This window comes from Streptomyces sp. URMC 127 (assembly GCF_051386535.1).
Lineage (GTDB): Bacteria > Actinomycetota > Actinomycetes > Streptomycetales > Streptomycetaceae > Streptomyces.
In genome coordinates this window covers 1-44,376 of the sequence record NZ_JBPQTW010000037.1, presented here as the reverse complement: position 1 = coordinate 44,376, position 44,376 = coordinate 1, and the positions used below count along the sequence as shown (strand labels likewise).

30 protein-coding genes and 1 pseudogene are annotated in these 44,376 nt (G+C 70.0%); 19 read left to right on the top strand and 12 right to left on the bottom strand.

From position 1 onward, the window contains the following. From ACSNOH_RS11740 to ACSNOH_RS11720, 5 genes are all read right to left on the bottom strand, one after another. On the bottom strand, positions 1 to 2,302 hold a 2,302-nt coding region (locus ACSNOH_RS11740; protein WP_436721195.1), incomplete at its 3' end, for a bifunctional salicylyl-CoA 5-hydroxylase/oxidoreductase. Continuing rightward, entirely contained in the window at positions 2,287 to 3,114 is an 828-nt protein-coding gene (locus ACSNOH_RS11735) for an enoyl-CoA hydratase family protein (protein ID WP_436721194.1), read from the bottom strand. The genes ACSNOH_RS11735 and ACSNOH_RS11740, both read right to left, overlap by 16 nt. A gap of 134 nt (positions 3,115 to 3,248) precedes the next feature. Further along, complete coding sequence (argF, locus tag ACSNOH_RS11730; RefSeq protein ID WP_436721193.1) at positions 3,249 to 4,250, bottom strand: ornithine carbamoyltransferase; 1,002 nt, start codon at positions 4,248 to 4,250, stop codon at positions 3,249 to 3,251. Between the two features lie 139 nt (positions 4,251 to 4,389). Beyond that, positions 4,390 to 5,613: an arginine deiminase gene (locus ACSNOH_RS11725; protein WP_436721192.1), complete on the bottom strand. Its 1,224-nt coding sequence runs from the start codon at positions 5,611 to 5,613 to the stop codon at positions 4,390 to 4,392. A 164-nt stretch (positions 5,614 to 5,777) separates the two neighbouring features. Continuing rightward, the gene (locus tag ACSNOH_RS11720; RefSeq protein ID WP_436721191.1) at positions 5,778 to 7,307 is read right to left on the bottom strand and encodes a helix-turn-helix domain-containing protein; all 1,530 of its coding nucleotides are present in this window, start codon (positions 7,305 to 7,307) and stop codon (positions 5,778 to 5,780) included. A gap of 92 nt (positions 7,308 to 7,399) precedes the next feature. Here ACSNOH_RS11720 and ACSNOH_RS11715 point away from each other — a divergent pair, with 92 nt between their 5' ends. Both ACSNOH_RS11715 and ACSNOH_RS11710 read left to right on the top strand, forming a co-directional pair. Then, complete coding sequence (locus ACSNOH_RS11715) at positions 7,400 to 8,422, top strand: hypothetical protein (RefSeq protein ID WP_436721190.1); 1,023 nt, start codon at positions 7,400 to 7,402, stop codon at positions 8,420 to 8,422. A 1-nt stretch (position 8,423) separates the two neighbouring features. Then, positions 8,424 to 8,786 carry a GntR family transcriptional regulator gene (locus ACSNOH_RS11710; RefSeq protein WP_424890593.1) on the top strand — a complete coding sequence of 121 codons (363 nt, stop codon included), beginning with the start codon at positions 8,424 to 8,426 and terminating at the stop codon, positions 8,784 to 8,786. Positions 8,787 to 8,801: 15 nt separating this feature from the next. Here ACSNOH_RS11710 and ACSNOH_RS11705 read toward each other — a convergent pair whose 3' ends face one another. Beyond that, a complete protein-coding gene (locus tag ACSNOH_RS11705; RefSeq protein ID WP_436721189.1) occupies positions 8,802 to 9,356 on the bottom strand; it encodes a Uma2 family endonuclease in 555 nt (184 codons plus the stop codon). A 195-nt stretch (positions 9,357 to 9,551) separates the two neighbouring features. Here ACSNOH_RS11705 and ACSNOH_RS11700 point away from each other — a divergent pair, with 195 nt between their 5' ends. The 5 genes from ACSNOH_RS11700 to ACSNOH_RS11680 all read left to right on the top strand — a co-directional run bounded on the left by ACSNOH_RS11700 (position 9,552) and on the right by ACSNOH_RS11680 (position 15,740). Next, complete coding sequence (locus ACSNOH_RS11700; protein WP_436721188.1) at positions 9,552 to 10,490, top strand: alpha/beta fold hydrolase; 939 nt, start codon at positions 9,552 to 9,554, stop codon at positions 10,488 to 10,490. 346 nt (positions 10,491 to 10,836) lie between these two features. Further along, the gene (gene acnA / locus ACSNOH_RS11695; protein ID WP_436721187.1) at positions 10,837 to 13,551 is read left to right on the top strand and encodes an aconitate hydratase AcnA; all 2,715 of its coding nucleotides are present in this window, start codon (positions 10,837 to 10,839) and stop codon (positions 13,549 to 13,551) included. A 196-nt stretch (positions 13,552 to 13,747) separates the two neighbouring features. Then, complete coding sequence (locus ACSNOH_RS11690; protein WP_436721186.1) at positions 13,748 to 14,026, top strand: hypothetical protein; 279 nt, start codon at positions 13,748 to 13,750, stop codon at positions 14,024 to 14,026. A 29-nt stretch (positions 14,027 to 14,055) separates the two neighbouring features. Continuing rightward, complete coding sequence (locus ACSNOH_RS11685; protein ID WP_436721185.1) at positions 14,056 to 14,391, top strand: hypothetical protein; 336 nt, start codon at positions 14,056 to 14,058, stop codon at positions 14,389 to 14,391. Positions 14,392 to 14,480: 89 nt separating this feature from the next. Further along, the gene (locus ACSNOH_RS11680; RefSeq protein WP_436721184.1) at positions 14,481 to 15,740 is read left to right on the top strand and encodes a hypothetical protein; all 1,260 of its coding nucleotides are present in this window, start codon (positions 14,481 to 14,483) and stop codon (positions 15,738 to 15,740) included. A gap of 78 nt (positions 15,741 to 15,818) precedes the next feature. Here the strand turns inward: ACSNOH_RS11680 and ACSNOH_RS11675 are convergent, their stop codons facing one another. Both ACSNOH_RS11675 and ACSNOH_RS11670 read right to left on the bottom strand, forming a co-directional pair. Further along, positions 15,819 to 16,868 (bottom strand): FG-GAP repeat domain-containing protein, encoded by a 1,050-nt coding sequence (locus ACSNOH_RS11675; RefSeq protein WP_436721183.1) that lies wholly within the window; start codon positions 16,866 to 16,868, stop codon positions 15,819 to 15,821. 123 nt (positions 16,869 to 16,991) lie between these two features. Further along, on the bottom strand, positions 16,992 to 20,981 hold the full coding sequence (locus ACSNOH_RS11670) for a GH92 family glycosyl hydrolase (RefSeq protein WP_436721182.1): 3,990 nt from the start codon (positions 20,979 to 20,981) through the stop codon (positions 16,992 to 16,994). A 487-nt stretch (positions 20,982 to 21,468) separates the two neighbouring features. Here ACSNOH_RS11670 and ngcE point away from each other — a divergent pair, with 487 nt between their 5' ends. The 4 genes from ngcE to ACSNOH_RS11650 all read left to right on the top strand — a co-directional run bounded on the left by ngcE (position 21,469) and on the right by ACSNOH_RS11650 (position 25,592). Next, a complete protein-coding gene (gene ngcE, locus ACSNOH_RS11665) occupies positions 21,469 to 22,905 on the top strand; it encodes an N-acetylglucosamine/diacetylchitobiose ABC transporter substrate-binding protein (protein WP_436721181.1) in 1,437 nt (478 codons plus the stop codon). Between the two features lie 175 nt (positions 22,906 to 23,080). Further along, the gene (locus ACSNOH_RS11660; protein ID WP_436721180.1) at positions 23,081 to 23,998 is read left to right on the top strand and encodes a carbohydrate ABC transporter permease; all 918 of its coding nucleotides are present in this window, start codon (positions 23,081 to 23,083) and stop codon (positions 23,996 to 23,998) included. Next, on the top strand, positions 23,998 to 24,915 hold the full coding sequence (locus ACSNOH_RS11655; RefSeq protein ID WP_436721179.1) for a carbohydrate ABC transporter permease: 918 nt from the start codon (positions 23,998 to 24,000) through the stop codon (positions 24,913 to 24,915). Before ACSNOH_RS11660 ends, ACSNOH_RS11655 begins: the two co-directional genes overlap by 1 nt. A gap of 68 nt (positions 24,916 to 24,983) precedes the next feature. Beyond that, a complete protein-coding gene (locus ACSNOH_RS11650; RefSeq protein WP_436721178.1) occupies positions 24,984 to 25,592 on the top strand; it encodes a hypothetical protein in 609 nt (202 codons plus the stop codon). Between the two features lie 147 nt (positions 25,593 to 25,739). Here ACSNOH_RS11650 and ACSNOH_RS11645 read toward each other — a convergent pair whose 3' ends face one another. The 4 genes from ACSNOH_RS11645 to ACSNOH_RS11630 all read right to left on the bottom strand — a co-directional run bounded on the left by ACSNOH_RS11645 (position 25,740) and on the right by ACSNOH_RS11630 (position 33,011). Continuing rightward, positions 25,740 to 27,227: an FG-GAP-like repeat-containing protein gene (locus tag ACSNOH_RS11645; protein WP_436721177.1), complete on the bottom strand. Its 1,488-nt coding sequence runs from the start codon at positions 27,225 to 27,227 to the stop codon at positions 25,740 to 25,742. Between the two features lie 281 nt (positions 27,228 to 27,508). Then, complete coding sequence (locus ACSNOH_RS11640) at positions 27,509 to 29,053, bottom strand: FG-GAP-like repeat-containing protein (protein ID WP_436721176.1); 1,545 nt, start codon at positions 29,051 to 29,053, stop codon at positions 27,509 to 27,511. 115 nt (positions 29,054 to 29,168) lie between these two features. Continuing rightward, positions 29,169 to 29,555, bottom strand: a complete 387-nt coding sequence (locus tag ACSNOH_RS11635) for a hypothetical protein (RefSeq protein WP_436721175.1) — start codon at positions 29,553 to 29,555, stop codon at positions 29,169 to 29,171. 84 nt (positions 29,556 to 29,639) lie between these two features. Further along, a complete protein-coding gene (locus ACSNOH_RS11630) occupies positions 29,640 to 33,011 on the bottom strand; it encodes an ALF repeat-containing protein (protein WP_436721174.1) in 3,372 nt (1,123 codons plus the stop codon). Between the two features lie 386 nt (positions 33,012 to 33,397). Between ACSNOH_RS11630 and ACSNOH_RS11625 the strand changes: the two genes are divergently transcribed. The 8 genes and pseudogenes from ACSNOH_RS11625 (at position 33,398) to ACSNOH_RS11590 (ending at position 44,345) form a co-directional block, all read left to right on the top strand. Next, positions 33,398 to 33,916 (top strand): hypothetical protein, encoded by a 519-nt coding sequence (locus tag ACSNOH_RS11625; protein ID WP_436721173.1) that lies wholly within the window; start codon positions 33,398 to 33,400, stop codon positions 33,914 to 33,916. 182 nt (positions 33,917 to 34,098) lie between these two features. Continuing rightward, positions 34,099 to 34,833 carry an ALF repeat-containing protein gene (locus ACSNOH_RS11620; protein WP_436721172.1) on the top strand — a complete coding sequence of 245 codons (735 nt, stop codon included), beginning with the start codon at positions 34,099 to 34,101 and terminating at the stop codon, positions 34,831 to 34,833. A gap of 242 nt (positions 34,834 to 35,075) precedes the next feature. Further along, positions 35,076 to 36,275, top strand: a complete 1,200-nt coding sequence (locus tag ACSNOH_RS11615; RefSeq protein WP_436721196.1) for an ROK family transcriptional regulator — start codon at positions 35,076 to 35,078, stop codon at positions 36,273 to 36,275. A 217-nt stretch (positions 36,276 to 36,492) separates the two neighbouring features. Beyond that, positions 36,493 to 37,599 (top strand): substrate-binding domain-containing protein, encoded by a 1,107-nt coding sequence (locus tag ACSNOH_RS11610; RefSeq protein ID WP_436721171.1) that lies wholly within the window; start codon positions 36,493 to 36,495, stop codon positions 37,597 to 37,599. 11 nt (positions 37,600 to 37,610) lie between these two features. Next, positions 37,611 to 38,417 (top strand): annotated as a pseudogene (locus ACSNOH_RS11605) (ATP-binding cassette domain-containing protein); the annotation flags it as partial. A 161-nt stretch (positions 38,418 to 38,578) separates the two neighbouring features. Beyond that, complete coding sequence (locus tag ACSNOH_RS11600) at positions 38,579 to 39,949, top strand: sugar ABC transporter permease (RefSeq protein WP_436721170.1); 1,371 nt, start codon at positions 38,579 to 38,581, stop codon at positions 39,947 to 39,949. Positions 39,950 to 40,416: 467 nt separating this feature from the next. Further along, positions 40,417 to 42,384: a 1-deoxy-D-xylulose-5-phosphate synthase gene (gene dxs / locus ACSNOH_RS11595; RefSeq protein WP_436721169.1), complete on the top strand. Its 1,968-nt coding sequence runs from the start codon at positions 40,417 to 40,419 to the stop codon at positions 42,382 to 42,384. A 458-nt stretch (positions 42,385 to 42,842) separates the two neighbouring features. Continuing rightward, positions 42,843 to 44,345 (top strand): amino acid permease, encoded by a 1,503-nt coding sequence (locus tag ACSNOH_RS11590; RefSeq protein WP_436721168.1) that lies wholly within the window; start codon positions 42,843 to 42,845, stop codon positions 44,343 to 44,345. The last annotated feature ends 31 nt before the right edge of the window (positions 44,346 to 44,376 follow it).

Here is a 44,376-nt window from a genome sequence, read left to right as displayed (position 1 = left end):
CCGCCGCCCGCCGACGGGACGGGGAGCGTAGCGCCTGCGGCGGGCGGCGGCTGCCTGCGCGGTACGGGGGCGGCCAGATCGCGCCCGGGCCCGCGTACCCCTGTTCCGCCGCCGCGTGGAGCGTCCAGTGCGGGTCGTACAGGTGCGGGCGGCCGAGCGCGCACAGGTCGGCGCGGCCGGCCAGGATCAGCGAGTTCACGTCGTCCCACGACGAGATCGCGCCCACGGCGATCACGGGGACGCCCGCCTCGTGCCGGATGCGGTCCGCGAACGGCGTCTGGTACGAGCGGCCGAACGCGGGCCGTTCGCCGGCGACGACCTGGCCGGTCGAGACGTCGAGCGCGTCCGCCCCGTGGGCGGCGAAGGCGCGGGCCACGGCCACGGCGTCCTCGGCCGTCGTGCCGCCGTCGGCCCAGTCCGTGGCGGAGATCCGTACGGTCATGGGCCGGTCGGCGGGCCACGCGGCCCGCACCGCGTCGAACACCTCCAGCGGGTAGCGCAGCCGGCCCTCCAGGCCGCCCCCGTACGCGTCGTCGCGGTGGTTCGTCAGCGGGGAGAGGAAGCCGGACAGCAGGTAGCCGTGCGCGCAGTGGAGCTCCAGGAGGTCGAACCCGGCGCGCGCGGCGGCCTCCGCGGACCGCACGAACTGGTCCCGTATCGCGGCCATTTCGGCCGTCGTCAACGCGCGCGGGGTCTGGCTGACGCCGGGCCGGTAGGGGAGCGCCGAGGGGGCGACGACCGGCCAGTTGCCGTCCGGGAGGGGCTCGTCGATGCCCTCCCACATCCGGCGCGTGGAGCCCTTGCGGCCCGCGTGCCCCAGCTGCAGGCCGATCGCCGTGCCGGGCGCCTGCTCGTGGACGAAATCCGTGACGCGGCGCCACGCCCGCTCGTGCCCGGGCGCGTACATGCCCGAGCAGCCGGGCGTGATCCGGCCTTCCGCGCTCACACAGACCATCTCGGCCATCACGAGGCCCGCCCCGCCCAGGGCGCGCGCGCCGAGGTGGACGAGGTGGAAGTCGCCGGGCGTGCCGCCGACGGCGGAGTACATGTCCATGGGGGAGACCACGACGCGGTTGCGCAGGGTCAGGCCGCCGATCCGGAAGGGGGTGAACATGGGCGGCGTGCCGGGCGGCACGCCCGCCTCGTCCTCGACGGAGGCGACGAAGTCCGGGTCGCGCAGCCGCAGGTTGCCGTGGGTGACGCGGCGGCTGCGGGTGAGCAGGTTGAACGCGAACCGGCGCGGCGGCTGGTCCGCGTGCACGGCGAGGTCCTCGAACCACTCCAGGCTCGCCCGGGCGGCGCGCTGCGTGGAGGCGACGGCCGGGCGCCGCTCGGCCTCGTAGGCGGCGAGCGCGCGGGGGACGTCCGGGTGCCGTTCCAGGGCCTGCGCGAGCGCGAGGGCGTCCTCGACGGCGAGCTTGGTGCCCGAGCCGATGGAGAAGTGCGCGGTGTGGGCGGCGTCGCCGAGCAGGACCGTACGGCCGTGGTGCCAGCGCTCGTTGACCACCGTGCGGAAGGCCGTCCAGGCGGAGCGGTTGGAGCGCAGGGGGCGTCCGCCGAGGGCCTCGGCGAAGTACTTGCCGCACGCCGCGAGCGTGCCCTCCTCGTCGCAGCGGTCCAGGCCCGCGCGGTGCCAGACCTCCTCGCGCATCTCGACGATGACGGTGCTGGCGTCCTGCCGGTACGGGTAGCCGTGCAGCTGCATGATGCCGTGCTCGGTCTCGGCGATCTCGAAGCGGAAGGCGTCGAAGGCGAAGTCGGCGGAGAGCCAGATGTAGCGGCAGCGGTGGGTGGTGAGGACGGGCCGGAAGTGGTCCGCGTGGGCCTCGCGGGTGCGGCTGTGGACGCCGTCGGCGGCGATGACCAGGTCGTGCGTGCGGGCGAGCTCGGCGGCCGGCGGCGCCTCGGTGCGGAAGCGGAGCCGGACGCCGAGGCCGTGGCAGCGCTCGTGGAGGACGCCCAGGAGCCGGCGGCGGCCCAGGGCGGCGAAGCCGTGGCCGCCCGAGCGCAGGGTGGTGCCGCGGTGCACGACGTCGATGTCGTCCCAGCGGACGAACTCCCGGCGCAGGGCGGCGTGGACGTCCGCGTCGGCGGTCTCGATGCCGCCGAGCGTCTCGTCGGAGAGGACGACGCCGAAGCCGAAGGTGTCGTCGGGGGCGTTGCGCTCCCAGAGGGTGACCTCGCGCTCGGGGGCGAAGCGTTTCAGCAGAGCGGCGGCGTAGAGGCCGCCGGGGCCGCCGCCGATGACGGCGACGCGCGGGGCCGTGGCCCCGGCCGCGGCGGGGCTCACCGTCCCTGCCACTTCGGCGGCCGCTTCTCGGTGAACGCGGCGTGGAACTCGGCGTAGTCGGCGCTGTTCATGAGCAGGGCCTGGGTGGCGGCGTCGAGTTCTACGGCGGCCGCGAGCGGCATGTCGAGCTCGGCGGTGAGCAGGGCCTTGGTCTGCGCGTGGGCGAGCGCCGGCCCTTCGGCGAGGCGGCGGGCGAGGGCCTGCGCGGCGCCGCCCGCCTGCCCGTCCTCCGTCAACTGGCTGATCAGGCCGATGCGTTCGGCTTCGGCGGCCCGTACGGGTTCGCCGAGCATCAGCAGCCGCGTGGCGTGGCCGAGGCCGACGACGCGGGGGAGGAGGTAGGCGGCGCCCATGTCGCCGCCGGAGAGGCCGACCCGGGTGAAGAGGAACGCGAAGCGCGCCGTCGGGTCGGCGACGCGGAAGTCGGCGGCGAGCGCGAGGACGGCGCCGGCGCCCGCGGCGACCCCGTGCACGGCGGCGACCACCGGGAACGGGCACTCCCGCAGGGCCCGTACGGTCTGGCCCGTCATCCGGTTGAAGTCCAGAAGCTGCCCGGTGTCCATGGCCAGGGTCGCGCCGATGATGTCGTCGACGTCGCCGCCGGAGCAGAAGCCGCGGCCCTCGCCGCCGAGCACGAGGGCGCGCACGGAACCGTCGCGGGCCAGCTCGGGCAGCAGGTCGCGCAGGTCGGCGTAGGCGCCGAAGGTGAGCGCGTTGAGCTTGTCGGGACGGGCGAGGGTGACGGTCGCGACGCCGGCGTCGAGGGTCAGGCGCAGGTGCCGCCACTCCTCGGTACGGGACGCGGAGCCGGTGAACGGGCTCACGGAGCGGCCTCCTTCAGCCGGGGGCTGGTGTGTGCCGTGCCTGCTCCGTGAAGCTATCACTGGCCTGTGACTGTCGTCACGACCACGCGATAGAACGGGGGTTGCCCCGGACCGCGGCCCGGGGCAACCCCGGGCTACCCGGCCAGCGTCGCGACCAGCACCGCCTTGATCGTGTGCATCCGGTTCTCCGCCTGGTCGAAGACGACCGAGTGGGGCGACTCGAAGACCTCGTCGGTGACCTCCAGGGAGGTCAGCCCGTGCCGCTCGTGGATCTCGCGGGCGACGGTCGTCTCCAGGTCGTGGAAGGCCGGCAGGCAGTGCAGGAACTTCACCGCCGGGTTGCCGGTCGCCCGCAGCACGTCCATGGTCACGGCGTACGGACCGAGCAGGGCGATCCGGGCGTCCCAGACCTCCTTGGGCTCGCCCATGGACACCCAGACGTCGGTGGCGACGAAGTCGGCGCCCTTCACGCCCTCGGCGACGTCCTCCGTGAGCTTGATCCGCGCCCCGCTCGCCTCGGCGAGCTGCCGCGCCTGCGCGACCACTTCGGGGGCGGGCCACAGCTCCTCCGGCGCCACGATGCGCACGTCCATGCCGAGGAGGGCGCCCGTGACGAGGTAGGAGTTGCCCATGTTGTAGCGGGCGTCGCCGAGGTAGGCGAGGGTGACGTGGTCCAGGGACTTGGCGGTGTGCTCGGACATGGTGAGGACGTCGGCGAGCATCTGCGTGGGGTGCCACTCGTCCGTCAGACCGTTGTAGACAGGAACGCCCGCGTGCGCGGCCAGCTCCTCCACCACGTCCTGGCCGTGCCCCCGGTACTCGATGGCGTCGAACATCCGGCCGAGCACCCGCGCGGTGTCCTTGACCGACTCCTTGTGCCCGATCTGCGAGCTCGCGGGGTCGAGGAAGGTCGTACGGGCGCCCTGGTCGCCCGCCGCCACCTCGAAGGCGCAGCGGGTCCGGGTCGAGGTCTTCTCGAAGATGAGGGCGATGTGGCGGCCGAGGAGCTTCTGCTCCTCGGTGCCGGTCTCCCGCGCGGCCTTGAGCTCGGCGGCGAGCTCGACGAGGGCGTGGAACTCCTCGGCGGTGAAGTCCGTCTCCTTGAGGAAGTGACGGCCCTTGAGGTCTGTCGCCATGGGGGTGGGACTCCTAGCTCTGGCTTGCCCGCGCGGGTCTGATGCGGGTGCTGATGCGGGTGCTCACGACTGCTGAAGAGTGAAACTATACGAACATCCGTATTGCTATGCAATCAACTGTGCGGTGCGTCTCAGCCGCTCAGACCGCGTCCCGTTCGATCGGGCAGCTCATGCACCGCGGTCCGCCCCGTCCCCGCCCCAGCTCGCTGCCCGGGATGGTGATCACCTCGATGCCGTGCTTCCGCAGGTGCGTGTTGGTCGTCGCGTTCCGCTCGTAGGCGACCACGACGCCCGGCTCGATGGCCAGCACGTTGCAGCCGTCGTCCCACTGCTCCCGCTCCGCCGCGTGCACGTCCTGCGTCGCGGTCAGCACGCGCACCGAGTCCAGGCCGAGCGCCGCGGCGATCGCGCGGTGCATGTGCTCCGGCGGGTGGTCGGTGACCTTGAGCTCGCGCTCGCCCGCGCCCGGCTCGATCGTGTACGAGCGGAGCATGCCGAGCCCGGCGTACTGCGTGAAGGTGTCCCCGTCCACCATGGTCATCACCGTGTCCAGGTGCATGAACGCACGCCGCTTGGGCATGTCCAGCGCCACGATCGTCCGGGCCGAGCCCGCGGCGAAGAGCCGGTGCGCGAGCATCTCCACGGCCTGCGGGGTGGTCCGCTCGCTCATGCCGATCAGCACGGCGCCCTCGCCGATCACGAGCACGTCGCCGCCCTCGATCGTCGACGGGTAGGCGGCCTGCCCCTCGGACCAGACGTGGAAGCCGCCGCCCGAGAACAGCGGGTGGTAGCGGTACAGCGCCTCGTAGTGCACGGTCTCGTGCCAGCGCGCGGGCCAGCGCATGGCGTTGACGCACACGCCGTCGTAGATCCAGGCGGAGGTGTCCCGGGTGAACAGGTGGTTGGGCAGCGGGTTGATGAGGAAGTCGTCCAGCTCCATGGCGTGGAAGCGCACCGATACCGGCTCGCTGTGCCGCTCCAGGAACTCCCGCTTGGTCATCCCGCCGACCAGCCACTCGCCCAGCTCGGCCGCCGGCAGCCGTTCGAACGCGGCTCGCAGGTGGCCCGTGGCCAGCGGCCCGTACTCCTTCTCGTCGAAGACCCGGTCCAGCACGAGCTCCCGGGCCTCCGGCACCGTCAGGCTCTCCTCCAGCAGGTCCTGGAAGAAGTGCACCTCGACCCCGCGCTCGCGCAGCACGTCCGCGAACCCGTCGTGCTCGGCGCGCGCCCTGCGCACCCACAGCACGTCGTCGAAGAGCAGAGCGTCCTTGTTGGAGGGCGTGAGCCGCTTCAGTTCCAGGCCGGGGCGGTGCAGTATGACGCGGCGCAGCCGCCCGGCCTCGGAATCGACATGGAATCCCATGCCCCCATCCTGGCCCCGATCACCCGCGCCGGACCGGTGCGACGAACCGATTCCCCGGATCTCCCGGCGCATCCACCGGAAGGCCCCACCCCCACCTGCCGCCGGCTGCACGCCCTCCGCCGCCCGCCCGGCGCCGCGCCGGTGCCCCGGCCGCCGGGCTGCGGTCAGATGTCGCGGAAGATCTCGATCTGGGCGCCGATCGAGTTGAGGCGTTCGGCCAGGTCCTCGTAGCCGCGGTTGATGACGTAGACGTTGCGGAGCACGGACGTGCCCTCGGCGGCCATCATGGCCAGGAGGACGACCACGGCGGGGCGCAGGGCCGGCGGGCACATCATCTCCGCCGAGCGCCAGCGCGTGGGGCCCTCGACGAGGACGCGGTGCGGGTCGAGGAGCTTGACGTCGGCGCCGAGGCGGTTGAGGTCGGTGAGGTAGATGGCGCGGTTGTCGTAGACCCAGTCGTGGATGAGGGTCTGGCCCTGGGCGGCCGCGGCGATGGCCGCGAAGAACGGCACGTTGTCGATGTTGAGGCCGGGGAACGGCATGGGGTGGATCTTGTCGATCGGCGCCCGCAGCTTGGAGGGGCGCACGGTCAGGTCGAGCAGGCGCGTGCGGCCGTTGTTCGCCGGGTACTCGGGGCTGCGCTCGTGGTCGAGGCCCATCTCCTCCAGGACGGCGAGCTCGATCTCCAGGAACTCCACCGGCACGCGGCGGATGGTCAGTTCGGACTCGGTGACGACCGCGGCGGCCAGCAGGCTCATGGCCTCGACCGGGTCCTCGGAGGGCGCGTAGTCGACGTCGCGGTCGATGGTGGCGACGCCGTGCACGGTGAGGGTGGTCGTGCCGATGCCCTCGACGCGGACGCCGAGCTCCTCCAGGAAGAAGCAGAGGTCCTGGACCATGTAGTTCGAGCTGGCGTTCCGGATGACGGTGACGCCGTCGTGCCGGGCGGCCGCCAGGAGGGCGTTCTCGGTCACGGTGTCGCCGCGCTCGGTCAGCACAATCGCCCGGGTGGGTGCGACCGAACGGTCGACCTGCGCGTGGTAGGTGCCGTCGGTCGCCGTGATCTCCAGGCCGAAGTGGCGCAGGGCCGTCATGTGAGGCTGCACGGTGCGGGTGCCGAGGTCGCAGCCGCCCGCGTACGGGATCTTGAAGTGGTCCATGCGGTGCAGGAGCGGACCGAGGAACATGATGACGCTGCGCGTGCGGCGCGCGGCCTCGGTGTCCATCGCGGCCAGGTCGAGCTCCGCGGGCGGCACGATCTCCAGGTCGTTGCCGTCGTTGATCCAGCGGGTGCGGACGCCGATGCTGCCCAGCACCTCCAGGATCCGGTAGACCTCCTCGATCCGGGCGACCCGGCGCAGGGTGGTGCGGCCCGCGTTGAGGAGCGTTGCGCACAGCAGGGCGACACACGCGTTCTTGCTGGTCTTGACGTCGATCGAGCCGGAGAGCCGGCGGCCGCCGACCACCCTGAGGTGCATGGGACCGGCATAACCGAGGGAGACGATTTCGCTGTCCAGCGCCTCCCCGATGCGGGCGATCATATCAAGGCTGATGTTCTGATTTCCTCGCTCAATGCGGTTCACGGCGCTCTGGCTGGTGCCGAGGGCCTCCGCGAGCTGCGACTGGGTCCAGCCTCGGTGCTGCCGGGCATCACGGATCAGCTTGCCGATACGGGCGAGGTATGCGTCTGTCATGCCGTAGACGCTATCTCACATATGAGATTTCATCCGCATGGCGGTTCTGGCCATTGGTTGTTCTATTACGATGCGTACAACTCGGAGGTGACATGACCCTGACCTCGCGTCCCTCGCGCTCCCCGCGTCCCGGGCAGCCCGCGGCCGGACCGCGCGCGCCCCTCGTCGTGGCCGCCGCGCATCTGCTGGCCTGCGCCGCCTTCCTGACGGTCTTTCTCACCCGCCGCGACCGCCTGCCCGACCCCGTCGCCACGCACTTCTCCGGCTCCGGCGGCGCCGACGGCTTCACCACCCTCGGCGCCTTCCCGTACGAGGCGCTGGGCATGCTGCTCGGCGCGGCCCTGCTCTGTACGGGCCTGGTGTACGCGACGCGCGGTCAGCGCGTGTTCGTCGGCCTCGGCTGCGCCGTCGCCGGGCTCCTCGGCGCGCTGACCGTGGCCGTCCTGCTGAGCAACGCCGGGGCGGAGACGGCCGACGGGGTGCGCCTCGGCCCGCAGGCGCTGGGCCTCGCCGTCGCGGCCGCCGCCGTGGCCGCGGTCCTCGGCGTGCCGGCCGGCGGGCGCGGACCGGCCGCCCCGCAGCCGGAGGCGGCCGCCGGCCCGGAGGCGGCGCCCCGCTTCGAGCTCCGCGAGGGCGAGAGCGTCCTGTGGACCCGCAGCGCCGGCTCGCGCCCCCTCCTCGCCGGCGGCGGGTACCTCATGGCGGCCGGCGCCGTGCTGGTCCCGCTCGCCGGCTGGGCGTCGGGCCTGGGCCTGCTTGCCGGAGGCGCGGTGCTGTGCGCCTGCTTCGCCGTCCGCGTCACCGTCGACCGGCACGGCCTCACCGTGAACGTGCTCGGCCTGCCCCGCCCCCGCGTCCGCATCCCCCTCGACCGGATCGCGGAAGCCGGCCACCGCGACGTCGAACCGCTGCGCGACCTCGGCGGCTGGGGCTACCGCGCCGTCCCCGGCCGCAGCGGCTTCGCCCTGCGCTCCGGCCCGGCCGTGGTGGTCCGCCTGACGACCGGCAGCGAATTCGTCGTCACCGTCGACGACGCCGCGACGGCCGCCGCGCTCCTCGCCGCCCTGGCCGAGCGGGCGCGCGGCGCCGCACGTACGACCGCCGAAGGAGGCTGAGATGCTCGTCCGCCTCGACCACGGCTCCCCGGTGCCGCTCGGCGACCAGATCGCCGCCGCCGTGCGCGGCGCCATAGCCGACGCCACCGTCCGCCCGGGCGAACGCCTCCCCGCCGCCCGCGCCCTCGCCGACTCCCTCGGCGTCAACGTCCACACAGTGCTCCGCGGCTACCAGCGCCTGCGCGAGGAGGGCCTCATCGAACTCCGCCGCGGCCGCGGCGCGGTGGTCACGGCCGACCCCGCCGCCCCCGGCCGCGCCCGCCTGACGGACGGCGTCCGCGCCCTCGTCGCGGACGCCCGCGCACTGGGCGTCTCGGACGAGGAACTGGTCAGCCTCGTACGGGGCGGGCTGGCGGGGCGCTAGCGGCGGCCTGCCGGGTCAGAACTCGGAGGTGTCGAGTTCGAGATCGAAGGGTTCGGGGAGGTGGAGAGACTCCCCGAAGCGGCAGCTGTCCGACTTCATGTAGCCGAGCTCTCCCGGCCTGCTGAAGAGCGTGCAGGTGCGTTCCTGCCGGTCCGCGAGCAGGTACAGCGGGGCGCCGTATTCGGCGTATCGACGGCGCTTGGCGATCCTGTCCGTGTCTCCGGTGGACTCGGAGGTGACCTCCACGACAAGGAGGGTCTGGTCGGGGACCAGGGCGCCTCCTCCCTTCGCGAGCTCACGGGGCACCACCGCCAGGTCCGGGACGTACCAGTTGGGGCTGCCCGGAAGGTCGAGGTTGCCTGCGCCTGCCCTGCAGCCGAGCCTTCGCAGTGCAGGCCCGATCTGTTCGCGGATAAGGTCGGCAACGTTTTCGTGGTCCCATAGAGGCACGTCCTGTTCGATGACCCCTTCCACGATCTGCGCCCGGTCGTCCCCCCGGATGTGCTGGATCGCATACTTCAGTGCGGTTTCGGGGTCGTCGGCTGCGTAAGAGTGGGGGTGTGCGCTCATCGGTCCTCCCACGGACATCGTGACTGCAGCATGACGACTGTCCAAGGTCTACGACAATCAGCGTCGGCGACCTGCCCGTTCGGCCCGTCGGTCACTCGTACTGGTGAACCAGGCCCGATTGCATCCCGCAATTCACCCCCTGTCATGATCGAACAAGCGGCGGCCGACCGTGCCTCCGCAGGGGGAGACAGTTCCATGACAGACAAGGCGGACAAGGCCGCACGGACGACCGCGCAGATCGGCTCCTACGCCGACGAGGCCGCTCGGGCGCGCATCCTCGGTGCCTACGACAAGGCGATGGCTTTCTGGCCGGAGCCGCGGGAGCAGAAGGACGTCGAGACGTCCTTCGGGACCACCCGCGTCCACACCTACGGAGGCGGCGCCGGCACCCCGGTCGTCCTGCTGCACGGCCAGAGCGCCACGCCCGCCGAGTGGGCGCCGCACGTCGCCGCCCTCGGCGGGGACCGCCCCGTGCTGGCCGTCGACCGGGTGGGAGAGCCGGGGTACAGCACCCAGACGGCCCCCGTCCGCACCGCCGGTCACATCGCCGACTGGCTGGAAGAGGTCCTTGCGGGCCTCGGCCTGGAGCGGGTGCACCTCGTCGGCCACTCGTACGGCGGCGGCGTCGCGCTCAGCCACGCCGCGCACCGCCCCGCACGGGTCGCTTCGGTGACCGCCTACGAGCCGCCGCGCGTCCTGGCCAAGCTGAAGGCGAGCTTCGTCCTCAACGCCGTCGCCGCGTTCGTGAGCGGTTCGGAGAAGGTCCAGCACCGCTGGTTCACCCGGCTCATCGGCGACACGGGTGCGGAGTCGGCGCAGGCCGAGGCGCTGACGCAGGTCTCCCTGGAGGCGATCCGCGGCTTCCGCATCCGCCTGCCGCAGCCGTGGCCGATGACCGACGAGGAGCTGCGCTCCGTGGCCGTCCCGGCCCTGATCCTGCTCGGCGGCGGGAACAAGGCGATGGACGCGCGCCGCGCCGAGGAGCGGGCCCGGCGGCTGATCCCGGACGTGCGGACGGAGATCGCGCCCGGCGCCGGGCACGGCATCCCGGTGAAGCTGCTGAACGACCGCCTGCCGGTGTTCCTGCGCGAGGTGGACGCGGCCGCGGAGCCGGCGGCGGGCAGCCGCGCCTGACGCTCCGCGCCACCGGAATGGCCGTACCGGCCCTGAGCTCTGCATCCGGCCCCCGGCGGCCTCGCCCCGGGGGCCGCATCCCGCGCGCACGGCGCCCCGCCCGCCGCCGGAAAGGGCGGCGCGGGGCGCGGGGCCGGGCCCCGGACCGCGCAGGTCAGTCCCCTCAGGACATGACCGTTCCGCAGCGATGTACTAGAGTTATCTCGACATCGAGATATCTGCCGAGAGGCGTACCGCTGTCGCGCCAGTAAGGCTTGCCTAACTAAGGCACACCTTATCGGATCGGCGGGACCGTGGGGCGGCAGGATGGCCGCAGTACGCGAATTCATGCATGAAGGAGACTGTCGTGTCGGCGAACAGCTTCGACGCCCGCAGCACGCTGCAGGTGGGCGACGAGTCGTACGAGATCTTCCGGCTGGACAAGGTCGAGGGCTCCGCACGCCTTCCCTACAGCCTGAAGGTGCTGCTGGAGAACCTGCTCCGCACGGAGGACGGCGCGAACATCACCGCCGACCACATCCGCGCGCTGGGCAACTGGGACTCCCAGGCCCAGCCCAGCCAGGAGATCCAGTTCACGCCGGCCCGCGTGATCATGCAGGACTTCACCGGCGTCCCCTGCGTCGTCGACCTCGCCACCATGCGCGAGGCCGTCAAGGAGCTCGGCGGCGACCCGGCGAAGGTCAACCCGCTCTCCCCGGCCGAGCTGGTCATCGACCACTCCGTCATCGCCGACAAGTTCGGCACGAAGGACGCCTTCGGCCAGAACGTCGAGCTGGAGTACGGCCGCAACAAGGAGCGCTACCAGTTCCTGCGCTGGGGCCAGACCGCCTTCGACGACTTCAAGGTCGTCCCCCCGGGCACCGGCATCGTCCACCAGGTGAACATCGAGCACCTGGCCCGTACCGTCATGGTCCGTAACGGCCAGGCCTACCCGGACACCCTGGTCGGCACCGACTCGCACACCACCATGGTCAACGGCCTCGGCGTGCTCGGCTGGGGCGTCGGCGGCATCGAGGCCGAGGCCGCGATGCTCGGCCAGCCGGTCTCCATGCTCATCCCGCGCGTCGTCGGCTTCAAGCTGACCGGCGAGCTGCCCACCGGCACCACCGCCACCGACCTCGTCCTCACGATCACCGAGATGCTGCGCAAGCACGGCGTCGTCGGCAAGTTCGTCGAGTTCTACGGCGAGGGCGTCGCCGCCACCTCGCTGGCCAACCGCGCCACCATCGGCAACATGTCGCCGGAGTTCGGCTCCACCGCCGCGATCTTCCCGATCGACGGCGAGACCCTGAACTACCTCAAGCTGACGGGCCGCAGCGAGCAGCAGGTCGCGCTCGTCGAGGCGTACGCCAAGGAGCAGGGCCTCTGGCTCGACCCGGCCGCCGAGCCGGACTTCTCGGAGAAGCTGGAGCTCGACCTCTCCACGGTCGTCCCGTCGATCGCCGGCCCGAAGCGCCCGCAGGACCGCATCGTCCTCGCCGAGGCCAAGGCCCAGTTCGAGCGCGACGTCCTCAACTACGTCTCCACCGCCGACGAGGCGGGCGAGGAGTCCTTCCCGGCCTCCGACTCCCCGGCGGCGTCCAACGGCGTGCCGTCCAACCCGGTCACCGTCACCGCCCCCGACGGCTCGACGTACGAGATCGACCACGGCGCCGTCACCGTCGCCGCGATCACCTCCTGCACCAACACCTCGAACCCCTACGTGATGGTGGCCGCGGCCCTCGTCGCGAAGAAGGCCGTCGAGAAGGGCCTGACCCGCAAGCCGTGGGTCAAGACCACCCTCGCCCCGGGCTCGAAGGTCGTCACCGACTACTTCGACAAGGCGGGCCTGACCCCCTACCTCGACAAGGTCGGCTTCAACCTCGTCGGCTACGGCTGCACCACCTGCATCGGCAACTCCGGCCCGCTGCCGGAGGAGGTCTCCAAGGCCGTCAACGACCACGACCTCGCCGTCACCTCGGTGCTCTCCGGCAACCGCAACTTCGAGGGCCGGATCAACCCCGACGTCAAGATGAACTACCTGGCCTCCCCGCCGCTGGTCGTCGCGTACGCCATCGCGGGCTCCATGAAGGTGGACATCACGCGCGACGCCCTGGGCACGGACCAGGACGGCAACCCGGTCTTCCTCAAGGACATCTGGCCGTCCGAGGCCGAGGTCAACGACGTCGTGGCCAACGCCATCGGCGAGGACATGTTCAGCAAGTCCTACCAGGACGTCTTCGCGGGCGACGCCCAGTGGCAGGCCCTGCCGATCCCGACCGGCAACACCTTCGAGTGGGACGCCGAGTCCACCTACGTCCGCAAGCCCCCGTACTTCGAGGGCATGACGATGGAGACCACCCCGGTCACCGACATCACCGGCGCCCGCGTGCTGGCGAAGCTCGGCGACTCGGTCACCACCGACCACATCTCCCCGGCCGGTGCCATCAAGGCCGACACCCCGGCCGGCAAGTACCTCACCGAGCACGGCGTCGAGCGCCGCGACTTCAACAGCTACGGCTCCCGCCGCGGCAACCACGAGGTCATGATCCGCGGCACGTTCGCCAACATCCGCCTGCGCAACCAGATCGCGCCGGGCACCGAGGGCGGCTACACCCGCGACTTCACGAAGGAAGACGCCCCGGTCTCCTTCATCTACGACGCCTCGCAGAACTACCAGGCCGCCGGCATCCCGCTGGTCATCCTGGGCGGCAAGGAGTACGGCTCCGGCTCGTCCCGCGACTGGGCGGCCAAGGGCACGGCCCTCCTCGGCGTCAAGGCCGTCATCACCGAGTCGTACGAGCGCATCCACCGCTCGAACCTCATCGGCATGGGCGTCCTGCCGCTGCAGTTCCCGGCCGGCCAGTCGGCCGACTCGCTCGGCCTGACCGGTGAGGAGACCTTCTCCATCACGGGCATCACGGAGCTGAACGAGGGCACCACCCCGAGCACGGTCAAGGTCACCACCGACACCGGTGTCGAGTTCGACGCGGTCGTCCGCATCGACACCCCCGGTGAGGCCGACTACTACCGCAACGGCGGCATCATGCAGTACGTGCTGCGCTCGCTGATCCGCAAGTAAGCGCCTACGGCACCCGGTTGAGGGCCGCACCCCGTTCACGGGGTGCGGCCCTCGCGCGTTCATGCGTGCTTTTCGTGTTTTCCACCCTTCCAGGGCATGCATCCAACTCGACCGGGTGATCGGCGGGTTGGGGATGTGTCGGGCCGTGATGTCCTGGTTAAGCTCCCGCCCGGGACGATGGGGGAGGGAGCAAACGATGGGACGCGCCGTGACCTTCGGGGAACTCGGCCTGCTGTGCGGCGAGGAGCTTCCCCGGCGGCTCGCCCTGTCGGGCGTGCTGCTCCCGGCGGCCTCCGGCTCCGAACAGCCCGTGTTCCCGACGCTCGTGAAGTCGGAGAACGGGACGACGGTCGCCTACGCCTGCCAGTTCCGGCAGAACGCCGGCAATCCCCCTCTGCTGGTCGCGCTCGGACTGGCGTCCAGCGACCCCGGTTACAGCACCACGTGCATTCCCGCGGCCATCACCAGCCGCTGACCGCTCCGCTTTTCGAGAAGGGGTACGGAATGGAAAACGCCATCAGCTTCGAGGAACTCGCCACCGTCGCGGGCGAGGTGCTGCCCGAGCGCACCGTGATGGGCATCGTGGCCACGCCGCTCGCCGCTCCCTACGGCGACGGTGACGGCGGTGCCGGTGCCGGTGCCGGCAGCTCCAGCAGCGCGTCGGCCTCGGGCGGCGGCGTGTACGCCCCGGCGCCCGGCAACCACGGCACCACGGTGCTGTCGGCCTGCCAGACCGGCGGCCACGAGGGCACCCCGGGCCTGCTGGGCGAGGTCGTCGGCCTGGGCCGCCAGCCCGCCGCGTACATGACCTGCGTCCCGGCCGCCGTCTCCGGTCACTGACCGGGCAGCGCGCCGATCCACGCACCCCCCGGAAGGGCCGGACGTGTCCGGCCCTTCCCCATGCCCCCTCGCCCCGACGGAGAGCGTTCATGGCACTGCCCGCGCTGGTGGCCGGCACGGAACTGGTCGGTGAGTTCGAGGACTCCGGCTACCGCGAGCCGCCCCACCTCGTCTGCCGCCCCGACGGGCAGGTCGTCCGCCTCCCGCCGCTGCTCTACCGGCTCGCGCGGGCGCTCGACGGCCGGCCCGTGGCGCAGGTGGCCGAGCAGCTCAGCGCCGAGACCGGGCGGCGCTTCGCCGCGGAGCACGTCGTCTTCCTCATCGACAAGAAGCTCGCCCCGCTGGGCGTGTCGACCTACAGCGACGGTTCGCCGCCCCCGCCCGTGGCGCGGGCCGACCCGTTCCTGGCCTTCCGCTTCCGGCTGGCGGTGCTGCCCGAGCGCGCCACGTGGTTCCTCGCCGGGCTGTTCGCCTGGCTGTTCCGGCCGGAGCTGGTCCTGCTCGCGCTGGGCGGCTTCGCCTACGGCGAGACGTGGCTGTGGCTGACCCAGGACACCGGCGCGGCGCTGAGGTCCGTGCTGTCCTCCCCGGCCGACGTCCTCCTCGTCGTCCTCCTGGCCGTCGCCTCCTGCGTGTTCCACGAGATGGGCCACGGCGCGGCCTGCCGCTACGGCGGGGTGCGGCCGGGCGAGATGGGCTGCGGCGTCTATCTGGTCTGGCCCGCCTTCTACACCGACATCACCAGCTCCTACCGGCTGGGCCGCGCCGGGCGCATCCGCGCCGACCTGGGCGGCGTCTACTTCAACGCCCTGTTCGTGCTGGGCCTGCTGGGGCTGTACGGGGCGACGGGGAATCCGCTGCTGCTGGTGGCGGTCCTCTCCGTCCACCTGGAGATGATCCAGCAGCTCCTGCCCACCCTGCGGTTCGACGGCTACTACATCGTGGCGGACCTGGTCGGCATCCCCGACCTGTTCAAGTACATCGGGCCCATCCTCCGGCGGGTCGTGCTCCGGCGCCCGCAGGACGAGAGCCTGAAGGCGCTGAAGCGACGGCCGCAGCTCGTGGTCGCGGCGTGGGTCCTGCTCCTCGTGCCCGCGATGGTGCTGCAACTGGGCATGGTGCTCGTCAACCTGCCGCAGCTGCTGCAGGCGGACTGGCAGACGATCCGGCTCCTGGCCGAGCACGCGGGTGCCTCCGGCTACCCCGTCCTCGGCACGGTCGCGGCGTGCCTGCAGGTCGTGCTGCTCACGCTTCCGGTCGCGGGCGTGACGCTGGCCCTGGTGCGGCCGGCGCGGGCCCTCGTCCGGGGCGTCCGGCGGTGGCGGCCCGGGGGAACCCCCCGGACATAGCCGACGGGCCCGGGCCGCTCGCGCGCAAGGCGTACAGCGGCCCGGGCCTCAACGACGGCCGTCGATGCTGACGTTACGTCAGAACATCAGCCCGTACTGGTTCCAGCCCGAGTTGCCGATCTTGACCTTGTAGTCGTACGGCTGGTCCGTGCGCCCCGTGCCGCGGTACAGCCACAGCGCGCCGTCCTTGTCGCGCGCGATCAGGTCGGCCTTGCCGTCCAGGTCGACGTCGCCGGTGCCCACCATCTTGCTGAACTGGTTCCAGCCGCCGCCGATCCGCTGCTTGTACTCGAACGGCTTGGTGTAGTCGCCGGTGCCCTTGTAGAGCCACAGGACGCCGTCCTTGTCGCGGGCGACGATGTCGGCCTTGCCGTCCCCGGTGAGGTCGCCGCGGCCGGCGATCTCGGTGAACTGGTTCCAGCCGGGGCCGACCTTCTTGCGGCCGGTGAGCGTGCCGTCCGGGTAGGCCAGGTACAGCCACAGGACGCCCTCGCGGTCGCGGACGAGGATGTCCGACTCCTTGCCGCCGCCGAGGTTGCCGGGCGACATGAACTGGTCGTACTGGCCCCAGTCGTCCGCCACGATGCTCGGGCTCTTGCCGGCCGGGGCGAAGATGATGTTCTGCGCGTTGTCGCGGACGTACAGGCCGTCGGCGATGCCGTCCCGGTCGTGGTCGACGCGGGCGGCGGAGTTGATCGCGCTCCAGCCGTTGGTGACGTACTCCTTGGGCGTGATGCCGCCCTTGCCGTCGGGCCAGTAGAAGTACAGGTCGTCGTTGTTGACGGCGCTCAGCGGGAGGAACGGGGCCTCGGCGGTGGGGCCGCCGGCCCCCACGCCCTTGACGCCCGTGCGCGGGGCCGCGAGACGGGGAGCCTTCGGGGCGGTGGCGCCCGGCTTCGGGTAGTCGCCCGGCTTCGCCTCGCCGCGCAGCGCCTCGGAGCGGTGCTTGAGCGAGGTGCCGGCGGGCAGCTCGGCGGCCCGCTCGGCCGCGGTGGCGGCGCGGGAGGGGGCCTTGGGGCCGTCCGCGAGCGCGGTGCCGGCGGTGGTGCCGACCAGGGCGGCGGCTATCGCCGCGGTGGCGATGCGCTGTACCGCGCGGGAGCGCGGGCGGCCGGGAAGGTGAGCCACGTGGGTTCTCCAGAGGGTCTCAGCGAAGAGCGGCGCGCCCCTGTCAGGGGCACGCCACTGGATCCACGTGATCGTTTCACAGTTTCTTTACGTGTCAACGGCTTCTTTACGCGTCAGCGGCCTTTATGCGGATCTCGCCCCCAATAGCTCGATCTCGGCCAGGACGTGATCGCCGCCGTCGGCCGGCCGCAGCCGGTAGTGCCGGTACGCACCGGGCCGGGCCACCGAGAAGACCCGCGTCTGCCGGTCCCAGGAGAAGGCCTCGCCCGTGCGGCGGTCGACCTCCTGCCATGCTCCGGTGCCGTCCGCCGAGCCCTCCAGCACCCAGCCGTCCGGCGCCTTCGCCCGCTCGGCGGAGGTCAGGGTGTACGAGGTGACGCGCGCGCCGGACGGCACCCGCAGCAGGGCCGTGCCGAAGGAGACGTCCGTGACCGACGTGTCGTCGGTGAGGGGCGAGGTGCCCGGCGCCGTCAGGTCCTCCTCGGGCACGGGAGCCTCGAAGTCCTTGCTGATGGACACCGGGCCGTCGTCGCGGCCGCTGCCCCAGGACGACGGCTGCGGGCCCATGGCGAACTCCAGGACCGCCCCCCTGGCCAGGACCGCGTGCGGCAGCGCCGTCGACCGCCAGGGCTTGCCGTTGACCCGCAGCCCCTGCACGTACACGTTGCGGGCGCTGTTGAGCGGCGCCTTGACCACCACGTCCCGGCCGCCCTCCAGATGGAGCGTGGCCTTCCGGAAGAGCGGCGACCCGATCGCGTACTCGCCGCTGCCCATCACCAGCGGGTAGAAGCCCAGCGCGCTGAACAGGTACCAGGCCGACATCTCGCCGTTGTCGTCGTCGCCCGGGTAGCCCTGCCCGATCTCGCTGCCGAGGTAGAGCCGGGACAGCACCTCGCGCACCTTCGCCTGCGTCTTCCACGGCTGCCCGGCGGCGTCGTAGAGGTACGCGATGTGGTGCGAGACCTGGTTGCTGTGGCCGTACATGCCCATCCGGACGTCCCGCGCCTCGGTCATCTCGTGGATGACCCCGCCGTACGAGCCGGCGAACTCGGGCGCCCCCGTCTCGGGCGTGCCGAAGAACTGGTCGAGCTTGTCCGCGAGGCCCTCGCGGCCGCCGTAGAGCCCGGCCAGGCCGCGGGTGTCCTGCGGGGCGTGGAAGGCGAAGTTCCAGCCGTTGGTCTCGGTGTAGTCGTTGCCCCAGACGTGCGGGTCGTAGCGGCCGGGCGGCAGGCGCCGCGAGCCGTCGGCGTTGCGGCCCTGGAAGAAGCCGATCGCGGGGTCGAAGAGCTTCACGTAGTTGCGGGCACGGTTGAGGAAGTACGCCGACTCGTCGCGGTAGCGGGCCTTGCGGGTGCGCTCGTGGAGGGCCTTGGCCATCGTCGCGAGACCGTAGTCGTTGAGGTAGCCCTCCAGGGCCCAGGACATGCCCTCGCGGGTGGTCGTGCTCGTCCAGCCGAGGAAGGGAGAGGTCTCCATGCCCTTGCGGCCGACGCCGGGCTGGGCCGGCACGACGGTGGCGTTCTTGAGCGCCGCCTCGTACGCGGCCTCCGCGTCGAAGGAGACGCCCTTGGCGTAGGCGTCGGCGAAGGCCACGTCGGAGCTCGTGCCCGTCATCAGGTCGGCGTAGCCGGGGGAGGACCAGCGCGAGATCCAGCCGCCGTCCTTGTACTGCTGCACGAAGCCGTCGACGAGCCGTCCCGCCTGCCCGGGCGTGAGGAGGGAGTAGGCGGGCCAGGTGGTGCGGTAGGTGTCCCAGAAGCCGTTGTTGACGTACACCTCGCCGTCGGCGATCCGCGCTCCCGTACGGGTCGGCGTGCTCTCGCCCTCGGGAGGGGAGAAGGGGCTCGCGTAGCGGTGGCGCGGGCGGGCGCGGGTGCCGGTGTTCTCGAAGCCGGAGTTGGGATAGAGGTAGAGGCGGTAGAGGCTGGAGTAGAGGGTGGTGAGCTGGTCGCGGCTCGCGCCCTCGACCTCGACGCGGCCGAGGAGGCCGTCCCAGGCGGCGCGGGCACGGTCGTGGACGCGGCCGAAGGAGGTGCCCTCGGGGATCTCCTGCTCCAGGTTGGCCTTCGCCTGCTCGGTGCCGATGAGGGACGTCGCGATGCGCAGGGTGACGGTGCGGTCCCGGCCGGGGGCGAGGCGCAGCCAGCCGGTGGTGCCGGTGCCGGTGCCGGCGTCGTCTCCCGGTGTGCCGCTCGCGGTGACGGGCGTGTCGAGCACCCCGTAGACGAACATGCGGCCCGCGCCGGCGGACAGCCCGCTGCGGACGTCCGAATAGGCGGTGAAGGAGCGGGTGCCGGGGTCGAGGGTGAGGCCGCCCTGGTTGCGGACGTTGTCGAGGACGAGGGCGGCGCTGCCGGCTCCGGTGTGCTTGCCGGTGTCGTTACCGGTGTTGTTGTTGCCGATGTTGTGGTCGGTTTCCTTGCCGGTGTCCTCCGGATAGGTGAAGCGCATGATCGCGGCGTGGTCGGTGGGCGCGATCTCGGCCTTGAGGCCGTTGTCGAAGGTGACGCCGTAGTAGTGCGGGCGGGCGGTCTCGCGGGCGTGGTGGAAGGGGAGGGCGCGGGCGGTGCGGCCGGTGTCCGGGGGGCCGGTGCCGCCCTTGGCGACGGCCGGCATCACCTGGAAGGTCTGCCGGTCGCCCATCCACGGGCTCGGCTGGTGGCTCGCGCTGAACGCCTGGATGGTCGGCAGGTTGTCGGCGTTGTTGGCGGCGGCGTACTGGTAGAGCCAGTCCATGGCGCCCGCGTTCGTGACCGGCGTCCAGAAGTTGAAGCCGTGGGGGACGGCGGTCGCGGGGAAGGTGTTGCCGCGGGAGAAGCTCGCGCTGGAGTGGGTGCCGCGGGTGGTCACCGCGTAGTCGGCCGGGTGCGCCGGGGGCTTCTCGGCCGGGGCCGGGGCGAGGGAGACGTCGTCCACCCAGCCGCGGAACTTCGCCGGCCCGGCGGGGGAGTCGTACGCGACGAGCACCCGGGCCACGGTCTTGCCCGCCGCCACGGACCCGATGCCGGACTCCTTGTTGTTCCACTGGTTGGCGTAGAGCGTGCGGGAGGCGGCCTGGCCGCGGGGCGTGAGGGGCGCGCCGTGCTGGTCCACCGCGCCGAGGTCGCTCAGATAGGTGCCGTCCGTGAAGGCGAGGTCCAGGGACACGTGGGTGGCCGGGTAGCGCAGGTCGACCTCGGGCATCGAGGGGAAGACCTTGTAGGAGAGGACGGTGCGCGCAGTGACGCGCAGGCCGCCGCCGCCCATCGAGAAGACCTTGTTGTAGGAGTAGGCGCGGCCCATGGCCTGGTGGGCGCCGCCGTAGCGCAGGGCGCGGCGGCCGGAGAAGCCGGCGCGCGCCTTGGCGGTGGGGGAGCCCTTGGGGCCGCCGTCGACGTAGCTGCGCATGTCGGAGGGCGGCGGCGGGCCGGTGTAGTACGGCGCCAGCTGCACCTCGGCGAGCTGGGTGATGTCCTCGCCGCTGTTGCGGGTTAAGTCGAGCCGGTAGTGGCGGTAGGGGGTGGTGTTGGTGAAGGTGAACTCGCGGGTCTGGAAGCGCTTGCTGAAGGTCTCGCCCTTGCGGGTGTCGAGCGGCGTCCAGCCCTTGCCGTCCTGCGAGCCCTGCAGGACCCAGTCGCGGGGGTCGCGGCCGGGGGCGTCGTTGGCGGACGTCAGGGCGTAGCGCACGGCGGTGACGGGCTCGGCGAGGTCGAACTCCAGCCAGGCCCCGGCCTTCTCGAAGGTGAGCCATTTGGTGGTGCTCTCGCCGTCGACGAGGTTCTCCTTGACCTCGCCGGAGCCGGCGTTCTCACCGCTCGCCCGGACGTCGGTGACGGAGTCGGTCACGTTGCCCGGGATGCCGCGGGAGTCGTTGCCGTCGACGCCGGAGGTGCGCTTGCGGCCGTCGGGGGTGGCGTCGACGGTGTTGCGCCAGTCGGGCTGGGGGTCGCCCGGTTCGAAGGAGGAGAAGAAGCGGTCGGCGGGGCGGGGGGCCCGGGCCTCGGCGGGAGCGGCTCGGGGGAGCTGAAGTTCCGTCATAAGGATGACGGCCAGAAGGAGTACGAGTGAGCGGGCGGGGCCGGGCCATCGGTGTCGTCGGGGTCCGTGCCAGTACCGCCGCCGTCCCTGCCGCATCGCATGTCTCCCATGTCTCGCAACGTGCAGACAACGTTGTCAAGTGAGCCGCGCAGAGATAAGTAGGGCGTGAGGGGCGGGTGGTGTCAAGGGTCTCGGAGGTGGTGTCGTCACCACCGGGCTTGCCGCCCGGACGGGACCTCGTCCGGACGGGACTCGTACCGTGGGAGGTCTCAACTAGAGAAAGACTGACGGCAGAAGCCGCTTCCGATCTTGCCCAGTTGGTGAGAAGTGGACTATACCTGTCGGCTACCGGGGAGGCTCCGAGGGCCGCCGCGGCGGATCCGGGGGAGCGCGGCAGGGGGGAGCGCCGCGGCCACGTCACCGCTCCCGGCGCACGCATCCAGCACACCCAGCACACCAAGCACCACACCAAGCTTCAACTGACCCGCGGTGTCGGGCCCTTCGGCAACTCTTGTGAGCAAGGGGAGTACCGGTGCACCGCCTGAGTCCTGGAGAAGGCGAGGACTTGAGCATGGGATCGAGCATGGGATCCACAGGGGAATTCGGCCGGCGCGACCTGATCAAGAGAGCGGCCGCACTCGGCCTGATCGCGGTGCCGTCGATGAGCGTGCTGACCGCCTGCGCGTCGGGCGGCGGCAGCGACGACAACAAGGTCGACAAGGGGACGAAGAGCGAGAAGAACCCGCTCGCGGTCAACGAGTCCGCGCCGCTCGACATCGTCATCTTCGACGGCGGGTTCGGCCAGCAGTACGCCAAGGACGCCGAGGCCGAATACAAGGCGGCGTATCCCAAGGCCCAGGTCAAGCACGCGGCCACCCAGGAGATCCAGACCCAGCTCCAGCCCCGCTTCAACGGCGGAACGCCGCCGGACCTGATCGACAACTCCGGTGCCAAGCAGATGGACATGGGCACCCTGGTGGGCAAGAAGCAGCTGACCGACCTCAATGCGCTGCTGGACGCGCCGTCGGTCGACGACCCGTCGAAGAAGGTACGGGACACGCTGCGGCCGGGCGTCGTCGAAATGGGGCAGTTCGAGGGCCAGGAGACGTGGGTCCTCTACTACGCGTACACGGTCTACGGCGTCTGGTACTCGAAGACGGCGCTGGAGAAGCTGGACGCGCAGTATCCGGAGACGTGGGACGAGATGCTCGCCGTCTGTGAGAAGGCGAAGAAGAAGGGCATCGCCGGGTGGACGTACCCCGGCAAATTCCCGTACTACCTGCCGTTCAGCCTCTACCCCTTCATCGCGAAGATCGGCGGGCGGGAGGTGCTCGACCGGATCGACAACCTGGAGCCGAACGCCTGGAAGGACCCGGCGGTCAAGGCGGCGTTCGAGGCCTATTACGAGCTCTACAAGAAGGGCTACATCCTCCAGGGCACCCCGGGCCTCACCCACATCGAGTCGCAGACGGCCTGGAACGAGGGCAAGGCCCTGTTCATCCCCAACGGTTCGTGGGTCGAGAACGAGTCGAAGAAGACCACTCCCGCCGACTTCAAGATGGCGGTCGGGGCGCCGTCGAGCCTGGACGCGAAGCGGGACAAGATGCCGTTCGGCACGATCTGGGCCTCGGGCGGCGAGCCGTTCATCGTGCCGAAGAACGCGAAGAACCCGCAGGGCGGCATGGAATTGCTGCGCATCATGCTGGGCAAGAAATCCTCGCAGAACTTCATCAAGCAGGTCTCGTCCCTGACCTCGCTCAACGGCGGGACGGAGGGACTGACCCTGCCGCCGGGCCTCACCTCGTGCCAGGAGGCCCTCACCAAGGCGGACAAGAACGTGGTCAACCCGCGCCTCGGCGACTGGTACACGGCCCTGCAGAAGGAGAAGATCGGCGTGGCCGCGCTGGGCGAGATGATGGCGGGCCGCATGACCCCGGACGAGACGATCGCGAAGATCCAGAAGTTCGCGGACGACGCGCGGGCGGACGGCTCGATCAAGAAGTACAGGCACAAGTCGTAAGGCTGGGGCATGTCGTAGGGCATGTCGTAAGGCATGCAGGCATGCCATAAGGCACGTCGTAGGGCAGGTCTTAGGGCACGTCTTAGGCGGCGGCGCGCGCCGGGGAAACCCCTGCCGCGTTCCGCCGCCCCGCACCCGCGGCTCCGCGCTCGCGGGAGATCGGGGTCGAAAGGCAATGCAGCACGGTAAGTACCGGTTCATCGCGGGGTTCCTGGCCGTACCCCTGGTGATCTACGCGGTGTTCGTGATCTCGCCGTTCCTCCAGGCCATCTACTACTCCTTCACGGACTGGACGGGCCTGAGTCCCGACTTCGAGATGGTCGGGTTCGGCAACTACCGGAAGATGTTCGAGGACGAGGTCTTCTGGAAGTCCGTCGGCCACAACGTCCTGTTGCTGCTGGTGCTGCCGCTGGTGACGCTCGGGCTGGGCCTCTTCTTCGCCTTCATGCTGAACGTCGGCGGGCGGCGGAGGAAGAACGCGGCGGTGGCGGGCGTCCGCGGCTCCGGCTTCTACAAGGTGGTGTACTTCTTCCCGCAGGTGCTCTCGATCGCCATCGTGGCGCTGCTGTTCCAGTTCGCGTACAACCCGAACAGCGGCGCGCTCAACTCCTTCCTCAGCGCCGTCGGCCTGGACTCGGTGCAGCCGAACTGGCTCGGTGACCCGGATCTGGCGCTGTGGTGCGTGATGGCGGTGATGGTGTGGAGCAACGTGGGCTTCTACGTGGTCCTGTTCTCCGCCGGAATGAGCTCGATCCCCCGGGACTTCTACGAGGCGGCGCTGCTGGACGGCGCGAACCGTATCCAGACGTTCTTCAGGATCACGCTCCCTCTTCTCTGGGACACCGTCCAGACCGGCTGGGTCTACATGGGCATCATGGCGCTCGACGGATTCGCGGTGGTCCAGATCATGACGGTGGGCCCCGGCGGACCGGACTATTCGACCGAAGTGCTCGCGTACTTCCTCTACACCAAGGCATTCCGCGACGGGCAGGCCGGATACGCGACGACGCTCGGCGTCGCCCTGCTCATCGTCACCATGATCTTCGCCGGCATCGTGATGAAGCTGGGCCGGCGCGAACGGCTGGAGTTCTGATGGGCGGCGTGGAGACGAAACCCGCGGCGGAGGCGGAAGAGACGCCCGGGGGCGTGGTGGTGGATTCCCCGGAGGGCCGCCTCGGCACCGAAGGAAGGGTCCTCAACGTCTTCTCGCACGGCGTGCTGATCCTGTGGGCGCTGATGGTGACGCTGCCGCTGCTGTGGGCGGTGATGAGCGCCCTCAAGGACGACAGGGCCATCTTCACCTCGCCCTGGGCGCTGCCCACGAGCCTGCACTTCGACAACTGGTCGCGGGCGTGGTCCCAGGCGCACATGAGCGAGTACTTCTTCAACTCGATCGTGGTGGTGGCGGGCTCGCTCTTCGGCACGATGCTGCTGGGCTCGATGGCGGCGTACGTCCTCGCGCGGTTCGAATTCCCGGGGAACCGCTTTGTCTACTACCTGTTCGTGGGCGGGATGAGCTTCCCGGTGATCCTGGCCCTCGTCCCGCTGTTCTTCGTCATGAAGAACATGCAGCTGCTGGACACGTACCACGGCCTGATCCTCGTCTACATCGCGTACTCGCTCCCGTTCACGATCTTCTTCCTGAGCGGTTTCTTCAAAACCCTGCCGAGCTCGGTGGCCGAGGCGGCCCTCATCGACGGCGCCTCGCACACGAGGACCTTCTTCCAGGTGATGCTGCCGATGGCCAAGCCGGGCCTGATCAGCGTCGGCATCTTCAACTTCCTGGGCCAGTGGAACCAGTACCTGCTGCCGGCGGTCCTGAACGTGGGCGACGAGGACAAGAAGCTCCTCCCGCAGGGCCTTGTAGCCCTGGCCGTGAGCCAGGGCTACAAGGGCGACTGGTCGGGCCTCTTCGCGGGCCTGGTCATCGCGATGCTTCCGGTGCTGGCGGCGTACATCGTCTTCCAGCGCCAGGTGCAGGCGGGGCTGACGGCGGGGGCGCTGAAGTAGCTGAAGCAACGGTCCGGGGCTCTCCGGGAGACCTGGAGAGCCCCGGAACGGGGTTACGGGCGGCGGCCGTGGTTGTGGTCACGGTCGTGGTCGTGGTCGTGGCGATCGTCGTGCCGGTCGTCGTGGCGGTCGTCGTGGCGGTCATCACGGCGGTCGTCGTGCCGGTCGTCCTGACGGTCGTCGCGACGGTGATCGTCGTGCCGTCCGTGATCGTCGTGCCGGCCGTGGTCGTCATGCCGGCCGTGGTCGTCATGCCGTCCGTGATCGTCGTGTCGGCCGTAGTCATCGTCCCGGCCGTGGTCGTCATCTCGGCGGTGGTCGTCATCTCGGCGGTGGTCGTCCCGGCCGTGGTCGTCGTCGTGGTGGTGGACCTCGGAGGGGTGCACCCACCAGCCGTTCCGGCAGACGCGGCCCTCGGCGTCACGATCACCTTCGTCGTAGACGCCGCTGCCTCTGGTCTCGCCGTTGGGCCCGGGCCGCGCGCTCGAATAGACGTACCGGCAGTCGGCGGGAGCCGGCGGAGTCCCGGGCGCCGCGGCCTGCGCCACCGGGAGCACGGGCAACGCGGCACCGGCGGCGCAGAGAACCACCAGCGCTGCACGCACAACATTTCGCATTCGGATCGCCCTTCGTCGAGGGGGCCGCGCCCTCGCGCGACCCTGGAGACACCACGATGACGAAAGAGAAGCGATGAGCTGTGACATATCCACACCACACCACACGAATGCGTATTGTGGTGTGTTAGGCGATAAATGTGACAGTAGTGAAGGTGTGGGCCGGCTGTCGCGCGGCGAGCGGCCACCCTCGGCCGGCCCGCGGAAGCATCAGATCCGGACGCGGTAGCCCGGACCGGCGCCGGTGGCGATGCGGCCGTAGTCCGCCCATCCGCCGCGTCCGTCGCCGCCCTGGTTCACGAGGGCGTCGACGGCACCGTTGTCGTGGACGATCAGGTGGTCGGCCCTGCCGTCGCCGTCGATGTCGGCGAAGCGGATGCCGGCGCCGGGCGCCGGAGTGCGGGAGACGATGATGCCCTGGTCGATCCAGTCTCCGTGTCCGTCGCCGCCCTCGTTGAGCCAGGCGTGCACGGCGCCGTTGTCTTCGACGACAAGGTAATCGGCCCTGCGGTCGTCATTGATGTCGGCGAATCGGACCTTGTTCCTGGGCGCGCCGGTGCCGGTGGCGATGACGCCGCGGTCCTCCCAGCCCCCTTGCCCGTCGCCACCCTTGTTGATGTACGCGTGGACGGCGCCGTTGTCTTCGACGACGAGGTAGTCGGCCTTACGGTCACCGTTGATGTCGGCGAATCGGACCTTGTAGCCGGGGGCTCCGGTGCCGGTGGCGATGACGCCGCGGTCGTCCCAGTCGTCCTTGGCGCCGCTGCTCGTGTTGATCCAGGCGTGCACGGCACCGCTGTCCTCAAGGACGAGGTAGTCCGCCTTGCGGTCGCCGTTGATGTCGGCGAAGCGGACTTTGGAGCCCGGTGCGCCCGTGCCCGTGGCGATGACGCCCTTGTTGATCCAGCTGCCGTGTCCGTCGCCGCCGCCGTTGACGTAAGCGCGTACGGCGCCGTTGTCGTCGACGACGAGATAGTCGGCCCTGCCGTCGCCGTTGATGTCCACCTGGTAGTCGCCGAGCGGGGCCTCGCGGGGCGCGGCCGGCTTGATGTCCACGCGCTCGCGCACCCAGCCGTCGCCCGCGGCGCGGGCCAGTCCCTCGTAGAAGGCGTTCGCCATCTTGGCGTAGCCGTTGTCGTTGGGGTGGAGACGGTCGTTGAGGTCCCGGGTGGCGAGCGCGCCCATGTCGACGTACCCCACCTTGAAGCCCTTGCTCCGCCGCTCGGCGACCAGGCGCGGAACCTCGGCGTTGAACTTCTCGACGCGTCTTTGCACCTCCGCCGACTGCGACGGCACGAGGGAGGAGACGAGCAGCGTCATGTCGGGCGCGGCGCGGGTGATCTGGTCGATCAGACGGCCGAGCCGGGCGGGAGCACCGTCCACGTCGTTGTTGAGGTCCATGTCGTTGGTGCCGATGTTGAGGAGCACCACGTTCGGGCCTGCCGCCGGCAGCCACTGCTCGATGTTCTCGGAGAGGTCGGAGATCTGCCATCCCGAGTGGCCTTCGTGCTCGGCGCCGTTGGTGCGCAGCGAGCCGACGAACTGCAGGGAGTCGGCGTGAGAGGCGAGCTTGTCGCGCAGGGCGATGCGGTAGCCGTTCTGGGTGGAGCTGCCGGCACCCCGGGTGATCGAGTCACCGAGGGGCATGACCGCCAGGCGCGGCACCTTCCAGTTCTGCTGGCCGACGGGGGCGGTCACCGCGGCGGTGCCCGGGGCTGGCGCCGCAGTGGCGGGGGCGGCGGCCGTGACCGCCAGGCTCGTCGTCAGTGCCGCAGCGAGGGCCGTTGTGAGAAGCCGCGCTGCGGAGCGAGGACGAGGACGAGGGTGAGGATGAGCGTGGGGCATGTGCAGGGGTCTTTCCATGAGGGCTGCCGCCGCTCGGGGAGGCAGCCGGGACGAATGCGGAGCCCCGCGCCGGTCGGGGCGCGGGGCTCGGTCACATCTGCCGAGGAGCCGGCGGATCGAGACGGAAGGCGAGGTCAGATACGGACCTTGCTACCGGGTGCGCCGGTACCGGTGGCGATGACGCCGCGGTCGTCCCAGTCATCCTTGGTGCCGCTGCTCTTGTTGAGCCAGGCGTGGACGGCGCCGTTGTCCTCGACAACGAGGTAGTCGGCCTTACGGTCACCGTTGATGTCGGCGAATCGGACCTTGTTCCCGGGGGCTCCGGTGCCGGTGGCGATGATGCCGCGGTCCTGCCAGTCGTCCTTGGTGCCGCTGCTCTTGTTGAGCCAGGCGTGGACGGCGCCGTTGTCCTCGACAACGAGGTAGTCGGCTTTGCCGTCGTCGTTGATGTCGGCGAATCGGACCTTGTGCCCTGGTGCGCCGGTGCCGGTGGCGATCACGCCGCGGTCGTCCCAGCCCCCTTGCCCGTCGCCACCCTTGTTGATGTACGCGTGGACGGCGCCGTTGTCCTCGACGACGAGGTAGTCGGCCTTGCCGTCGTCGTTGATGTCGGCAAAGCGGATCTTGTTCGGGGAGACGCCGACGCCCGTGGCGATCACACCGCGGTTGATCCAGCTGTCCTTGGCGACCTTGGTGTTGTTGATGTACGCCCGAACGCCGCCCTTGTCGTCGACGACCAGATAATCGGCCCTGCGGTCGCCGTCGATGTCGGCGAAGCGGACCTTGCTCGCGGGGGCGCCGGTGCCGGTCGCGATGACGCCCTGGCCGCTCCAGTCGTCCTTGACACCCTCGCTCTTGTTGATCCAGGCGCGGACGGCGCCGTTGTCTTCGAGGACGAGGTAATCGGCCTTGCCGTCGCCGTTGATGTCGATGTTGGAGTCCACCGGAGCCTCGCTCACGGGCTCTTTCCGGTTGACCTGCTCGCGAATCCAGCCGGTGATGTCGTCGGCGCGGGTACCGATCGCCCCGGTGCGGGTCTCCTTGGGGTCGATGCCAAGACAACCGCCCTGCCAGGACCTGCTGTTAATGCCGGCAAGTTCGTACCGTCCACCTGTATTGCGCAGAGCCGGGCCGCCGGTGTCGCCCTTGCACATGGTGGCGCCGTTGGCCTTGGAGGTCATGCTGAACGTGGTGTTCTCGGCCTTGTCCAGGGTGAACTGGCCGTAGTGGACGCGGTCGGGCACCCACTCGTCCTTGGTGCGGCCATAGCCTGCGAGCCACAGGCTCTCGCCGGGGAGGGGCGCTTGGGGGCTGAGGGCAACCGGAGCGATGCCGGTGAGGGGCTTGGCGAGCTTGGCCATGACCAGGTCGCGGTCCTCGCGCGGCACGAGCTCGACAACCCGGGCTTCATTGCCGCCGGTGGTGGCCTTGGCCGGGAGACTCGGGGCGCCGGGAGCAACCTTGTAGCTTTGCGCCGGGTTGTCGGCGAAGCAGCTGGCTGCGGTGACCAGCCACTGCGGGGCGACGAGGGCGGCCGAGCAGCCGCGCTGGCCGCCACCTATGTCGAGCTTCGTGGTAAAGGCGTAGGAGCCGTCCTTGTCCGGCTCACCGACGACCGCGCCGGCCTCGGCGCCATTGACTACGCCGACGGCTACGACGGATACGAGTAGTCCGGTCATCCACGCTGTGCGTGTGCGTACGGCAGGCATGCTGATTCTCCTTTGGGACGGAACTGGGGGAGCGGGAATGGTGGTACGTATCAGCCGATGACGCGCAGCTGAGCCCGGCCTGCTGCTAAGACAGGCCATGAGCCAAAAAGGTCATGACGACGACCGAGATGATGGCAGCGAGTTGGTAGCGAACAGGTACTGGGTATTTCTCTCTCCGCACACCCTGGTTGATCTCGGTCATGTACATATGCATGAGTTTTCTGGACGGGAACATGCCGAGTGTCAGACCGAACCACCCGAAGGAATAGAGCACCAGCATGTGCTTAGGGGACCAGTGTGCAGGTTCGAGCTGGCCGACCAGAATCATGCCCAGGCAGCAGCCGATGGACATGAGAGGGAAAACCACCTTCCCTTGCCTGCCGGGAAACCATTTCGTCATAGCGAAGCAGAAGACCGATGTTGCTGCCGCAGCCATGAGTAACAGGTAGGTGACGGGCAGGGACGTGAGCATGTGAGGCGGCCCCTTTGACTCAGGAAGGGGCCGGTGACCGTGTCTGTTCACCGGCCCCTCGGTAGGATCACAAAACGGTGTCGGTCAGAAGTAGGAGCTCAATACACCGATGACCGGTGACACCAGGTCGTGTCCGAACTGGGTGAACTTCGTGGCGACCCGGGGTGCAGCCCACTTCGCGACCGCAGGGCCGGCCAACTTGCCGATCACGTAGGACTGTCCGAGAGTCACAAGGCCCAGGGCGGCGCTTCCGGCGGATGCCCAGAACTTTCCGCTCGTGAAACCGTACTCAATTCCCGTGAACACCGCGCTGGCAATGCCGAGCCCGGCAGAAAAGAGACCGAAGCCGGTGGCGACGACCGCGAGGGGAGGAAACGGCAGGCTGGCTATGCCGAAGCCTGCGGCGATGAACCCTGTGACGATGCTGGCATCGTTGGTGGTCTTCGCCCACCAGCCGGCGTCCTTCCACCAAGGCGTATCACCGCTCTTGACGCTGTCGTTAGCCGGCGTGTCGACGGGGTCTTTCCCGCTCTCCCTCGCCTTCCGGGCCTCCTCGGCCGCCTTCCTGGCTGCCTCGGCGATTTCGGCCTTGCGCTTGTCGGAGGCGATCCGGTGGCTCTGGCTCGCGGCGTCGGCCGCCGCATTGGCGTCCTTGCCCGCCTGGACGGCCGAGGCGTGAGCGCGGGCCGCGGAGCCCTGAGCGCTATTGGCAGAGGACTGGGCGCGGTGTGCGGCTTCCAAAGCACGACTGGCGGAAAAGTTGGCCGTGCGCGAGGCCGATCGGGCGATGGCGGCCGCCTTCTGCGCTTGCTCGGCCGATGCCTGCGCAGCTGCTGCCGACTTGTCGGCCGCGTCTGCATTTCCCCTTGCTTCCCTCGCGTACGCCTGTGCGCGATCGGCGGATGCTTCGGCCTTCTTCGCCCACTCCGCCGCCTCCTTGGCCGCGTCGCGCGCCTTTGCCGCCGCTTCCTGGGCGCGAGCCGCGTCCTCCTGCGCCTTGTGCGCGATCTTCGCGGCGGCGGCTATGGCGCCGCGGACAGCAGCGATGTGAGCTGCGGAATCGTGATCGAGCTGGGCTGTCTTGTGCTGCACCGAGACGACGAAATTGCGGCGCATCCACGCCGGCCCTTCCATCGCGGCTTGCCCATGTGCCTTGGTGTAGGGGCCGGCGTTGGCAAGGATGGTGGCGACGGCCACCCCGTCGTCTTCCTTCAGCGCTTCCGGGTAGGTGATGTTCAAGAACTCGTGCAGCGCTTTTGCAGTGTCCGCATTGATCGCGTCGTTCGCTGACTTCTTCACAGCGGGGCCGGGACTGTTGGCGAGAATGCGGAGGATCTGGATGCGGTTGTCGACAGCCGCAGCCTCGATTGCGCCGGTCGTCAGAAATGTGGCCGCGGCGTCCGGAGCGTCATTTTCGAGAGCTCTTTGCGCGGCCTCGGCGATGGCCGGATTAGAGATCTCCGCGAGGTACAGGACAGTCTCACGATCGTCCTGCCGCTGTGCGATGGCCCGGTCGGTATCGATCCAAGCGTGGACATCGGCGTCGGACCCGGACAGTGCGAACCGGGCCGCTTCCTTCGTCCATGTGCCGTTCGAGTTCAAGAGAGCAACGGCGGCCTTCCGGCCCAGCGTGGCTGCCAGGTTCAGGTCGTTCGCCTTCAGGGCTGCGCCGGCTCGGGATATGAGGTCCTTGGTGGACTGATCGGTCCGATCCGCCTGTGTGCGCTTCTCGGCGAACTCGGTCCGTTCTCGCTCTTCGATGTCCGCGAGCAGCCGGGCCTCTTCCATGGCCTGCTTCATGTCCTCGTCCAAGCGCTGCGATTCGGCCTCCCGCGCCTGCTTCTCCACCTCGATCGCCTCAGTGACAGCCGCGGTGGCGTTGTTCGCCGCCTTGGTGGCTTCATTGGCGAAGTCGGTGGACTTCTTGGCATGGTCGATCGCTTGGCCCGCATACTTCGCGGCCCACTCGGCAGCGTCGGCGGCCTTTTCCGCGTGGCCGGCCGCGGCGTTGGCAGCATCGCGCGCCGTACGGGCAGCCTTAGCGGAGGCGTTGGCCAGGGCTTGGGCGGTGCCCGCGGCGTTGGTGGCGATGACGGCGTTGTTGCCGGCGATGTTCGCCTGCCGTCTGGCCTCGGCCGCCTCGGCCTGTGCCTTGCCTGCCGCGGAGGCCGCCGTGGCCGCGCTGTTGGCGGCGGAGGCGGCGTTGCGGGCGGCGGAGGCAGCGGCGGTTCCGGCGGAGGCAGCCTGCGCAGAGGCGTTGGCCGCATAGTCGGCAGCCTTTGCGGCAGTACGAGCCTGGGCCGCGGCGTTGCGTGCGGCGACCGCGGCGTCCTTCGCGGCACTTGCCTTCCCCGCGTCCCTGGAAGCGGCGATGGCCGAGTTGTAGGCGCGAGCGGCGGCGTTCCCGGCGGTGGCGGCGGCGTGGCTTGCGGCCGTGGCGGCATAGGCGGCGCGACGAGAAGCAGTGACGGCGGCATGCGAAGCGCGAATGGCGGTGCGAGCGGCGTCCGCGGCGTCCCGTGCTGCAGTGGCAGCCTTTCCGGCGGCCCTCGCAGACTTGGCGACGTCCTCCTTGGCCGCCTCGGCCTGTGCAGCCGCGGTCTGTGCGGCCGCCTTCGCCTTCTCGGCGGCCTCGACGGCACGGGCCGAGGCTTCCTCGGCGAGCTTGGTCTGCGCGTCGGCCCGCTTGCCTTCGCGTTCGACGACGGCGACGAGCTCCTCGATCGTCACCGACTCCTGGTCGCGCGCCCGGGCGATGTGCTGGCCGGTGTCGAGGAACCACTCCATGTCGGTGGCGCTGCCGGAGAGGGCGCGGGAGGCGTACTTCTTCACCTCCGGCCCCGCGTCCGTGAGCATCTTCGTCACCTGCACCCGCATGTCTTCCTCGCGTGCGGAGTACTGACCTTCTGTGAGGAAGCTTTCGAACCCCTGCTGGGTGCCGGTGTCGAGGGCGGCACTCGCTTCGCGGCGTACGGCCTTGTCTCCCGTGGCCATCACGGTCGTGGTGGCCACACGGAGGTCTTCCAAGATGGCGGGCTGGTAGCCGTCCTTCAGGAAAGCGGCAATGGCGGCATCACCGCCACCGAGCGCTTGACCGGCAGCGTTGCGCGTCCCCTTACCCGCGCCTGCCAGCGAGGACACGATGGCGACGCGGTTGTCCTCCGCCGTCGTCGCGGCCAGTTCCTGGGCGAGGAAGGTCTGAATGTCGGCGTCAGAGCCGCTGAGGGCGTACTCGGCAGCGGCTCGGGTGGCTTTGCCGCCGGTCAGCCATGCCTTGACGACCTTGGCCCGGTCGGTGTCGGGCAGAGCGAACGGGTCGTCAGAGTCGGCGCTCCCTGCCGCGGGGGCTGCCATGGCCGACAACGGGTTGAGGACGAGGCTCGATGTGGTGGCGACAGTGGTGGTTGCTGCTAATGCGGTAAGGAAACGCCGCCTGTTCCAGTAAGTGGTCTCCAAGAGGGGTCCAATCCGATGATGCCCGGCGGCCGCACACGGCCGACGGCTTGCCGCCGGACAGGTTGTGTCGCTCCGAAATGCATGCACGCGCTGGTGTTACTCGGGCGAACAGGGACACGGTTGGTGCGTGCAGCGTGACCCTATGCAATCGGAAGGCTGTTGGCTACCTGTGTACGCGAGGTGAAGACGTGACAATGACTACAAAGCCCTTATGTCCAAGTTTGGTTAATGATGCGCGTATTTAGGGGAGCGATTATTGAGTGACGTGAGACACGGAACCGTGCTTGAATCCCGTGACGCCATGCCCGCACCGTCACCGCGTACTGGCGGAGCGTGTTCAGAGCGGGCTGCGCGGTCCAACTCGCCTAACACTCAAGGAACCTTCGATGAAGCTCACACGGCGGTTCATCGCCACGGGCGCGGCAGTCGCGTTCTGCGCGGCCGGGGTTGGTATAGCCACCACCGCCCACGCCTCTGCCCCTAAAGCGCAGGGATTCGCGGTTGCGGATGGTCAACCGGACTTAGCGATAGAGGACTTCGGCTACCCGAACGCGGACAAGATCAAGGAAGAGAAGGGCATCACCCTCAAGCGCGGCGACGGTCACATCCTGCTTGCCGACTGTGGAAGCTCCACGGGTCTGATGGAGATCTGGTCGCGCAAACTCGGCAAGACCTGCTTCCGGGTCACCGGGTCCTCCGGCTACCTCACGCTTGAAGTGCCGTCTGTCTACGCCGTGAAGGGCGATAGCGACCACGCCGCCAGCGTCACCCTCGACGCACCGGACAAGAGGAAGCAGGAGGTCGAGGTCGCCAAGGGCGAATGGACGGGCGTCGGCGAGTCCATCGACCCGCAGGCTCGCGAGCACGTTCTCGTCGAGATCAGGGTTGGTCGAGGCAGTAACTAGCCTGCGATTCCGCCTTCCGGCGAGCCTTCATGGGCCGCAGGACACTGGCCGGCGACTGCCGTCCGGAGTGCGGGAGTGGTTGTGCCGCCTCAGTCGGCCAGTCGGCATCTCGCGGCCCCTGTGCGAAGAGTAGATGTTGCGAAAGGGTGGGGATTACCTTGAAGTTGTCTCGTATAGCCGCGGTGGTTGCTGTGACCGCCGTTGTTCCGGCCGTTCTGCTTACCTCGTCGGCCTTCGCGGACGGCACGGCCCAGGGCTCGTCCACACGGCCGGCCCAGGCCTCGGTGGCGAAGGCTGCCGGGCAGCAGCGCGCTGAAAGTCCTGCAGGCAACGACCAGCAGGCGGAGAAGGACCGGGCTGAGATCCAGCGCATCGTCAGCACCGGGGGCCCCTCGGTGAAGGAAGACGGCAAGGCGGCGCTGAGCGGTACGCCTGCCGATATGAGGAAGTTCCTCGAGACCGGTCAGTTCGAGGCGAGGGATTCGGACAACCAGGTGCTGGTCTCGCGGATCATCTACCTCGGGGGGCCTGATGTGAAGAAGGGCGGCAAGGCGGCCATGGCAGGTAGCCCGGAGGACCGGTCCACCTTTCTGGAAACCGGTCAGTTCGAGGCCAGGGATTCGGACAACCAAGTGCTGATCTCGCAGATCTTCTCTTCCGGGGGGCGTGGGGTGAAGGAGGCTGCCAAGTCGGCATTGAAGGGCACAGCGGCGGATCGGGTGGCCTTCCTCCAGGTGGGTCAGTACGACGCCCGGGACGATGACAACTCCGTCCTCATCTCCCGCATCGCCAGCGACGGAGGCCCTGCAATGAACGCTGCGGCCAAGAAGGCTTTGGTCGGCACTCCGGCGGACCGGATCGCCTTCCTCGAGACCGGCCAGTTCGAGGCTCGCGCGAAGGATAAGGCCCGGGGCTGAAGGCCGGATGATCTCTCTGTGGCCCGGCCGGGATTCCGGCAGGGTCACAGATCCGGCGGGCATCTCGCCTGTGGATCAGTACCCAGCCGCTTCCGCTTGATGCCGTTCGTACCATGACGGCCTCGATGTGGGTCAAGGGGTTGACGGGGGAAGCCGGTCGCCGCTCAGCTTAGAGTTCATGTGTTGTATGGACGGCGGGTCCCAGTGCTGTGGCCCGCTCGGCTAGGCGGGAGTGGATGGGCGTGGAGACTCCGGGGTCGCAGTCGTCGCTGCACCGGGCCAACCTTGAGCGGGTCGTGCGGGCCGTGCGGACGGCCGGGTCGCTCACACAGGCCGAGATCGCCCGGACCACCGGCTTGTCGGCCGCGACCGTTTCCAACATCGTGCGGGAGCTCAAGGAGGGCGGGACCGTCGAGGTCACGCCCACCTCCTCCGGCGGGCGGCGGGCGCGGAGCGTGTCGCTGTCCGGGGACGCCGGCATCGTCGTCGGGGTCGACTTCGGGCACACCCACCTGCGGGTCGCCGTCGGGAACCTCGCCCAGCGGGTGCTCGCCGAGGACGCCGAGCCGCTGGATGTGGACGCCTCCGCGGCGCAGGGGCTCGACCGGGCCGAGCATCTCGTCCGGCGGTTGATCGACGATGCCGGGATCGATCCCGCGAAGATCGTCGGCGTGGGGCTCGGCGTGCCCGGGCCTATCGACGTCGAGACCGGAACCCTCGGGTCCACCGCCATTCTGCCGGGGTGGGCCGGCACCAATCCGCGGGATGAGCTGGCCTCACGGCTCAGCGTGCCCGTACATGTCGATAACGACGCGAATCTCGGCGCCCTGGGTGAGCTCGTGTGGGGCGCCGGGCGCGGGGCTGCTGATCTTGCCTACATCAAGGTCGCCAGCGGTGTCGGGGCCGGGCTCGTCATCAATGGGCAGATCTACCGGGGACCCGGGGGCACCGCAGGGGAAATCGGGCATATCACGCTCGATGAGTCCGGGCCCGTGTGCCGGTGCGGGAACCGCGGGTGCCTTGAGACCTTTACGGCCGCCCGGTACGTCCTTCCTCTGCTCCATTCGGCCCATGGGGCCGATCTCACCGTTGCTCGTATGGTTCAGCTTGCGCGCGAGGGTGATCCCGGCTGCCGACGGGTTATTTCGGACGTCGGGCGGCATATTGGTAGTGGCGTGGCTAATCTGTGCAATCTGCTCAATCCTCGCCGTGTGGTGCTGGGCGGGGACCTCGCGCCCTCCGGTGAGCTCGTGCTCGCGCCCATCCGCGAGTCCGTCTCGCGGTACGCGATCCCCAGCGCCGCCCGGCAGTTGGAGGTCGTCCCGGGCGCGCTCGGCGGCCGGGCCGAGGTGCTCGGTGCCCTCGCGCTCGTGCTGAGCGAGATGGGTGATTCCACGCTGCTCGACGGGCATGCTCCGGTCGGGGCCCCGCTGCCCGCCTGAGCCCCGGTTCGCCCGGGACGCGCCCCGGCGCGTCCCGGCCCGTCCCGCTTTCGGGCCCGCCACGCCTCGATCCGTACGGCCTTGTGTTCACGTAGATAACGAATGGCATCGTTGCCGTCTCGTTAGGGATTTACTTCTTGACGGTGCTCGGGCGGCCGAGTTGACTTTCCGCCACCTCGGTCGCAACGACGCGGCCATGTCAGGGAGGTTTCTGCAAATGAACACGCATCTGCGTCGTGCAGCCGTGGCGGTGGCCGCCGTTTCGATGGCCGCCGGACTGGGCGCCTGCGGCAAGGCCAAGGAAGCGGGCGGCGGGGACACCAAGAAGGAGGGGAAGGGCTCGCTCACCATCGGGCTCCTCCTTCCGGAGAACCAGACCGCGCGTTACGAGCGTTTCGACAAGCCGCTGATCGAGAAGAAGATCAAGGAATTGGCGGGGACGGACACCGTCGTCCTTTACGAGAACGCCAAGCAGGACGCCTCCGTCCAGCAGCAGCAGGTCGACACGATGATCACCAAGAAGGTCGACGCGCTGATCGTCGACGCGGTGGACGCGAAGTCGATAGCTTCCTCGGTGAAGAAGGCGAACGACAAGGGAATTCCCGTCGTCGCGTACGACCGGCTGGCCGAGGGCCCGGTCAAGGCGTACACCTCCGTCGACAACGAGCGCGTCGGCAAGATCCAGGGCGAATCGCTCCTCAAGGAGCTCGGCGACAACGCCTCCAAGGGCCAGATCGTCATGATGAACGGCTCCGTCACCGACCCGAACGCCAAGATGTACAAGGACGGCGCCCACTCCGTCCTCGACGGCAAGGTCAAGATCGGGAAGGAGTACGACACCAAGGAGTGGAAGCCGGAGAACGCCAACGAGAACATGAAGGGCGCGATCTCCTCGCTGGGCAAGGACAACATCGTCGGCGTCTACTCCGCCAACGACGGGATGGCCGGCGGCATCATCACGGCCCTCAAGAGCGCCGGCTTCGACAAGCTTCCGCCCGTCACCGGCCAGGACGCCGAGCTCTCCGCTGTTCAGCGGATCCTCTCCGACGAGCAGTTCATGAGCGTGTACAAGCCGTACAAGCCCGAGGCCGACGCCGCTGCCGAGATGGCCGTTGCGCTCGCCAAGGGGAAGGCGCTCGACGGCATTGCCAAGTCCACCGTCGACAGCGGCACGCAGAAGAAGATTCCTTCCATCATCGTCACCCCCTTTGCGCTCACCAAGGCCGACATCGGGAAGTACGTCGGTCAGGAGGGCTTCTTCAACCGCGACGAGATCTGCACTGAGAAGTACAAGGCTCAGTGCGACTCCGCCGGAATCAAGTAGGGGTTCCGCAGATGTCCGTCACATCCGCCGCATCCGCTGCGCAAGCCGGGAGCGCCACACCGGTTCTCGCCCTCCGCGGGATCTCCAAGCGCTTCGGTGCCGTCCAGGCGCTCACCGACGTCGACCTGGAGATCCACGCCGGCGAGGTGGTCGCCCTCGTCGGCGACAACGGCGCCGGCAAGTCCACCCTGGTCAAGACCATCGCCGGCGTCGGCCCCGCCGACGACGGGGTCATCGAGTGGGAGGGGAAGCCGGTCACCGTCGACCGGCCGCACACCGCCCAGGAGCTCGGCATCGCGACCGTCTACCAGGACCTCGCGCTCTGCGACAACCTCGACGTCGTCGGCAACCTCTTCCTCGGCCGCGAGATCGTCCGCGCGGGCGTGCTCGACGAGGTCGAGATGGAGCGCCGCGCCCGTGAGCTGCTCTCCACCCTGTCCATCCGGATCCCCAGCGTCCGGATCCCCATCGCTTCGCTCTCCGGCGGGCAGCGGCAGACCGTCGCCATCGCCCGCTCGCTGCTCGGCGAGCCCAAGATCGTCATCCTGGACGAGCCGACCGCGGCGCTCGGCGTCGAGCAGACCGCGCAGGTCCTGGACCTGGTCGAGCGGCTGCGCGAGCGCGGCCTCGGCGTCATCCTCATCAGCCACAACATGGCCGACGTGAAGGCCGTCGCCGACCGCGTCGCCGTCCTGCGGCTCGGCCGCAACAACGGCACGTTCCCGGTGGCGAGCACCACCCAGGAAGAGATCATCTCCGCCATCACCGGGGCTACGGACAACGCTGTCACGCGGCGGCGGGCCCGCTCCGCGGAGGCGGGTACGGCCGCCGAGGGTGGTGTGGGTACCGGCGCGGCCGGGGCCGCTACGACTACCGAGGCAGCCGCTACGGGTACCGCGGCCGCTACGGCCGCCAGCGCCGCCACCGCCGCGGAAGCCACTGATTCCGCCCCCGCGGACGCCGGCGAGGAGGCCGACGCATGACCACCAAGCTGCCCACGTCGGCCTCCGGCGGCCCCGCCGACGGTTCCAGCGGCGCCGACGGCGCCAACGGCGCCAACGGCGCCAACGGCGCCAGCGGCTCCAACGGCGCAAACGGCGCGAACGGCCAGGCGCCCGCCCATGACGCCCTCCCCGCCGTCGACCCCCGCCTCCTCGTCCGCGAAGAGGGCTTCGCCGGCTACTGGAGCGAATTCCGCCGCAAGCTGCGGAGCGGCGAGCTCGGCTCCCTCCCCGTCGTCGTCGGCCTGATCGTCATCGCCCTGGTCTTCCAGCTCCGCGACTCGGCCTTCCTCGGCGCGGAGAACCTCAGCAACCTCTTCGTCACCGCCGCCGGCACCGGCCTCATCGCGGTCGGCATCGTCTTCGTGCTGATCCTCGGCGAGATCGACCTGTCCGTGGGCTCTGTCAGCGGCCTCGCGGCCGCCGTCTTCGCCGTGCTCAACATCAACCACGGCATGGCGGAGTGGCTCGCGCTCGTTCTGGCGATCCTCTCCGGCACCCTCATCGGCGCCCTGCACGGCTTTTTCTTCGCCCGGATCGGCGTGCCCGCGTTCGTCGTCACGCTGGCGGGCCTGCTGGGCTGGAACGGCCTGATGCTGCAGGTCCTGGGCTCCAACGGCACGATCAACCTCGACGACTCCGGGCTGGTCGCCGGCCTCACCAACCACTACTTCACCGACGTCTCCGCCGCGTACGGGCTGGCGACCGTCGCCGTGGCCGCGTTCTTCCTGGTGTCGTTCCGCGACAGCAGGCGCCGCGAGGCCGCGGGCGTGCCCAGCCGGCCGCTCAGCGAGATCGTGCTGCGCACGGTGGCGCTGGCCGTGCCGGCGTACGTGGTGGCGTGGCTGTTCAACCAGTACAAGGGCCTGCCGCTGGCCGTCGTGATCTTCCTGGGCGTGGTCGTGGCCCTGGACCTCGTGCTGCGCCGCACGCCGTACGGGCGGAAGGTCTTCGCCCTCGGCGGCAGCGTCGAGGCGGCCCGCCGGGCCGGCATCAACGTCGCGGCGGTCCGGATCTCCGTCTTCGCCCTCTCCGGAACGATGGCGGCCGTCGGCGGCATGTTCCTGGCGTCGCAGATCAACGCCGCGAACCAGTCCTCCGGGGCCGGCAGCCTCCTGATGAACGCGATCGCCGCGGCGGTCATCGGCGGCACCAGCCTCTTCGGCGGGCGCGGCAAGACGTGGTCCGCCCTGCTGGGCGTGCTGGTGATCCAGTCGATCGCGTCGGGCATGGCGCTGCTGGGCATCGCCTCGGCGGTCCAGTACATGATCACCGGTGCGGTGCTGCTGGCTGCGGTCGTGATCGACTCCGTGTCGCGGCGGACGCAGAGGACTGCGGGGCGGGCGTAGGCCCCTGCGACGGCCCTGCGACGGCCCTGCGACGGCCCTGCGGGGCGCGGTGTGTGTACGGGGTGCCGCCGTCTTACGTTGCCCGTTGCTCGTCGCCTGTTGCCCGGCTGGGCGGCGGGCGGCGGGGCGTTTGGCGTACGTGTACGGAGCTGCTCGTACGTTGTCGGTCGCCGGTCCGTCGTGGCTGGTCGCGCAGTTCCCCGCGCCCCTTGCGGGGCGCAGCCCCCGGCGTCCGGAGCCGCCATGCCCCGGCCTCGTACGGGCAGGTCGTCCGAACAGGTCCGGACAGACCCCTATGGGGTATTTCGCGGCCCCATCCGTCCGTTCGTGCGGCCGGTCGGGTGACCCGGCTCGCATCACCCGTTCATCGCCACGCCGGGCGGAACATTAGACTCGACGGATCTAGAAGCTTCGATGAGCTTCTGCAAGCTTCTACAAGCCGACAGCTCGATGAAGAGGAGGCACGGGTGGCCCTGCTGACCCGCATCAGGGAACCGCGCGACCTGGACCGGCTCAGCCCGGAGCAGCTCGACCGGCTCGCCGCCGAGATCCGCACCTTCCTCGTCGACGCCGTCTCCAAGACCGGCGGCCACCTCGGGCCCAACCTCGGCGTGGTGGAGCTCACCATCGCCCTGCACCGGGTCTTCGACTCGCCCAAGGACAAGGTGCTCTTCGACACCGGACACCAGGCGTACGTCCACAAGCTGCTCACCGGCCGCCAGGACTTCTCGAAGCTGCGCGCCAAGGACGGCCTCTCCGGCTACCCCTCGCGCGCCGAGTCCGCGCACGACGTGATCGAGAACAGCCACGCCTCCACCGTCCTCGGCTGGGCCGACGGCCTCGCCAAGGCCAACCAGGTCCTCGGCAAGGACGACCACGTCGTCGCCGTCATCGGTGACGGCGCGCTCACCGGCGGCATGGCCTGGGAGGCGCTGAACAACATCGCCGTCGCCAAGGACCGCCCGCTCGTCATCGTCGTCAACGACAACGAGCGCTCCTACGAGCCCACCATCGGCGGCCTCGCCAACCACCTCGCCACCCTGCGCACCACGGACGGCTACGAGCGCTTCCTGGCCCGCGGCAAGGACATCCTGGAGCGCACCCCGGTCGTCGGGAAGCCGCTGTACGAGACGCTGCACGGCGCGAAGAAGGGCCTGAAGGACTTCATCGCCCCGCAGGGCATGTTCGAGGACCTGGGCCTGAAGTACGTCGGCCCGATCGACGGCCACGACATCGAGGCCCTGGAGTCCGCCCTGCAGCGCGCCAAGCGCTTCGGCGGGCCCGTCCTCGTGCACTGCCTGACCCAGAAGGGCCGCGGCTACAAGCACGCCGAGCAGAACGAGGCGGACCGCTTCCACGGCATCGGCGCCATCCACCCCGACACGGGCCTGCCCGTCGCCTCCTCCGGCGCCAGCTGGACCTCCGTCTTCGCCGACGAGATGGTGCGGCTCGGCAAGGAGCGCGAGGACATCGTCGCCATCACGGCGGCCATGATGCAGCCGGTCGGCCTCGGCAAGTTCGCCAAGGCCTTCCCCGACCGCGTCTACGACGTCGGCATCGCCGAGCAGCACGCGGCCACGTCCGCGGCCGGCCTGGCCACGGGCGGGCTCCACCCGGTCTTCGCCGTGTACGCCACCTTCCTGAACCGCGCCTTCGACCAGGTCCTCATGGACGTCGCCCTGCACAAGTGCGGTGTGACGTTCGTCCTCGACCGGGCCGGCGTCACCGGCGACGACGGCGCCTCGCACAACGGCATGTGGGACATGTCGATCCTGCAGGTCGTCCCCGGCCTGCGGATCGCCGCCCCGCGCGACGCCGACCAGGTCCGCGCGCAGCTGCGCGAGGCCGTCGAGGTCAAGGACGCGCCCACGGTCGTGCGCTACTCCAAGGGCACCGTCGGCCCGGCCGTCGAGGCCGTCGGCCGCGTCGGCGGCATGGACGTGCTCCGGAAGCCCGCGGAGGGTGTCGAGCGTCCCGACGTGCTCATCGTCTCCGTCGGCGCGCTCGCCCCGATGTGCCTGGAGATCGCCGACCTCCTCGACAAGCAGGGCATCTCCGCCACGGTGGTCGACCCGCGCTGGGTCAAGCCGGTCGATGCCGCGCTGCCGGGCCTCGCGGCCGAGCACCGCGTCGTCGTCACTGTCGAGGACAACAGCCGTGTGGGCGGTGTCGGCTCTGCTGTCGCGCAGGCGCTGCGTGACGCGGGGGTCGACCTGCCGCTGCGGGACTTCGGTATTCCGCCGCGGTTCCTCGACCACGCCTCCCGCAAGGAGGTCATGGCCGAGATCGGGCTCACCGCGCCGGACATTGCGCGTCAGGTGACGGGGCTTGTCGCCAGGATTGACGGGCGGCTTGAGGACGCGGCGGAGGTGGCCGGGGCGGCCGAGGCGGCGGCCGAGGCGGCCGAGGCTGCGGCGGAGCCGGCGCGGGACTAGGGCTTCGCCCTTTCCCCGGCTCTACGGGCTCTGCTGGCGGTCGGCTGCGGGCCCGCTGTGGCCGGTCGCGCAGTTCCCCGCGCCCCTTACGGGGCGCGGCCCTGCGTCGCTGGTCGCGCCCGCGCGGCGGAGCCGCACATTGATACGGCCCCGCGCCCCTTACGGGGCGCGGCCCTGCGTCGCTGGTCGCGCTCCCGCGGCGGAGCCGCACATCGATACGCCCACCGCGCCCCTCACCGGCGCTGTCACCGCTCCTCACGGACCGGTCGGAACTACCCCTATCCGGGTGGTCCGGCCGGTCCGTATGCATATGGACCTCTGCGTCCCATCGGGTGAATCCTGAGGGTGGGTGGCAGGTCCGGCCACCCCGCGCCCCCGATCATCGCGGACACTCGCTCAGTTCACGGTGAGCGATGGCAGCGACGGCGAAGAGTGTGCGAGCAGGTGGAGGTGGGCCGATGAGCACGAGCGAACAGCAACCTCTCGGGGAGCGCCGCGGCAAGCGCGGGGTCTTCCGGACAAAATCCGTGGAGCAGTCCATCCGGGACACCGAGGAGCCCGAGCACGCCCTCAAGAAGTCCCTCACCGCCCTCGACCTCACCGTCTTCGGCGTCGGTGTCGTCATCGGCACCGGCATCTTCGTCCTCACCGGCAAGGTCGCCAAGGAGAACGCCGGCCCTTCGGTCGCGCTGGCCTTCGTCCTCGCCGGGATCGTCTGCGGGCTCGCGGCGCTGTGCTACGCCGAGTTCGCCTCCACCGTGCCGGTCGCCGGTTCCGCGTACACCTTCTCGTACGCCTCCCTCGGCGAGCTGCCCGCCTGGATCATCGGCTGGGACCTGATCCTGGAGCTGGCGCTCGGCTGCGCCGTCGTCTCCGTCGGCTGGTCCGGCTACATCCGTTCCCTGCTGGACAACGCCGGCTGGCATCTGCCCGTGGGCCTGCAGGGGACGCACAACGGCAGCTTCGGCTTCGACATCCTCGCCGCCGCGCTCGTCCTCGTCCTGACGGCCATCCTCGTCCTCGGCATGAAGCTGTCCTCGCGCGTGACGGCCGTCGTGGTCGCGGTCAAGGTCACCGTGGTCCTCATCGTCATCATCGTCGGGGCCTTCTTCATCAACGGCGCCAACTACGAGCCGTTCATCCCGGATTCCCGGAGCACCACGGCCGGCGGTGACATCAAGGCACCGCTCGTGCAGCTGATGTTCGGCTTCTCCCCGTCGAACTTCGGCGTCATGGGCATCTTCTCGGCCGCCGCCGTCGTCTTCTTCGCCTTCATCGGCTTCGACATCGTCGCCACCGCCGCCGAGGAGACCCGCAACCCGCAGCGCGACGTGCCGCGCGGCATCCTCGGCTCCCTCGCCATCTGCACGCTGCTGTACGTGGCCGTGTCCGTCGTCGTCACCGGCATGCAGAAGTACAGCGAGCTGTCCACGGACGCCCCGCTCGCCGACGCCTTCAAGGCCACCGGGCACCCGTTCTGGGCCGGGCTCATCAGCTTCGGCGCCGCCGTCGGCCTCACGACCGTCTGCATGATCCTGCTGCTCGGCCAGAGCCGCGTGTTCTTCGCGATGAGCCGCGACGGGCTGCTGCCGCGGATCTTCTCCCGGGTGCACCCGAAGTACGGCACGCCCTACCGCTCCACGATCCTGCTGGGCGTGGTCGTCGCCGTCCTCGCGGGCTTCACCTCGATCGACGTCCTCGCCGAACTCGTCAACATCGGCACGCTCTTCGCGTTCGTCGTCGTCGCCCTGGGCGTCGTCATCCTCCGCCGCACCCGGCCCGACCTCCCGCGCGCCTTCCGCACGCCGCTGGTGCCCGCGGTGCCCGTCCTGTCGGTCATCGCCTCGCTGTGGCTGATGCTCAATCTGACGGCGGAGACGTGGCTGCGGTTCGCGGTGTGGATGGCCGTCGGCTTCGTCCTGTACTTCGTGTACGGGCGGCAGCACAGCCGGGTGCCGTAGCCCCTCGCGGGGGGCCTGGGGGCCTGGGGCC

Coding starts and splice junctions, on each gene's coding strand:
- ACSNOH_RS11710 (WP_424890593.1), top strand. CDS start 8,424: ATGCTCGTCCGCCTCGACCACGGCTCCCCGGTGCCGCTCGGCGACCAG.
- ACSNOH_RS11655 (WP_436721179.1), top strand. CDS start 23,998: ATGGGCGGCGTGGAGACGAAACCCGCGGCGGAGGCGGAAGAGACGCCC.
- ACSNOH_RS11625 (WP_436721173.1), top strand. CDS start 33,398: ATGAAGCTCACACGGCGGTTCATCGCCACGGGCGCGGCAGTCGCGTTC.
- argF (WP_436721193.1), bottom strand. CDS start 4,250: ATGGCGACAGACCTCAAGGGCCGTCACTTCCTCAAGGAGACGGACTTC.
- ACSNOH_RS11700 (WP_436721188.1), top strand. CDS start 9,552: ATGACAGACAAGGCGGACAAGGCCGCACGGACGACCGCGCAGATCGGC.
- ACSNOH_RS11685 (WP_436721185.1), top strand. CDS start 14,056: ATGGAAAACGCCATCAGCTTCGAGGAACTCGCCACCGTCGCGGGCGAG.
- ACSNOH_RS11590 (WP_436721168.1), top strand. CDS start 42,843: ATGAGCACGAGCGAACAGCAACCTCTCGGGGAGCGCCGCGGCAAGCGC.
- ACSNOH_RS11610 (WP_436721171.1), top strand. CDS start 36,493: ATGAACACGCATCTGCGTCGTGCAGCCGTGGCGGTGGCCGCCGTTTCG.
- ACSNOH_RS11725 (WP_436721192.1), bottom strand. CDS start 5,613: ATGGGATTCCATGTCGATTCCGAGGCCGGGCGGCTGCGCCGCGTCATA.
- ACSNOH_RS11635 (WP_436721175.1), bottom strand. CDS start 29,555: ATGCTCACGTCCCTGCCCGTCACCTACCTGTTACTCATGGCTGCGGCA.
- ACSNOH_RS11715 (WP_436721190.1), top strand. CDS start 7,400: ATGACCCTGACCTCGCGTCCCTCGCGCTCCCCGCGTCCCGGGCAGCCC.
- ACSNOH_RS11600 (WP_436721170.1), top strand. CDS start 38,579: ATGACCACCAAGCTGCCCACGTCGGCCTCCGGCGGCCCCGCCGACGGT.
- ACSNOH_RS11640 (WP_436721176.1), bottom strand. CDS start 29,053: ATGACCGGACTACTCGTATCCGTCGTAGCCGTCGGCGTAGTCAATGGC.
- ngcE (WP_436721181.1), top strand. CDS start 21,469: ATGGGATCCACAGGGGAATTCGGCCGGCGCGACCTGATCAAGAGAGCG.
- ACSNOH_RS11680 (WP_436721184.1), top strand. CDS start 14,481: ATGGCACTGCCCGCGCTGGTGGCCGGCACGGAACTGGTCGGTGAGTTC.
- ACSNOH_RS11670 (WP_436721182.1), bottom strand. CDS start 20,981: ATGCGGCAGGGACGGCGGCGGTACTGGCACGGACCCCGACGACACCGA.
- ACSNOH_RS11705 (WP_436721189.1), bottom strand. CDS start 9,356: ATGAGCGCACACCCCCACTCTTACGCAGCCGACGACCCCGAAACCGCA.
- ACSNOH_RS11690 (WP_436721186.1), top strand. CDS start 13,748: ATGGGACGCGCCGTGACCTTCGGGGAACTCGGCCTGCTGTGCGGCGAG.
- ACSNOH_RS11660 (WP_436721180.1), top strand. CDS start 23,081: ATGCAGCACGGTAAGTACCGGTTCATCGCGGGGTTCCTGGCCGTACCC.
- ACSNOH_RS11720 (WP_436721191.1), bottom strand. CDS start 7,307: ATGACAGACGCATACCTCGCCCGTATCGGCAAGCTGATCCGTGATGCC.